Genomic DNA, 57,671 nt, shown 5'->3' with positions numbered 1-57,671 from the left:
GCTGGCATTATAGGCCCCAACTGCCCCTGCAAATTTACCGACAAGTTTATCTGCTTTTGCTTCAATTTCTTCTATTCTTTCTCCCAGGCGGGCCACATATTCAGCAGTGGTAAAACCAAAGGTCACTGGTACTGCATGCTGGCCGTGAGTTCTTCCAATCTGTACACTATCTTTTTCGCGCAGAGCAATTTCCGCCCAGCTTTTATGGAGTTTTTTTAATTTAGGTAAAATTAGTTCTTTAGCCGCTTTCTGATAGCGGAGGGAGTTTGCTGTATCTACAATATCATAAGAAGTAGCTGTAAAGTGAATATAAGGGCGGGTCTTTTTACTTACCTTTTTTTGAATACAGTTAACTAAAGCGCGAATATTATGTTTGGTCTTTGCTTCCTCTTCGTAAACTTCTTCTGTTGTTAATTTTTCAATCGCCTCTTCCACTTCAGCTGGAGCCTGCTCCGGTGCCATACCTCGAGCAGTCAGAACCTTAACCAGGGCCAGTTCTACTTCTGCCTGAAAAGCAATTGCTGCATTTTCCGAAAGATATTTTCCAATTTGATCAAAATCTTTTTTTTGCCTTGAATAACGGTGGTCAAGGGGACTTATATTGGCAAAAATATCTCTAGTCTGCAAATTTTTCGCTCCTCTCAAGATACTCTGCATATCCCATATCTTCTACTTTTTCGGCTGCAGCCAGTACTTTTTCTTTCATTTTCTGGCGGTAATCTTTCTGCTTTTCATTCAATTTTTCATCACTGCGGGCTAAAATCTGAACTGCCAGTAAGGCTGCATTTTTGGCCCCATTGATAGCAACTGTTGCTACCGGAACTCCTGGGGGCATCTGTACTATTGAGTAAAGTGAATCAAGTCCACTTAATTTTGAAGTTTTAACCGGAACACCAATTACAGGTACAGCTGTCACAGCTGCCATCATTCCCGGCAGATGAGCTGCCCCTCCGGCTCCTGCAATAATTACATCTAAACCTTTTTCTTCTGCTGTTTCTGCATAATTATATAATCTATCAGGTGTACGGTGAGCTGATACAACTGTAAGTTCATATTCTACCTCAAATTGATCTAAAACTTCTGCTGCCTCTTTCATTACCGGCAGATCAGAATCACTGCCCATAATAACTCCTACTTTAGGTTTCATCAAATTTTACCTCCCTAATTTTTTGCTAATATACTCTATCTTTATTTTCAAATTTTATCATCTTCTATTTTTTAATTAGCCGCTTTAACTTCAAATTAAATTTCACCTTTAATTTCAATTAGCTGACTGGCTTTTAAAGCTTTCTCAGCAGCTATTTCTAAACTATCTGCTGTAACTGTAAGATGGCCCATTTTTCGCCCAGGCCTGGAAATAATCTTCTGATAAATATGAACTTTTACTCCTTCGACTGAAAGGGCTGACTCAAGTCCGATTATCTCTGCTTTTCCAGTTTTTCCACTGCCCAAAATATTGTGCATTACTGCTGGTCTCAGCAAAGCAGCGTCTCCAAGCGGCAGTGCGGTAATTGCTCTGATATGCTGTTCAAACTGAGAAGTTACACAGCCTTCAATTGTATAATGACCTGAATTATGCGGCCTGGGTGCAATTTCATTTACCAAAAGCTGATCATCTTCTGTGACAAACATTTCTACACAAAAAATTCCTATTCCATCAAAAACTTTGAGTACTTCTATGGCAAATTCTTCCACTTCTTTTTTTAGCTTAGCTGAAATCTGAGCTGGTACCTTTGTTTCATATAAAATATTATCCTGATGGTTATTTTCTCCCACTGGATAAACTTCCATCTCACCAGTTAAGCCTCGAGCTGCTATAATAGAAATTTCTTTTTTAAAAGGAATATATTCTTCCACCATCAGCGGAGTTGTTCCTTCTCCCAGTTCTCGAAAAGAATTTTCTACTTCAGCCTGACTGTTAATTAAAGCATTTCCCTTACCATCATAACCACCTGTACAACTTTTTAACATCAGTGGATAGCCAAATTCTTGAGCAGCTTCTTTAATATCATCAGGACTCCCAATTTTTTTAAATTCCGGCACACCTATCTGGTTCTGTTTTAAAACGTTTTTTTGATGATACTTGTTTTGAATAATTTCTAAACTGCGGGCTGTCGGATAAATCTTATATCCTTTACTTTCTAATTCTTTTAAAACCTCAATATCTATATGTTCAAATTCATAGGTTATTAAATCTGATTTTTCTGCAAGTTTTCTAATTGCTTCCTGATCATTAAAATCAGCAATAAGGTGCTGATCAGCAATACTGTGTGCCGGACATTTTTTTGTGGGATCTAAAATTGCAACATAAAAGCCCATTTTCTTAGCTTCTAAAATCATCATTTTACCCAGCTGTCCACCACCGATAATTCCGATTTTTTGCCTGGTTTTATCTTTAAATTCCAAATTATAACCTCCCGCTAAAATAAATATATCTTTAAAATAACAATTCAATATCTATCTTTTAAGATTTATCGAGAATGTATAAAGAAAGCTTAAACTATATATGATTTACTGGAATAATATCATCCACATAAATTAATTATTACTTCTCCAATGCTTTCCGGCCAATATCATTTCTAATATGATAATCAGCAAAATAAATTTTTTTTGTACCCTTATAGGCTCTTTCTATTACTTCTTCAAAACTATTCCCCAGGGCTGTAACAGCAAGTACTCTACCGCCATCTGTCATCAGTTTTCCATCTTTTAGTCTGGTTCCTGCCTGAAAAACAATTATATCTGCAGACGAATCGGCTTCCTTAATCCCTGTAATTTCTTTACCCTTTTTATACTCTACAGGATAACCTCCAGAGGCCATTACCACACAGAGAGCTTTTTGATTTTTCCACTTAATTTCAACTTTATCAAGCTCCTCCTTCAGCACTGCTTCCATAATATCTACCAGGTCTGTTTCTAAAAGCGGCAGAACTACCTGTGCTTCTGGATCACCAAAGCGGACATTATATTCTAAAACTTTTGCTTTTCCATCTTTAATCATCAGACCAAAATAAATTATACCTTTATAATCAATACCTTCACTCTGTAGAGCACCCAGTGTCGGCTCCATAATTTCATTTTTAAAAATTTTTCTTATCTGAGCAGTTACAACTGGAGCCGGTGCATAAGCTCCCATACCACCTGTATTTGGACCTTTATCACCATCATAAACCGCTTTATGATCCTGGGATGGAATCATTGCTCTGATGCTTTTCCCATCACAAAAGGCAAGAATTGTCGCTTCTTCTCCCTCTAAAAATTCTTCTATTACAATTTTATTTCCAGCCTGACCATATTTTTCATCCCTCATTATTACTTCAACTGCTTTTACTGCTTCTTCCTCTGTTTGAGCTACTATAACTCCTTTTCCTGCAGCAAGTCCAGAAGCTTTAACTACTATTGGAGCACCTTTTTCTTTTATATATGCTACTGCTTTTTCTGCTTCTGTGAAACTCTTATATTCTGCAGTCGGAATCTGATATTTCTGCATTAGTTTTTTAGAAAATACTTTAGAACTCTCCAATCGGGCAGCTCTCTGATTGGGTCCAAAAACATTAAGTCCGTGTTTCTCAAAAAGATCAGCTATTCCTGCCGCCAGAGGTGCTTCAGGTCCAACTACTGTAAGATCAATCTTTTCTTTTAAAGCAAATTCGAGAAGTGCTTCTTTATTATTTTCAGCTATACATATATTTTCCCCAAACTCTTCAGTACCAGGATTACCTGCTGCTGTATATAATTTTTCTACTCTGCTGCTTTGAGTTATTTTCCAGGCCAGTGCATGTTCTCTTCCACCACTGCCGATGAGAAGAATTTTCATTCTATCACTCCCAGTTTAATTTATTGGTACCAGGTACAATTGGTACCTAGATGCGTTTTTAGTACCGGGTACCTACTTACAAAATAAAAAGAGCCCAGGTAGGAAGACTCTACTTTCAATGAGTAGAACCTCCCCGCCTGGGCTTTTATCCCTTCGGTGTAATATATTAATATCTGTACCGCTTGGACCAGCCAGCAAAAACAACTCCTTAAATTTCCTATATTTTTAAAATGCTGAAGATTATTTTAAACCAAAAAATAGAAATAAGAAGTATAATTTACCACGGAAACCTAGGTACACTTCCCTCATAGTCGAACATTTACGGTGTTCGGTAGAGACTTGTGAGCCATATTCCCACCTTTATATGAGGTACAGATTAAGTTTTTATTTTTACAACCCCATCTTAACAGATGGTATTCAATAAGTCAATTTATATTTAGATAGACTTTCCCCATTTTTTAAAATAGCAAAAGCTATTCTTACTGTCACAAGGATAAGAAAAGCCTTAAATGATTTTGTGATCGTTGTTTTTTGTAATAACTCTTTAAAAATGCAGCTATTCCAGTATATGATTTAGACAATATTTCTTTGATTCCATCAGCTAATGCATAATAATCAAACTCTGGAATATCATAGATTCTTTCTGAAACTTTCTTAACTATTATTCTTAGTTTTGTCTTTCGTTTTTTATCTGAAAATAGAGCTAGAAATCCTATGGTTATTGATAAAATTAAGTCCAGATTTCTAATTCTTTTTATTGATCTAACTCTGAAATTTTCTAAATCAAATTTTTGCTTTTTGAATCTAAAATATTCTTCTATTTTCCATCTTTTAATATAATATTTTAAGATTGCCAGAGTAAGTTTTTTGGTCTTGGGTTTTACATTACTAATCAAAAGCATAGGTTTTTTACCTAGACCTCTAATAATTACAAGAGTCAGCTCTTTATCTTTTAAGGCTGGCAATTTAATCGGAGCATAGCTGAATTTTAAGTGTCGTTCTTTATTCTTTTTATTTTTATAATAATAGGCATATTTTCCCTTGTAAAGAGCAGCTACCTTTTCTATATTTATGCTTTTGCCTTTATAGATGACATTGCGATTTCCTTTTGCTCTAATTACAAAATCTTTATTTACTTTAGAAAAATATTCATAGTATTTATTTAGTATTTATTAGCATCATAGCCTCTATCAAGGGCATAGATACCTTTTTTACCAAAGTGTTTTTCTACAAAATTTAGGCCATTAAAGGCTTCAATGTTCTGACTTTTAAAGCCTTTTTCCAGACTTGAATAGATACGAGAATAGATTTCAACAGGTAGTTCTTTATTTTCAGTTAAAGCAGCAATTTCAAAAGTATCATAGCCTTTTTCTGTTTCACCAGTACTGCCATCTCTAACCCTGTCAAGCAATTCTAATTCATGGCTGTGAGGTTTAACTAGATCTGATTTATCGCAACAAAAAACGGTATTGTCATTAATATGAGGCTTAACTTTTTTATATATTCATCAATTAATTTCTCTTGCTCATCAAAGTTTTCAAGATTTCTGGATAATCTTTCAATGGATTTTTTAAGTAGTATATTTTCTTTTTGAGCACGAGAAATCTCACTTAAAAGAACTGATTGAGATTGCAAAAGTCCATAAATCATTTGAGCAATGAATTTAGATTTAGGTTTAGATATTTGTTTAGTAATTATTTTAGAGAAATTAGTTACTTTTCGTTTCATTTCATAGATAAATTTGGTATAATTAGTCACGGTGAAACAACTCCTTTTTGGTGTTTTTTGTTCTGTAAACTAATTATACCAAAAACAGGAGCTTGTTTCACCTTTTTTGCGTAATCTGTGGATAACCTATTTTAAGAGTTTCTCAAGGATGATTTATCCACAATTTTGCCTGTTGATAACTTTGAGTTTTTGCTATTTTAAAAAATGGGGAAACTCCTTATATTTAGAACTCCAGAGTTTCAATATTATTTGAAATAATCTATACCAGCTTTAAATATCTTCTGATCTTTTTGACCTGGGATATTTTTGCAGACACTGCTGCCAATTCGTTCCGAATGAGCCATTTTACCCAGTATTCTCCCATCAGGGCTGCTGATAGCTTCTACTGCCGCCATTGAGCCATTAGGATTAAATTCTATATCCATAGAAGGATTTCCTTCAAAATCAACATACTGGGCAGCAATCTGACCATTTGCTCTTAGTTTTTCTATTAACTTCAGATCAGCTACAAAACGCCCTTCACCATGAGAAACTGGAACAGTATGGATATCTCCAACTTCTACACTGCTGAACCAGGGAGATTTATCAGACGCAATTCTGGTATGGACCATAGTAGAGACATGTCTGCCTATTGTATTAAAGGTCAGTGTTGGAGAGCTATCTGTAAGCTCTCGCATCTCTCCATATGGCAGAAGGCCTAGTTTAATCAGTGCCTGAAAACCATTACATATTCCCAGCATAAGTCCATCTCTTTTATTTAATAATTTCATTACTGCTTCTTTTATAACTGAATTCCGAAAAACAGCAGCTATAAACTTTCCTGAACCATCTGGTTCATCTCCAGCGCTAAAACCACCAGGGAGAGCCACTATCTGTGATTGATTAATTAAATCAGCCATTTTTTTAATAGAATTTTCTATATGTTTCTCATTTAGATTTTTAAATACAAAGGTCTCAACTTTTCCCCCAGCTTCTCTAAATTGTCTTGCTGTATCATATTCGCAATTTGTACCAGGAAAGACCGGTATCAGTACATTAGGGTGAGCAATTTTTATACTTGCCCTCAATTCTTTATCTCTTTTGTATGGTTCAAATTTAAGTGGCTTAATTTTTTCGTCACTTTCTAGTTTATCTTTTTGCTCATGTTTGGGTTGAGTTGGATATATTTTTTCTAGAGGATTTTTCCATGCTTTTAAAACATCTTCAATAGGAATTTCAATCCCATCTATTTTTAAATTTTCTCCTATATCTGTTCTACCAAGTATTTTATAATCATCAAAATAACTATCTAAATCAACTTCTTCTGTGATCTCTATTATGAGTGCACCATATTCTGGTGTAAATAGTTTTTCTTTTTTTTCTATCTGCTCTAAATTAAAAACAATTTTATTACCAAAGCTCATTTTGCTCAAAGCCTCTGCAATTCCTCCCAGAGTGACAGCAGAAGCTGAAAGGATTTTGTCATCATCAATCAAAGCTTTAACATTTTTATAATTATTTTTTAATTTTTCTATATCAGGCAGCTCATCTTTTTTCCTATCAACAGGTAAATATACAATCCTGCTTCCTTCCTCTTTAAACTCAGCTGAGATAATTTTATTGGCATCAGCTGTACAGACTGCAAAAGAAACCAAAGTAGGAGGTACATCCATATCTTTAAATGTTCCTGACATACTATCTTTACCACCAACTGCAGGTAATCCGAATCTCTTCTGTGCAAAATATGCCCCAAGTAATGCACTAAAAGGTTTTCCCCAGCGCTCTGGATTATCATAGAGGCGTTCAAAATACTCCTGAAAAGTAAATCTAATGTTTCTATAGTCACCACCTGCAGCAGTAATTTTTGCAATTGATTCTATCACAGCATATAATGCCCCATGAAAAGGACTCCAGGTTGTCAATTTAGGATTATACCCATAGCTCATTATAGTAGCTGTATTTGTTTCACCTTTTATGAGCGGTATTTTAGCTGCCATAGATTGAGAAGGTGTCAGCTGATATTTACCTCCAAAAGGCATCAGGACAGTTCCAGCCCCAACTGTACTATCAAATTTTTCTATTAAGCCTTTTTTGCTGGCCACATTTATATCAGATAAATTTTTAAGCCATTTTTCTTTTAAATTTTCTGTGCCTTTTAATCTTTTATTTATACTATTTTTAAAATAATTTTTATCTGCTGCTGGTTCTTTAACTTTCACTCTGCTTTTCTGTGAAGCACCATGTGTATTTAGAAAAGCTCTGCTTAAATCAACAATATTATCATTATTCCACTTCATTATTAATCGTCTGTTGTCTTTTACCTCTGCTACAACTGCTGCTTCAAGATTTTCTGCTTCAGCAAGTTTTATAAACTCTTTAACATCATCTTTATCTACTACAACTGCCATTCTCTCCTGTGATTCTGAAATGGCAAGCTCTGTTCCATCAAGCCCTTCATATTTTTTGGGCACTTTATTTAAATCTATTTCAAGAGAATCTGCTAATTCACCAATGGCTACAGAAACTCCTCCTGCTCCAAAATCATTACAGACTTTCATCTTTCGACTTGCTTCAGGATTTCTAAATAATCTCTGTATTTTTCTTTCAGTGGGAGGATTACCCTTCTGTACTTCCGCACTGCTTTCTTCTATAGAATCTTCTGTATGAACTTTTGATGAACCTGTGGCTCCACCACAGCCATCTCTTCCAGTTTTCCCCCCAAGTAAAATTATCTTGTCTCCATTTTCTGCACTACCTCTTACTACATTTTCTTTAGGGGCTGCAGAAATTACCGCGCCTATTTCCATATGTTTGGCAATATATTTTTCATCATATATTTCGTCTACTATACCTGTAGCAAGTCCTATCTGATTTCCATAAGAACTATATCCCTCTGCTGCTTCCTGTACAATCTTCTTTTGAGGCAGTTTACCGTTTAATGTTTTTTCTACTGGAGTTCTTGGATCACCTGCTCCTGTAACACGCATTGCCTGATAAACATAAGAACGCCCTGACAGAGGATCTCTAATAGCTCCTCCCAGACAGGTTGCAGCTCCACCAAATGGTTCAATTTCGGTCGGATGATTATGTGTTTCATTTTTGAACATGACTAACCAGTCTTCTTCTTTTCCATCAACATCAACTTTAACCTCTATACTTGCAGCATTAACCTCATCTGAAATCTCCAAATCTTCAAGTTTCCCTTCTGCTCTCAGTTCTTTTCCTGCCAGCAGAGCAATATCCATTAAAGAAATATCTTTTTCTTTTCCAGCATATATTTTTTGTCTTCCAGCCAGATACTCCCTATAGGCTTTTTCTATTTCTTGAGTAAATTCATTTTTTTCTATTTCGACATCTTCAATTTCGGTCAAAAAAGTTGTATGACGGCAGTGGTCTGACCAGTAAGTATCAAGAACTCTAATTTCAGTTATAGTTGGATTTCTACTTTCTTCCTCCCTAAAATATATTTGAATATGTTTTAAATCTTCTATGCTCATGGCAAGTCCTAATTTATCGATCATTTTATTTAATTCTTTTTCATCTTTATTAATAAATTCATCAATTATATCTACTTTTTCTGGCAGATGATAATCTATTTTAAGTTTATCGGGTTTTTCTAATTTTGCTTCTCTAGAATCAACCGGATTTATATAATATTCCTTTATTTTTTCGATTTCCTTATCAGAGATATCTCCTTTTAAGATAAAAACCTGAGCTGTTCTTACCTGAGGCTTTTCTCTGCTGTTTAGAATCTGTATACATTGTTCTGCTGAATCGGCTCTCTGGTCATATTGCCCGGGGAGATATTCTACTGCAAAGATCTTTTCATCTTTTTTGATCTCTAGTTTATCATAATATAGATTATCAACAGGTGCTTCTGCCAGAATTATTTTACAGGCATCTTTAAAAGCTGAGTCAGAAATATTTGTAATATCATATCTATTTAAAATCCGTAAATCTTCTAGTTTATTAAGTAATAAACTTTCTTTAAAATCACTTAAAATATTTTCTACTTCTATATTATAGTCATCTTTTTTTTCCACATAAACTCTCTTGATTTCTGACATTTTTTAATCTCCTTTTTTGCATTATTATTGGATTTTTATTACTATCTTTAAAAATTTGGGTAAAATCCATCCGTGTCAGTCTTTCTTTTCAATTTGATTATATTCTGATATAATTAAGAAGTAAAATTAATAATTCTAATATAATTAATAAGGAGAGGTAATTAATGCTTAATTATGAATTATACAAGGTCTTTTATTTTGTGGCCAAATATTTAAGTTTTTCAAAAGCAGCTTCTAAACTCTATATTTCCCAGTCAGCAGTTAGCCAGAATATAAAATCCCTGGAAAAAGAACTTAATACAGAACTTTTTATACGTTCAACCAAAAATGTTAGTTTAAGTAAATCTGGTAGTTTACTGCTCGAGCATGTTGAGCCGGCATTTAATCTGATAAAAAGTGGAGAAAAAAGCATTAGAGAAATTAATGCTCTTCAAAGAGGAGAACTTCATATTGGAGCAAATGATACAATATCAAAAGATTTTTTGCTGCCACATTTAAATAAATTTCATAAACTCTATCCTAATATACACCTGCTTATCACAAATAGAACTTCAAGTACATGTATAGAGCTTCTTAAACAAAATACTGTTGATTTAATAATCAGTAATCTTCCCAATGATAAAGTAACATCCAGTATGAAGGTTAAAGAAATTTACAGTTTTAATGATATTTTTATAAGTGGAAAAGAATATAATGAACTAAATAAAAAGACAATAAATCTTAAAAAATTAAGCAGTTATCCTCTTCTTATGCTGGAAGAGAAAACAACTACTCGCAAATTTTTAGAAAAATACTTAAATAAATATGGAATAGAAATTGAGGCTAAAATTGAGTTGGGAAGTGTTGACCTCTTGATAGAAATGGCTAAAATCGGACTCGGTATAGCATATGTGCCTGATTATTCTCTGGACCTTAAAAAAGAAGGCCTTTTCAAATTGGATATTAAAGAAAAAATTGCAAAAAGAAAATTAGCCGTAATCAGAAATAAAAATATTCCACTTACAAATGCAGCCGAAAAATTTATTGAGCTTTTCTAACCCTGACCTTTATTTTAAAAATTTAAGGTTCATTAAAGGTTCTCCCACAAAAAGGGTATTTGCGTCTCTAACTCATTTTTCGGTCAATTTAATTTTTTAAACACTTTTGACCAATTTTTTTAATTTTTCTACTATATTTATCAGGCTTTCTGACTGTTGATCAATATCTTTTATTTCATTAAGCTGGTCTTCACTTCTTTCCTGTGCTTCTGATGATAAATCAGCATTTTTCTGTGAGATTCTAGATATATCTTCCATTGTCTCAAGTATATCCTTTACTGCTTCATCTGCATCTGCTGCCGATTGATAGGATTTATCTATAACATTATTTACTTTTTTAAGTGAATTATTAATCTCTAAATAATTTTTGCTATTTGTTTCTACTCTTTCAATTCCCTTATTTAACTCTTTTTTTCCAGAACGCATATTTTCTCCAGCTTTATGTGTTTCAATTTTAATCTTCTCAATTAATTTTGATATTTTCTCTGCGGAATTTCTTGATTCTTCGGAAAGATCGCGAATTTCTTCTGCAACTACAGAAAATCCTCTGCCAGCATTACCAGCCCTGGCAGCTTCTATTGAAGCATTTAAGGCCAATAGATTTGTCTGCTCAGCAATTCCATTTATTATAGATAAAATATTATCTATATCTTCCGATAATGAGACTAAAGATCCTATATCCTGAGAAACTATATCAATTTTTTCTTTAATAATATTCATCTGTTTTTTTACATTCTTTATGCTTTTTTCACCTTTAGCAGTTTTTTCATTCATTAGTACAGAACTATCAGTTAAAGTATCATTGTTTTCCTTAATTTCTTTTATATCATTATTAAGTGAGATAATTTTTTTGTGAACCTCTTCAATATTATTTTCCTGCCTGTCAGCTGCATTTTTGACTTTATCAAAGATTTTTTGATTTGATTGTGTTGATTTCATTAATCCAGAAGTAGCTTTATTAATATTATCAGAAGAAAAACTAACTTGACTGGATAAGTTCTCAATATTATCTATCATCATTTTTATTTTATTAATTAAATCACCAGAGCTTTTTGCTAAATCTGCAATCTCATCTTTTTTATCAAGCTTGAAGTCTAAATCAAAATTTCCCTTTTCTGTCTTCTTCAGCTTATTGTTTAAATCTAAAATTGGAACTATCAAAGTTCTATGTATAAAAATGTAGAGCAGAGTGATCAGTATAATGACTATTATTAACGCACTAATAAATATTATCTTTTTTATTTTATCTATCAGCTGATAGGCCTGAGCAGCAGGAACCTGAGCCATTAAAGCCCCACCAATAGTATCTATTTTTATATGAGAAAGTAGGTACTCTTCTCCATTATACGAAAATAATTCTATATCATCACTTGCAAATAATTGATTCAGATCAAGGTAACTGCTCATATCTAATTTTTTTTCTAATAATTTTTTATTAGTATGTGCTATTACTTTAGCTTTATTATCTATCAAATATACAAAACCATTTTCTCCAATTTTCCATTTTATTACTTCACTTAAATTATCTGGCGACAGATCAGCTCCTATTATTCCAATAAAATTATTTGAATAGTCAAAAACAGGCTTAACTGCTGAGATAGTATTTTTCCCGCCTGTAATATCCAGGTGAGTTGATGTCCAGAAAAATTCTTTTCTGTTTCTTGCTTTCTTCAACCAGTAATTTCTTTGTAAAAAATCATTATTAATATTTTGCTCATTTGATAAAACGGTATATGTACCATCAGTACCTAGAAAAAACATAGCATTAAAATAATTATAATTTTTCATCTCTTCTCTAAATTTTCTTTTAGCAACAAGATCAGGCTGATTGTTAGACCTAATTCCATAATTTTCAGCAACTCTATTTAAAGATTTTTCTGCACCTTGAAAAAACTCTTTTGTTTTATTTTCAATAATTCCTGCAATTTCTAAATTATTATTATGAGTTTCTGCTTTAATTTCACTGCTTATATTTTTTGTGATAATATATCCTAAAGTAAAAAGCGAAAGACAAACAATTATAATAACAACTAAAATTATCTTAAATTTTATACTATGTATTTTTTTATTAAAATTTAATTTTTTTTCAGCAAATTTAATAGTCACCAACTCCTAAATATTTTAACTTAAAATATTTTATTTTGTTGAGATAAGATTAACAAATTTCCTTACTACCAGAGGATCAAATTGAACTCCTGATGATTTTTTAAGCTCTTCTATTATTTTTTTTTTGCTCATAGCTTTTTTGTATTTCCGTCCATATTTCATAACATCATATGCATCAACAACTGATATTATTCTTGCCATTAAGGGAATTTCTTCTTTTTTTAATCCTAAAGGATAGCCTTTACCATTCCACCATTCATGATGAGTTAATATCCCTTCAGCAACATTCATTAAAGTAAATGAGTTATAGGCAATTTGAAAGCCTGCTAAAGGGTGTTCCCTAATCTTCTGCCATTCTTTGCTATCCAGAGAATCATCTTTGTTTAAAATACTTTTCCTAATTATAATTTTACCTACATCATGCAGCTCAGCAAGGAGCAGTAAATCTTTTATTTCTGATGAATTAAATTCAAATATTTTTCCTAATCTATATGCCGGCTCTTTAAGCCTCTGACTGTGAATATATATATCATTATCATTTTCTTTAATTATTTTTTTTAATAAATCTGAATAGCTGTAATTTAGTTTAATATTTTTTATATAATCGAGATTATACATTAATATTTTCTCTCCTGTCTTTTAAAAAATTACTTCCTATTTTTTCTTTTACAAGTTTTTTTATTTCAGCTGCTCTATCACTTACTTCTAAATAATTTTCTATCTTTCTAAACTCATTTGATATGATAGCAATTGAGATAGAAGTTAGCGGTGTATTTACAATTCTTTTTTGCCTATCCAGGCAGGTTATATATCCTTTTTCTATATCACTTTTGTTAAAAAACTGTTTTACATTTTTATCAAATTTTTCAATTACTCTTTCTGCAAATTTTCTATCAGATTCTACATTTGTAATTACTACAAAATCATCACCACCAATATGACCAATAAAACTGTCTGGGGCGATTTCTTTAGCTGTTTTCCTTAATATTGAAGCTGTAAATTTTAAAATCTGATCACCTTTTTGATATCCATAATTATCATTGTAAGCTTTAAAATTATCAAGATCTATATACAATAAAGAAAAAATTTCTTTTTCTTTAATTTTTTCTCTCAATTTTAATTCGATCATATAGTTCCCCGGTAATCCAGTGAGTGGATTAGCATTGCGTGCCTCTTTTATCTTTAATTTTGAAACTTCCAGAAGAAGATTTTTAATCGATATTATAGAATGAAAATAATTATCCTTACATACTATTATTGAATCATATATTTTTTCTTGAGGACGATTCATAGCAAGATTTGAAACTCTAAAAACAGAATCATTATAATCTACAATTAATGGATCAGTATCCATAACTTTTGTAATTCTTTTTTTCATATAAAGATTATAGCCAAATTGACTTCCAAGGCGATAAAAAAGATGATCTCTCATAACCAGTCCAACAACAGTTTGATTATCAAGAACCACTATACTCTGAATATTTCTTTCGTTAAAAATACTAACAACTTCTTTTGTCTGAGTTGAACTGCAAACTGTAACACTATTATTCTCTCTGGCGATATCTCCAATAATATGAAGGAACATTATTATACCCCTTTTCTTATTTCTTATTATTACCATACCATTATTTTTTTGCATATTTGTAAAGCAAAAGTTAATTTATTGTAAATTTCAAGATAATTGGAACGAATATAATTAAACTGAGAAAAATCTAAAATAATTTAAAATAAATCTAATTCACAAAAATATTACTCAAACAAAGCCTTTAAACTTGGGTATCCATGCTTAAATATGATATAATTAAAATATCATAAAGCTATATAGCACTGCTGATTTTAAATATCTGATAAAAATGTTTAATTATAAAATGTGTATTATCTGGCTGTATAAGTTGATGAATCAAACTTTGTAATTTTTTCAGAAGTGCTGAAAATCTAGCAGCAGAATAAAATTAAAGTGGAACAAAAAAAAGAAGAGGTGGTTTAGTTGAATCAATTTGAAATAAAAAGGCTGGTTGATAAAGCCTATGATAAGGCAGAATTAAATAAAGAAGAAATCACTTCACTGCTGGCAGCAGATATTAATCAACTTGATTATCTGCTGCAAAAAGCAGATCAGAAGAGAAAAGAAATTTGTGAAGATGAGGTCCATTTACGGGCAATTATTGAGTTTTCAAATTACTGCAGGCGGAACTGTTATTACTGTGGTCTGCGTAAAGACAATCAGCATCTGCAGCGTTATCAGCTGAAAAAAGAAGAAATTATTAAAACTGCTCAGATGGCAGCTGAACTTGGCTATCAGACCGTTGTGCTGCAGTCGGGAGAAGATGAATACCCGACAGCTCAAATTACAGAAATTATTAAAGAAATTAAAAATACAACCGGAATGGCAATTACTTTAAGCCTGGGAGAAAGAGATTTTGCTGCCTATAAACTCTGGCGGGAAGCTGGTGCTGATCGCTATCTTTTAAAACATGAAACTGCAGATCAGCGCCTTTATGAAAAATATCATCCAGGTATGAGTTTTGAAAATAGAATTGAAAGTTTAAAATACTTAAAAAAAATTGGCTATCAGATCGGAAGTGGAGTCATAATTGATCTGCCTGGACAGACTCCTGAAATTTTAGCTGAAGATCTACTTCTTTCACAAAAATTAGAGCTTGATATGATTGGCTCCGGCCCTTTTATTCCACACGAGAAGACACCACTTGCTGAAAGCAAAACAGGTACGGTGGAAATGACTTTAAAATTTACAGCTCTAAGCAGGCTGCTGCTGCCGCTGGCCCATATACCGGCAACAACCGCTCTGGGTACAATTGATGTCGAAGGCAGACAGAAAGCTCTAATGGCAGGTGCTAATGTGGTAATGCCCAATGTAACTGACTCTCAGTATCGGGAAAAATATCAGATTTATCCAGGAAAGATCTGTATTAACGAAGAGGCAGGGGACTGCCGCCAGTGTATTGGAGGAATCATTGCTTCTCTCGGTCGTTTTGTCAGTCAGAATAAAGGACACAGTCTGAGAAAATAAAAATAATTAATAAAATAAAAAATGAAATACGGTTTTAAAAGAAAAAAGCTCCCATTCAGGCTGCAGTTAAATTAACTTTAATAGTGCCGATGGGAGTTTAAGCTGTTTATTTAATTATTCTTTTTTCTCATTTTCCTCATCCTCATCTGTATGTTGATCATTATTTATCATCTTTTGAATTTTCCTCTTCGCCAAATCCTTTATGGCTGAAATCTAGAGCCTTATGGGTTGCTGCAAAATATTCAGATTCCGGCAGATAAATATTGTCTTCACCGACCTTATCGGCCAGTCCAATTTTTCTGAACATCTTAAGAATTCTCTCACTAACCCCGGTCAGCATAACCTCACCACCACTGGACTGGACTTTATCTATAAATTCTTCCAAAACACCAATGATTGTGATATCAATTCTGCTCACATTGCGAAAACGGATAATAAAATCTGTATTAGGTTCAAAAAACTCTTCCAGCTGATTTTTTAGATCATCAGCAGCACTAAAGTGGACAACACCTTTTAAATCAATAACTCTGGCCTGCTGAGCTAAAATTTCGGACTTATCAGCATCATCATGGTTTACATGGTGGAGATGATAACCCTGATCATCATCCTTTTTGTCATAATAGAGCATTTCAATATCAGCTTTTTTGGAGATCTGTAACACAACAACCAGGGAAACCATAACACCAAAATATATTGCCTGGTCAATATTTGGCAGCACAATAGTAGCAATAAAGGTTGTTCCAAAAGTCAAAGCATCGCCTTTGGTAGTTTTTAAATTTTTAATTACTTCTTTAAAATCTAAGATACCTATAGCTGCAGCTATAATGAGACCTGCTAAAACAGAAACTGGAATATAGGCTAAAAGATGTCGGAAAAACAAAATAAAAATTATAATTGATAGGGCACAGAAAAATTGAGAAGCTCTATGTTTGGCTCCTGCACTCAAATTGGCAAAAGTTTTTGCAAAAGAAGAAGAAACAGCAAAACCGCTAAAAAATGGGATTACCATATTTGTAATCCCCTGGCTTCTAAATTCCCTGTCATAATTGGGCTCTTCTCCAGTTTTTAAAGCCAGGGACTGCAGAACAGCCATTGTCTGAATCAGTCCTAATAAAGCGATTGAAAAAGCTTTGGTATAAAGCTGACCGATTAAATTCCAGTCAAAATTTATCAGATTGAAATCAATTAACTTTCTTGGTATTTCACCAACAAGAGGTATAGAACCATTAATACCTGTCAGAGCAGTCAGCAGGGACATAATTACAACAGTTAATAGATATTCGGGCAGAGATTTTTTGATTAAGGGGATTGTATAAATTAAAATCAGAGTTAAAATTCCGACTCCCAGATTAAGGTAATTGAGCTGAGATATATGCTGGATAAACTGCCAGCCTTTGGTGATCACATTGGAACCTGAGACACTGACACCGGTTAAATTTTCAATCTGAGAGAATAAAATCAAAACTGCAGCTCCATGTGAAAGAGCAACAACTACTGGATGAGATACATATTTGATTAATTCACTTAAATTAAAACTAACCAGCAAAAATTGAAAGAGTCCAATTAAAAATGTGGTCAGAAATATTACCTGCAGATAATTTTCACCCTGAAAATTACTTAAACTACTGAAGAGAGCAACTGCCATCATATTAGTAGGGCCTACAATTATATAAGCTGAAAGATTGAAAATAGAAGCAGTTAGCATTGAAAATATAGAAGCATAGAATCCGTAAATTGGATTGATACCTAGAATTAAAGCATAAGCCATATTTTGCGGTAAAGCAATGGTTGCTGTTGTTAACCCGCTCAGCATATCATTTTGGTATTTTTTAAACAATTTTTTTATATTTTGCACGGTTTTTCACCCCGGCTTTTTTGATTTAATTTTATCTGCTTTTAGTTTAACAGGCTCACCAGAAACTTTCAATTGAAAAAAGGATTTTATAATTTAATTTTAGATATGCAAAGAACAGGATAAGTAATTTCTGGATGCCTGAATTACCCGGGTGAACTTGGGAATAATTTATTTTTCTTTTTTGAAAGAATTATAAGTATTTTATAGAATTGCATAAAATTGTATGATATTCTTATTTTAAGGAGAGAATATTATGAGTCTACCAAGAGTGCTGTATTATAAATATAAGCTTGATAAAAATTTAAATAAAAGTCGAAGTGAAATATTAAAACTGAGAGAAAATAAATTTAGAAAGCTGCTGTATTATGCTTATAACAATTCTCCCTTTTATCATGACTTTTATTCAGCCCACGGAATTAAGGAAAAAGACCTGTCAGAGATTAAGCACTCAGATCTTCCAGTTCTTGATAAAAATATAATGATGGAAAATTATGATAAATTAGTAACGGATAAAAATATCAGCTGTGATAAGATTGCTTCTTTTCTTGAAAATTCCCCTTCTCCCGTTAGCAAGTTAAATGATAAATATCACGTTATTCATAGCTCTGGTTCTTCAGGCAAAATTGGATATTTTCTTTATAATTCAAAAGAGTGGGATTTTATCAAGGCTCTTTCCCTGAGATTGTTTACTAATTTTGGTCTTAAGAGAAAAAGATATGCCTTTATTGGAGCAGCAGATGGTCATTATGCTGGGGTCAGCCTTTTTTTGAGTCCTGTTAATTCCCTGGAAGAATATTTCTATAAACAGTATCTGGTAATTAATATTAATCATCCTTTAGAAGATTATTGTCAAAGTTTAAATGAATTAAGTCCTCATAATCTTACAGGCTATCCTTTCGGGATCAGAGTTCTGGCTGAAATGCAGAGAGCTGGCAAAATAGATATATCACCAGAAGTGGTAATCTGCGGGGGTGAACCGCTGACAACAGCAGCCAGGAAATTTATTAAAAAGACCTGGGATACTTCTCTTATTAATTATTATGCCGCCTCAGAGTCCCTGGTGATCGGAGTAAAAAAAGAGGAGTTTAATCATTTATATATTTTTGATGATGCTAATTATATTGAAACTGTGGAAGAGGGCTATTACCTAACAAATCTCTATAATTATACCCAACCACTTATCCGATATCGAATGTCTGATTTACTGGTATCGGTAAATGGACGGAAAAATGAAGATAGATGGACTTTTAACAGGGTAAAAAAAATTATCGGACGCCAGGAGGATATATTATGGTTTAAAAATCAAGCTGGAAAAAAAGAGTTTATTCATCCGATAATATTTGTAGAATTATATATTAGAGGTTTGAATAAATATCAGGTGATACAGACGGGTGAAACTTCCTTTGTTTTCAAGGCGGTTATTAAAAAGGAAAGTGAAAATGAAGATGTAATAGTGAAAATAAAAGAAGAATTAACAAAAATACTTCAGAGTAAAAATCTGCAAAATGTTAATTTTAGGATAAAAAAAGTTAAAAATATAGACGGTGCAGGTACTACCGGTAAATTTAAATTGATTAAAAAAGAATTTAAATAAACTCATTAAAACTGCAGTTCGTCCTTTATTTTAAAATTCACAAAAGTTTGACATATTCATTTTCATAATATATAATGAATATAAGTTCATAAAACATTATGAATATGAGTTCATTAAAATAACGTGAATTTTTTAAAGTAGGTGGTGAATGTTTTGCCTAAAATTATCAATAATTTAAGGAATAAAATATATAAAACAGCATCTCAACTATTTTCTGAAAGAGGCTATGCTGATGTTACTATGAAAATTGTTGCTGAAGAAACCGGTATTGCTGTTGGAACATTATATAATTATTATGCTAATAAAGAGGAGTTATTTATAAAAGTTATTGAAGAAAAAATTAATCATAACAAAAAATTTTTTGATAAATATTTAGAAAAAGACAAACTCGATCTGAATGTATTTATTACCCATCTCTATGATGAAATTAACAAATCAAAAGGTATAATAGATGAAATTATTAAAAAAAATATAAATAATAAAGAAGAAAAAATTGTAACCCGGCTGCGATCTGAATTATTAGATATAGTAGATCAGATATTACTACAGATTAAAGAAAAAAAAAGGTATAAAAAAGGGGGCTAAAGCAGAAAGAAAACGCGGCGTCTATGCACTGCTTATTATGATATTACTTTTGGATAGGAGATTTCCAGGAGAACGGGAAAAGAATATTTCTTTTCTCTTAAAAATGACAGATCTAATCTAAAGAAAAATTAAAAACTGCGGTTTAACAAGATTAACAAGTAGTAAAGAGAAAATTTAGAATAACACAAAAGGAGGAGTTAATATGAGTATTGATTTTAAACTGGCAAAAAAGTATGCAGCTGATAAGATGATCAAACAGGCTTTAAAATATTTGGAAAAGGATCCTGATGAAAATTTTTTGCAGATTCTAAATATTGGAGAAAAATTAGTTAGAAGGGATAATCACAAAAAAGCTATTAAGATCATCAAAGAGAACTATAAAACAACTCCTTTAATAAAAAAATATCTTAAAAAAATTAATAATATTGCACCCTCTTATAAAAATGGATTTTTAATGAATTTTTTAGTTAATTCAGCTATTTTTGGCATACCATATCAGTATGAACTTTCTGAAGAGCTAGGAGTAGATGTACCCTGGGCAATACTAATTGATCCGACTAGTGCCTGTAATTTGAATTGTGAAGGATGTTGGGCTGGCAAATATAATAAAAGTGATAGTCTTGATTTTGCTACAATTGATAGAATAATTACTGAGGCTAAAGAAATGGGAATTTACTTTATAGTTCTTTCAGGGGGTGAGCCGACAGTTTATCCTCAGCTTTTTGACATTCTTGAAAAACATGATGATGTGGGCTTTATGATGTATACTAATGGTACACTTATTGATGATGAATTTGCTGATAGAATGCTTGAAGTAGGAAATGTTACACCAGCTATTAGTCTGGAAGGATTTAGAGAAGAAACTGACAAACGCCGCGGTGAAGGTACTTATGATAAAATTATGGATGCTATGGATCGTCTGCGTGAGAGGGGAATCATTTTTGGGGCAAGTGTAACTGCAACTAAAAATAATGTGGATGAACTTTTTTCCGATGAATTTATTGATCATTTATCCAAAAAGGGTGCTCTTTACATGTGGTTATTTCATTATATTCCAATAGGTAGAAACCCTAATCTTGATATGATGATTACTCCTGAGCAGAGAGTATATCTGGCTCGAAGAGGAAGTGAACTAAGGAAGAAAAAAGAAATATTTATTATGGATTTTTGGAATGACGGCACATATGTCCAGGGCTGTATTGCTGGGGGAAGAAGGTATTTTCATATTAATGCTAAAGGAGAAGTTGAGCCCTGTGCATTTGTTCATTTTGCAGTAGATAATATAAAAGAAAAATCATTAAAAGAAGCGCTGCAGAACCCTCTTTTTAAATCCTTTCAAAAGAAACAGCCTTTTACCAATAATTTAATGTGTCCCTGTCCGATTATTGATAATCCTAAAGCTTTAAGGGATATAGTAGAAGAGTCAGGTGCTGTGCCTACACATGATGGAGCAGATGAAATCTTAAAAGATGAGACAGCTGATTTTCTTGACGATCTATCAGCTAAATGGCATAAAAGTTCTAAAGATATTAATAAAGAAAGGATGAATAATAAATAGTTGGTACCAGTTGGTACCTCAGTTGGTACCTGGTACCATTAATTCTTTATTTCTACTTATGTCTTTTCTTTAATTCTTTTCTTATCATATCTATAGATATTTGCTTTACAGCCAGCAGAACAAGCATATGATAAATAAGATCGGCTGACTCATATATCAGCTCTTCATCTGGTTCATTTTTTGCTGCAATAATTACTTCAGCCGCTTCTTCTCCCACTTTCTTTAAAATTTTATCTAGCCCTTCTTCAAAAAGATAGGAAGTGTAGGATCCTTCCGGCATTTCCTCTTTACGGTCTAAAATTAGCTGGTAAAGAAAATCGACTATTTTTTCTGTTTCAAATTCTAAATCTGTATTTTGTTCTGCCTGCTTATTTTTCGGTTTTTTTCCGGACTCAGCTTCATTAGAAATTTTACGATAAAAGCAGGAATTTTCCCCTGTATGACAGGCAGGTCCAGCCGCATCAACCATAAATAAAATTGTATCCTGATCACAGTCATAAAAAATTTCCTTTATTTCCTGTGTATTACCAGAAATTTCGCCCTTGTGCCACAGTTCCTGACGGGAGCGGCTGTAAAAAACAGTTTCTCCCATTTTTAAACTCATCTTGAGAGATTCTTCATTAACATAAGCAACCATCAACACTTCCTTTGTCCGATAATCCTGAACAACAGCAGGCATAAGTCCTTTTTCATTATATTTAAAATTAATTTTTTCTATTTTTTTAGATTTTTTCAGCATTTACTAACCCTCCTTCGAGCAGTTTTAAAGAACTGACCGATAGATTATAATTTCCCTTACACCATATATAAATTATGAATTATTATTTTAATCTTCAATTCTAACTGGAATACCGGATTTATCAAGTTCTTTTTTTACATCTTTAATTGCTATTTCTCCAAAATGAAATATAGAAGCTGCCAGAGCTGCATCAACTCCAGTGTTTTCAAAAACTTCTATAAAATGCTGAATACTACCTGCTCCACCAGAAGCAATTACAGGTACATTTACTGCTTCTGTTACTGCTTTGAGCATTTCTATATCAAAACCATCTCTGGTTCCATCTGTATTAATACTTGTGAGCAGAATTTCTCCAGCTCCAAGTTCTTCCAATTCTTTAACCCATTTAAGTAAATCTATTCCTGTTTTTTTACTTCCTCCACGAATAAAAATTTCCCATCCTTTTCCTGACTTCTTTTTGGCTGCATCAACCGCCCCCACAATACACTGAGAGCCAAAAATTTGGGCTCCTTTACTAACTAAATTAGGACTTTTTACTGCAGCTGAATTTAATGATACTTTGTCAGCACCGGCTCTTAAAATAAGCTGCATATCTTCTACATTTTTTATCCCTCCACCAACCGTAAGAGGTATAAATACTTCTGCTGCAACTTTTTCTACAAGTTCTGTCAGTGTTTTTCTTTTTTCTTTGGTAGCTGTAATATCAAGAAAAACAAGTTCATCTGCACCAAGCTGATTATATTTTCTGGCTGATTCAACAGGATCACCAGCATCTATCAAATCCACAAAGTTGACCCCTTTAACAACCCTGCCATCTTTTATATCCAGACACGGAATTATTCTTTTTTTAAGCATTAATATCACCTATTTCTGCAAAAATTTTTTTTAGATCAATTTTCCCCTGGTAAACCGCCTGTCCTGTAATAGCTCCATAAAATCCATATTCAGCAAGTTTAATTAAATCACGTTCAGAGCTTATACCACCAGATGCAATAATATTCAGCTCTGTCCTGGACTTAATTTTTTTAAGTCCTTCAAAATCAGGGCCAGCCAGCATTCCATCTCTGGAAATATCAGTATATAGTATGTATTTAACACCCAAAGATTCCATCTGTACAGCAAAATCCAGCATATCTATCTCACTATCTTCCAGCCAACCAGAACTGGCAACTTTCCCACCACGAGCATCAATACTTACCAGTATATTTTCTCCTCCAAATAAAGCAATTATCTCCTGCAGCAGTTCCAAATTTTTAACTGCCAGTGTACCAATGATCACTCTATCCACACCCAGTTCAAGCAGTCTTTTTACATCTTCCTTTGATCTGACCCCACCACCAGCCTGAATCTTAAGCTCGGTTTTTTCCGAAATATCTCGAATAACATTTAAATTTTTGCTCTCTCCGGCACAGGCACCATCAAGATCAACAATATGAATCCATTCTGCACCCAGGCAAGCAAACATTTTTGCAGTTTTTACAGGACTGCTGCTGTAGACAGTTTTTCTATCAAAATTTCCCTGTTTCAATCTAACTACCTCTCCATTCTGCAAATCAACTGCTGGCAGAATTATCATCTATAACATCTCCCCAAAATTTTTAAGCATCTGTATCCCATTATCTCCACTTTTTTCCGGATGAAACTGAAGTCCAATTATATTTTTTTTCCGCACAACAGCCGGAATCTCCACACCATACTCAACCACTGCTTCAGTATCATCAGTAAGTTCTGACAGCTGATATGAATGAACAAAATAAAAATGAGGATTTTCCGGAAGATCGGCAAATAAAGGATCATCCTTTAATATTTTAAGCTGATTCCACCCCATATGTGGAATTTTATAATCACTGCTAATTCTTACCACTTCACCGCTGAGCAGACCAAGCCCTGGTGTTTTTTTGTCTTCATATCCCCATTCAAAAAGCAGCTGCATACCGAGACAGATTCCCAAAAACGGTTTTCCGCTATCCACAAATTCTCTAATAAATGGAAGGAAATTATTGTTTTTTAGCCTTCCCATTGCCCCTGGAAATGCACCAACACCAGGAAGCACTAGTCCATTATATTTATCTACATCTTCTTTTTCTGCACTATTTATTATAACAGTTTTTTGACCGATATATTCAAGTGCTTTTTGTATACTATTTAAATTACCGGCACCATAATCAATAATTGCAATCATTAAAGCACACCCTTTGTAGACGGAATTTGATCTGACTCTATTTTTACCGCCAGCTTCAGAGCTCTGGCCAGTGACTTAAAGACTGCCTCAATCTGATGATGGCAGTTTTCTCCATGCATTAATTCCACATGAACAGTAATTCCAGCATTATAAGAAAACGCTCTTAAAAACTCCACAACCAATTCTGAAGGGAAATCTCCAACCATTTCTCTGCTGAAAGAAAGATCTGTATAAAGAAAAGAACGACCGCTAATATCTACAGTGGTTCTCACAAGTGATTCATCCAGCGGAATCAATACACTGCTGAAGCGGCTAATTCCTTTTTTATCAGCAAGTGCATCAGCAAAAGCCTGACCCAGAGCAATCCCCGTATCTTCAACCATATGGTGTGCATCAATTTCTAGATCTCCATCTGCCAAAATACTAAGATCAAAACTCCCATGTCTTGCTAACTGATCCAGCATGTGATCAAAAAATGCAACACCGGTATCTATACTGCACTTCCCACTTCCATCAAGATTTATACTTATCTTTATATTTGTTTCAGATGTCTTACGCCTTATAACTGCTTTTCTATTTTCAGACATCTTTTTCACCTCTCAATTGACATTTTTTGGTTCTTTTTAGTTCTTCAAATAATTTTAGAACAACATCATTTTCTTTACTGCTGCCGGCAGTTATTCTGATTGCCGCCGGTTCTGTATTATATGATCTTATTTTTACCCCATTCTGATTTAAAATATTTTTAAAATCTTTAGTTTTTTCTCCTTCAATATAAACAAAATTAGCTTCTGTATTATAGACTTTCCATCCGTCAAACTGTGAAAGCTTTTTAAATAGTCTGTCCCTTTCTGCTATTATATATTTAATACGTTCTTTGATTATATCATTATTTTTGAGAATAATACGTCCCAGTACATCTGTCATTATATTGAGATTATATGGTTTTAGAACTTTTTCCACCTCTTCTGTAATAATTCGATCTGCAAACATATAGCCAAGCCTTACTCCTGCCATCCCATATGCTTTAGAAAAAGTCCTGCATACAGCAATATTAGAAATTTTTTTAACCTCAGGCATAAAATTATTTCTACTGAATTCTGCATAGGCCTCATCAATTATTACCGGACCTTTATAATATTCTGCAGTTTTCAGCACGATCTCCCTGTCTAAAATCTCACCGGTTGGATTGTTTGGAGAACAGAAAAAAATCAGCTTGGGATTGTATTTATCGATTTCTGTTTTAATATTTTTAAAAGTAAATTTTTTTTCTATAAGAGGTAGATCAACATATTTACCACCATTTACTTCAGTAAAATATCTGTACATAGAAAATGTTGGAGCCGGTGAGAGAACATAATCACCTTTATCAACAAAAGTTCTTACAATTAGCTCAAGCAGATCATCTGATCCATTTCCTGCTATTATCTCTTCAGATTTTACATTGATACCAGTATTATGCTGTAAAAAAATTGATATTTTTTCGCGCAGGCTGTCAGAATAAAGTTCAGGGTACCTATTTATATTAAGCTTATCAAATTTTTCTTTGAATTTATCTTTAATCTGTTGAGGCAGGTCAAAAGGTGACTCATTACCTGATAAATCAATTTTTACCTTAAAACTATCTTTTTCTCCCATATATGGAGAAATAGCTTTCACTTCAGGTCTAAGAAAATTTTTAAAAATTTTTTCTTTTTTATTATAATTATTACTGCTCATTATTTCCTCCTTCTAATTTTACTGTTTTCGAATTTAATTTATAAATATACTTAACTGTCTTTTCTAATACGAATTGAATTAGCATGTGCATCAAGTCCTTCACCCTCTGCCAGACATATAATATCAGCAGATGCTTTTTCCAGAGCTTCTCTGCTGTAGTAAGCAAACCCCGAATATTTAACAAAATCTCTTACAGATAATGGTGAAAAAAATCTTGCTGTTGAATTTGTCGGCAGAACATGATTGGGGCCGGCATAATAGTCACCAACAGGTTCTGGAGTATATTCGCCTAAAAAGATTGATCCAGCATTTTCCACCGACGGCATAATTTCGAAAGGATTCTTTACTGCCAGCTCTAAATGTTCAGGAGCAATCAGATTTATTATTTCAACTGCTTCTTTCTGATCTTCAACTTCTATTATCAGCCCATAATTTTCCAGGGATTCTTTAATAATTTCCTTTTTTCTCATATTTTTAATTTGCTTTTCTAATTCTTCTTCTACTTCTGCAGTCAGTGATTGAGAATCCGTAACCAGAATTGCAGCTGCCAGCGGATCATGTTCAGCCTGACTCATCAGATCTGCTGCAATATAGGCAGGATTAGACTCTTTTTCTGCCATAATCAAAATTTCACTGGGACCGGCTATCATATCAATTTTCACCTGACCAAAAACCAATTCTTTAGCCATTGAAACATAGATATTACCCGGTCCAACAATTATATCAACTCCAGGCACAGTATCAGTCCCATATGCTGCCGCTGCAACCGCCTGAGCACCACCAGCTTTAAAAATCCGATCAACTCCTGCAATTTCTGCTGCTGCTAGAATTACTGGATTCACCTGTCCGTTTTCATCAGGTGGAGTAAGCATAATAATTTCTTCAACACCAGCTACTTTTGCCGGTATAACTGTCATTAAAACAGAAGAAGGGTAGGCTGCTCTACCTCCCGGCACATAGACACCTGCCCTTTTTAGGGGGCGGCAGATCTGACCTGTAATAATTCCTGTCTTTTTTTGCTTTTGCCAGGATCTATCTTTTTGTTCAGCATGAAAGTCTTCTATATTTGCTGCAGCATTTTTAAGTGCTTTTTTAAAATCAGCATCCACTTCTTTAAAAGCCTCTTCTATTTCTTCTCTATCTATTTCCATATCTTCTGCTGTAAATTTTACTTTATCAAAGCGAGCTGTATATTCTAAAACTGCTTTATCTCCTTTATCTTTAACATCCTTAATAATTTCTCCCACTATTTCTCTATATTGAGACAGATTATCATCAGCACGGTTTTCCAGCAGCTCTTTTATTTTCTCAACATTTTTGCGTCCTTCTTTTATTTTTTTTATTTTAAGCATTTCCATCATCTCCATTAACAACTTTATCTAAAGCTTCAATAATAGCTGTAATTTCATTTTGTCTGGTCTTCATACTCACCTTATTTACCACCAGTCGGGCAGATAGATCCCTGATACTTTCATAAATTACCAGACCATTTTCTTTTAAAGTTCTACCAGTCTCTACAATATCCAGAATTGTATCAGCAAGACCTGTCAGAGGTGCAAGTTCAATTGAACCATTCAGCTTAATTATCTCAACCGGTTCACCTCGGCTGCGAAAAAAGCGCCGGGTAAAATCTGGATATTTAGTTGCTACTTTACGCTCAAGCAGAGTATCTTTGCGGTCAGGCAGACCAGCCAGAGCAAATTCACAGACACCATATTCTAAATCAAGCACTTCATAAAGATCACGATTTTCTTCCAGAAGAGTATCTTTACCAACAATACCCAGATCAGCAGTACCATATTCAACATAAATTGGTACATCTGCAGGTTTAACAAGTATAATTTCTAATTTTTCACTTTCTATTTCAAAAATTAACTTGCGTGATTTAAGCATATTATCAGGCATGTTATATCCTGCCTGGCGAAAAAGTTTGACTGCTTCTTTAGCCAGCCTTCCTTTGGCCATGGCAATACAGAGATTTCCCATCATTCCCACTCCTCAATTTTATTTAAAATTAGATATTCAAGTGCTTCTTTTCTATTTCTTTTGAGTACAGCTATTTCTCCACCAGTCTGCTTAAGCTCCAGACATTTTTCTTTTATATAAATTTCAAAGTCTATTTGCTGAAAGTCAATATACTCTTTATCTGCACCATTGTAGACTTCTGCAGCAAATCCTGCTTCTCTCAAATCTTCAGCCAGCAAATAAGCAAATTTAAAATCTTCTTTTTTTTCATAGGACAGCAAAAATCTCTGTACAGGATCTTCATTAAAATTTCCTGTTCTATTCAAAAAATCAAGCAAATTCTCAATCTCAAGTGCAAAACCAACGGCGGCTTCTTCAACTCCAAATTTTTCGGTTAAATTATCATAACGGCCTCCACTTGCAAGAAGATTGCTGTATCCTCTGGCATAACCTTTAAATATTAATCCGGTATAATAACCGTGACGTGATATAAGCATCGGATCAAAAGTAATATACTTTAAACTATCAAATTCTGTCAGCTTATTAAATAACTTTTCTAGAGTTTTCAAAACCTGACCTGTCTCAGCTGACAGAGGCATTTTATTTAATTCTTTAATAACCTGCTGAGGATTACCAAATAATGAAGGCAGCCTCAGTAAAATTTCTGCTGTATTATCTGCCAGATCTATTTTTTTAATATAGTTTTTTATTCCAATTTTATTTTTAGCCGCCAGAAGTTTCCTGAGCTCTTTCTTGGCTTCCTCATTAATTTTTAGATCAGAGAAAATTTCATTGATTAAATCGGCATGACCAATATCAACCAGAGGTTCCTCCACACCGACTTTTTCCATTGTTTTGATCAAGAGCAAAATCATTTCTAAATCAGATTCTAAATTATCTGAACCGATAAGCTCAACACCAGCCTGAGTTTTTTCTTTTAAACTTAAACTCTGTGAATTTTTTGACTGAAAAGCTGAACTTAAATAAGAAAATTTTAGGGGGCGAGGACTGTTCTGAAAACGGCTTGCTGCCAGTCTCGCAATAGGCATTGTTAGATCAGGTCTTAAAACAAGTATCTGACCTCTATCATCAACAACCTTAAACATCTCATCTTTATCCACCAGACCTTCTATCCCAGCATAAAGTTCCAGAGATTCCAAAGTTGGAGTTATTACCTCTCTGTAGCCGCTGGATTCAAAAACTTCTCTTATTATTTGATATATAGTTCTTCTTTTTCTTAATTCTGCCGGCAAAATATCTCTTACTCCTTCTACAAATGTACTCATCTATATTATCCCCCTTGTTTTATCTCTTTATCATAGTAAAGTATTAAAGTATTGTATTTATTATAGTTATTATTCTGCCTGCTGTCAAGTTATTTGAGCAATTATTTTATTTTTTATTTATTTTTTCATCTGCAGCCGGAAAAACATATACCCTCAGTTCAAAAAACTAATTTATAAAATTAATTTCATTTATTTATAGATTATGCTATTATATTTATAAATAGTAATAGTCAGATATTTATAATCAAAAATATCTACACTAAATAAGGAGGAAATTTATGCTTGCTGACTACCATCTGCATTCTCAATTTTCTGCAGACTCAAAACTTGATTTAGATACTATCTGCAGGACTGCTGTTAGTAAAGAAATAAGGGAAATAGCTGTTACAGATCATCTCGATATAGATTACATGGATGATACAATTGAATTTATTTTGGATAAAGAAAGCTATCTGAATGAACTGGAAAAATACCAGCACAAATTTGCTGGAAATTTAAAAATTAAAAAAGGAATAGAAATGGGATTACAGCTCCACATTTTTGAGGAGTGTGATAATTATCTTGCTGATGATTTTGATTTTATTATTGGTTCATTCCATACAGTAGAAAAAGCTGACCTTTATAGAGGCGATTTCTTCAGAGGCTATGAGCAGTGGGAAGCTTATATACAATATCTAAAGACAGTTCTAGATGTTGTAAAAAATTATAATAATTTTAATGTTATCGGACATTTTGATTTAGTAAGAAGATATGGAAATTTTAACAGCAGTCCAGATTTGATGGAAAATAAAACTGCAGCTGAATTGATTGAAGAAATTTTAAAAATACTTATTAAAAATGGTAAAGGGCTTGAGGTTAACACTTCAGGCTATCATCTTGAAGATGGACAAAATCCTATGCCTAGCTGGAGTATTTTAGAACTATATTATGAACTGGGAGGCAAAATACTAACTCTTGGTTCTGACAGCCATTATGCTGAACAGATTGGATATAAATTTGAAGAAACAGCTGAAAAATTAAAAGAAATTGGTTTTGAAACACTGACTACTTTTACGGAAGGCAAGCCTGATTTTTATAAAATATGAAAAAGACTCTGCCTCAAACTTACAGAGGAAGAGTCTTTTTAATCCTTTTTACTATATGCTCATTTTCCAATATTAATCTCCATTATATCATCCAGCTGCATCAGCTGATCAGCAGTATTAATAATGTTTTTATTATCTTTATATTTTAAATTTAACTTTACTATAAGCTGCTGTGAATCAAAATTTCTTTCTACATCAATATCTTTGATAATAACACTGTTTTCCTGAATAATTTTATTTATGTTACAGAGAAGATTATCGCTATTTTTGGCTTTGCATTTAATTAGCTTATCCTTTTTACCGTCTTTGCTGAATTCAAATCTATTTAATAAATATAAGGTTATTATTACAAGTAAAGTTGTCATTAAGGCCAAAAAATAATAATTTCCGCCAATTGCAAGACCAATTGCCGCTGTAGCCCACAAACTTGCTGCTGTAGTTAAACCTTTAACAGAAAACCCCTCTTTTATAATCGTTCCAGCACCTAAAAAACCAACTCCACTAACTACCTGAGCAGCTATTCTTCCTGCATCATTTTCCACATGTATTCTATGCATACTTAAAGAAATCATCATAATAATTGTAGCACCTACACCAACCAAAATATGTGTTCTCAATCCGGCAGGTCGATCATGTCTTTCTCTTTCAGATCCAATTACTCCACTCAACATTAAGGCCATTATCAAATTAATTACTATATTTTTTTCTGAAACCATTTTTTCACCTCTCTTCTCACTTCTCACTATTCACTTCTCACTATATTATTTATTTCTTCTCTAAAAATAATTTGTTTCCTGCATTCTTTTTCAACTGCAGATAAAATCCATATTTATGTAAAAAGCAAAAAAGAAACCCCCACCAGGGAGCTTCTCTGTGCTCTACATTTATTTTTAATCTATTTTACACAATTGTCAGTTCAAAATTTGCTGTTTTTAATAAAACTTTTTCCTTCATAAGTTCAGCATAGTTTATACCATGTTTTAATATGTGTTTTGCTCTATTTTCTATTTCTATCTGCTTTTTAATCAGCAGATAAAGAACACCTATATCATCTGTCTGACCAATAGTAATTGCTCCTATCAGCCTGTGACCCGAAAATACTAATTTGCGGTAAATACCCTTTCCAGGTTCATTTCTGACATAAACATTATATTTTTCTTTTTCTTCATCATTCAGCTGGACTTTTCCAACAGCATAAAATAAAAGATCAATTATCTTAAGAGCATTCAAATTAAGTCCACCTTCATAGCTGCTTTCAATATTCAGCATATTTTTGGCTGCTGTTTTACCCTGCCAAATCGCATCGGGCCAGATTGCATAAGCAGAATTTCCGTCTTCCAGAAAATCAGGAGCAGAAACAACATCACCGGCAGCAAAAATGTTTTCAGTGCCTGTCTGCATCTTTTGATCAACAATAATTTCCCCATATTTGTTGAGTTCAACTTCGCCATTTACAAAATCAGTATTGGGTCTTACCCCTTTACCCACCAGAACCAGTTCTCCTGTTAGAGTTTTGCCGCTCTGGAGTTTTATCTGCTTTACATGTTCATTTCCGATTATTTCTGCTGGAGACTCACCTGTCATTATGTTAATTCCTTTACTTTTAAGATATTTCTCCACCAGAAAAGCGGCCTCTGGATCAAGCATCTGTGATAGGACCTGAGGGGAACGAATAATTATTGTTACCTTTTTATTGAGATTATAAAATGCTTCTGTAGCCTTCATACCAACCAGACCACCACCAAGGATAAAGCAGTGTTCTACCCTAACATCATTCAGATAACTCTTTATTTTAATTACATCACCATAATCACGGAGGTTAAAAACACCCTTAAGTTCTTTTCCATTATAATCAGGCATTTTAGGACTGCTTCCAGTTGCTATCAACAGCTTATCATAACTTATTTTTTCTCCAGAAGAAAGAATTAATTCCTTTTTATCAGAATTAATTTCTTCTGCTCTACAGCGGTCCAGCACCTCTACTCCCATCTCATCAAAATAGTCAGGAGAGCGGAGGAAAATATTTTCCTCCGCAATTTGATCACCAATAAGATAGCTGGTTAAAATTCTTGAATGGGGGCGGGCACTATCTGCTGTAACAATTGTAATATTAGAATGTGTATCATATTTGCGGATAGTTTCCAGTGCACTTAGTCCGGCGGCACTGCTGCCTATAATTACATATTTCATAATTTACCCCCATTTTGCTATAATTTCAGTTCATCTTTTTTCTCTTCTGATGGTATACCCTTTTCATTCCAGCCGCGCAGCTGATAATACTCTGTCAGCATCTCATCAAGTTTAACCACATTGCCTGCTCTTGGACCTGATTTAATAGGAACATTCAGCAGACGTGGATTTAGAGTATCATCTTCTTTAGTAATACCTGCTTTATAATTGAAGAGGCGCTCCAGATTCCAGATTCTTTCTCCAGCTTTCATGAGTTCCTCTTCTGTATAATCAAAACCTGTAGCATAATTCAGCAGTCTGTATACTTCATCTCCACCAATGGCAAATGTATTAAATAGACATAAGCCGGCAGAATCTACTGCTGCAGTTAGATCCTGAAATGTTTTTGTCCAGAAAGCTTTATCCTCAGTTGTCTCAGGATCCAGCTTCTGTGGAAGGCCGAGAACTTCAGGAGAAGTCATATACCCTCTGACATGACAGCCACCTCTATTGGAAGTAGCATATTCAAGCCCCATTCCCTGGCTTCCTCTTGGATCATAGGCAGGGTACTCCTGTTTTTTACTGGTCATAGAATATTCTGGAACTCCATATTCTTCAGCCAGGCGATATGAACCTCTGGCTAATTTTTCGCCAAATCCTTTCTTTTCAGCAGTCAGTTTTGTTGCTTCAATAATTACATCCTCATTTCCAAATTCTAAATCAAGGCCGGTTTCTTCTCTGCTGAGAATCCCATCTTCCTGCATGTCCATAGCACAGGCAATAGTTGTTCCCATTGTAATTGTATCAATACCTAAATCATTACATAAATAACTGGCCTTTGTTATAGCTTCCAGATTATCTATACCACAGTCAGGTCCAAATGCCCATAGAGTTTCGTATTCAGGACCTTCTCCTTTACCTTTATACTTTCCAGATGGTACTTCTGTTACTCGACCACATGCGATTGCACACCCAAAACAGGCTTTATTTTTAATCAAGAGATTTTCAGCAAGGGTTTCTCCACTGACTTTATCTGCATTTTCGAACATACTTTCCCGGAAATTTCTTGTCGGTAAATTCCCGTTCTCATTGATTACATTTACAAGACTGGCAGTTCCTAAAGCAGCAAGTCCTTCACCTGTTAAACCCTGTTCATTTATTTTTTTCTTGACCTCAAAAGCTGTTTCCATAAACTTTTCTTTATTATCTACCTGTATGCCTTTTTTACCTCTCACAACAACAGCTTTAAGATTTTTCGAACCCATAACAGCACCAACACCGGTCCGGCCGGCCGCCCTGTCGCGGTCATTCATTATATTAGAAAATAACACCTGATTTTCTCCAGCCGGGCCAATATTCAGAACACGGGCTTCTTTATGTGTTTCCTCTCTTAACTTAGTATCTGTTTCATATGTGTTTTTACCTTATCCAGAAGAAATATTAAAATTATATTATCGCAACTCTTAACTTAGTATCTGTTTCATATGTGTTTTTACCCCAGAGGTGTGATGCATCACGTATTTCCACTTCTCCATTATCAATCCAGACATAGACAGGTTTATCAGCTTTACCTTCAAATACAAGCATATCATAACCTGCATATTTTAGCTCTGCGCCCCAGTAACCGCCAGTATTTGATCCAGTAATCCCACCTGTTAGAGGTCCTTTTGTTACGACATCCAATCTTCCTCCAGCATTAGCCATTGTTCCTGTTAGTGGACCGGTTGCTAAAAAGAGTTTATTTTCCGGACTAAGCGGGTCTATATCAGCAGCTACTTCATCATAAAAGTATTTTACCGCAAGACCTCTTGCTCCTATATAATTCTTTGCTAATTTTGGATTTAATTTTTCTTCTTTTACATTTCCATGAGTAAGGTCAATTCGCAAAAATTTTCCTGTATAGCCTTTCATTTATAGCTGCCCCCCTTTTAAAACTTTTCTGATTTCTTCAGCAGCACTCCTGCTTCTTGCTGTGTCAAATTCATCTGTTTCTTCATAGCTCAGTGCACCAGCAGAACAGATGTCAACACAGGCAGGTTCACCCTTACATAAATCACACTTTGTTACTACACCCCTGCCGGGAACATCTTTTATTGCCCCTACCGGACAGACACTTACACACATATGGCAGCCAATACATCTGTCTTCATTGATTACTACTGCCCCTGCCTCATTTCTGCCAATAGCGCTGGCAGGACAGACATCCATACAGAGTGGGTCCTCACACTGTAAACAGGTAAGAGGAACGGTCACCATCTCCTCCGGAAAATAAACTGCTTTGATAAGTGCCCGCATCGGATTAAATTCTCCTTCTTTTGTCATTGAGCACACCAGTTCACAGTCACGACATCCAGTACATTTTTCAGGTTCGATAACAATTTTTTTCAACTGTAAATCCCCTCCCTTTATATTTTATATCCTCCTTTGCACAATGGCAGGCCATAGAATTACTCCTATAACCCTGACGCCTGAGCCGCCTAAATATAGGTGGAGACAGGTCGGAAGAAGATTGTAAACAGCTTAATATTTAAATTGATATTTAAAAAATTATAATATTTGCCTTTTTATGTTTTTTGTGTTTATAAATATTTTTCTACAAATATATTTCTATAAAAATTTAAAAATACCTTTTAAAATTAACTAATTTTCATACAATTTGTAAAATTTTCAGTTCTTTAATAAATGTTATGAAATCTAAATAGCACCGATTGAATCATATTATCTCTTTAATTTTTAAAAAAATTATCAGATTAACTGGATTTTAAACATGATATCAGATAAAATTTATATAAATCAACTACATATATATAATTCTGCTGTAAAATGTGGCTGAAAAATACTGATTTGTAAAAAAATTAAAATTAAGGGTGAATAAACTATGAATAGCAATTCGGATTTAAAAAAACTTCGGGAATCTCTTTTTTCTGAAATAGAAAATTTAAAAGAAGAAGCCTTTTACATCAATGATTATATTGCTGAAAATCCTGAATTAGGTTACAGAGAATACAAAGCTGCCTCTCTACTAACAGAAATTCTTGCTGACCACAATTTTAGCATAGAAAAAAATCTCTCAGGTATCGAAACTGCTTTCAGGGCCAGCTATAATTTTAATGGAGATGGACCGACTATTGCTTTTCTCTGTGAATATGATGCACTGCCGAATATAGGACATGGCTGTGGACACAATATGATTGCAGCAATGAGTACAGCTGCCGGAATTGCTTTAAGTAAACTGAACATAAAAGGAGGTAAAATTGTAGTTATCGGCTGTCCGGCTGAAGAAACAGGTGGAGCTAAAGTACAGATGACAGAAACAGGTGTTTTTGATAATATAGACTGTGCAATGCTTCTCCATCCTTCCAATATTAATCAGGTCTATTCTACAACACTGGCAATAAAAGCAATTCAGTTTAATTTTCATGGTCAAACTGCTCATGCTGCTGGAGCTCCAGAGAAGGGCATAAATGCACTGGATGGAGTAATACAGTTTTTTAATGGCATTAATGCACTGCGAGAACATTTGCGGGATGATGCTCGGATACATGGTATTATTACAAATGGTGGAGAAGCTGCCAATATTGTACCCGATGAAGCCGAAGCTCAATTCTACTTCAGGGCCAGAGATAAAAAATACCTGCAGGAAATTATCAAAAAAGCGGAAAATACTGCTGAAGGAGCAGCTTTAATGACAGGATGTAAAGTCGAATGGAAGGAATACGAAAATCCCAATGATGATCTCAGACCAAATCGGATGCTGGCAGATATTTTTGAGCAGAGTATGAAAGAAATCGGAACCAATAAAATAGAACCAGCAGCACACCACTACGGATCATCAGATATGGGAAATGTGAGTCATGTTATCCCTGTTATTCACCCATATATTAATCTGGGCAGTGAACTTACAGGACATACAAGAGAACTCGCAGAAAAAACCACTACTAAAGAAGGTCATACTGTTTTGATAAATGGAATAAAAGCTCTGGCATTAACAGGACTTAAAATTTATAGTGACAGGCAAAAATTAGAAAAAATAAAAAAAGAATTTAAAAAAACCTGCTCTAATTAAAGCAGGTTTCGCAAAAATAAATATACTTCTTCTGGATTATTTAGATAATATTCAGCAGATGTGTGTAAATCACCACTATTTTTTACGTAAATACTCAATCCTTTTTCAATTACAGCAAACGCATCTTCATCAGTCCTATCATCACCAAGATAAATATTATACCCACTATTAAGATTATACTGTTTTTTAAATCTGTCAGCTATATAATTTACTGCTTTTCCCTTATTCCAACCAGCAGGCCTAATTTCTACAACCTGACGTCCGGAAATAACTTCCAGATTATCTAAAGATAATTTTTTAATTTTAGTTTCCAAAGTTTTTTGGACAGATACTTTCTCCAGATCATTATTACAGTGAAAAGCAGCTGCAAAACCCTTATCCTCAATTTTTATATCATCATTTATTTTTAATTCAATATCTGATAATAATTCTTCAAATACAGATCTAAATTCATCTTTTTTATAAATGGGATAAATAACCTTTTCTGCAAAATTGAGATCAATTTCCAGTCCATGGCTTCCTGCATAATTTAAACCCTTTAATTTCAGCATAGACTCCAGATCATTTAGTGCTCTCCCGGAAATCAAGCATATATATAGATCTGACCTGCAAAGCAGCCTTTTTAATACCGCTTTAATTCCCGGAAAAGCATCTGCCTGCTCCGGTTTATCAGAAAAAGGAGCCAGAGTACCATCATAATCGAGAAAAAGAAAAATATTTTCTGCTGCTTCAATTTTATTTTTTACTTCTTTTAGACTTCTCTCCTGCAGAAGGTATTTTTTATTCATATACTTCAGCCCACTGCTTTAAAAAAGAATCTCTCCACCAGTTAATATCATATTTTTTCAGCTTTTCTTTTTCAATCTTTAGACGCTCTTTCCTTTCTTTTTTCGGCATTGTTAGAGCACTATAAATGGAATCTGCTATTTCTTCCTGGTTATATGGATTTACAATCAGCGCATTATCAAGGTACTCTGCCGCACCGGCAAATTCTGACAGTATCAGTACCCCATCTTCCTGGACAGCAAGATATTCTTTTGCCACTAAATTCATCCCATCTATCAGAGGAGTAATCAGTGCTGCATCTGCTGCTTTATAATAGGGGAGGAGCTTTTCCTGTGGTAAGGAACCATAAAAATATTTAACCGGTACCCAGTTATCTTTTTGATATTTCCCATTGATTTCAGCAATCTTTTTATTTATTTTTTCCCTCATCTTCTCATATTCAGCCACTTTATTTCTGCTTGGGGAAACACGCTGAAGAACTGTCACTCTACCTCTATATTCAGGATATTTTTCAAAAAATTTATCGATCCCTTTAAGCCTCTGCCAGATGCCTTTGGTATAATCAAGGCGGTCAACTCCAAAAATCAATTTTTCTATATTATATCTCTTTTTTATTTTTTCTGCTTCTTTATAATAATTTTTGTTATCAATTAATTTAGAAAATTTATCATAATCTATTCCCAATGGTATACTGCTTATCTTAGTTTTTCTACCTTTGTACTTTATTTCCTGTTTCCGATAGTTAACTTCTGCTCCGATCTGATCTGCACAGCTGATAAAATTATATAAAAATAATTCTGTGTGAAAAGCAATAAAATCCGACTGCAGCAAATTCTCTAAAATTTCTTTTCTCCAGGGAATGGTTCTAAATGCTTCCCAGGCAGGCCAGGGAATATGCCAGAAAACAGAAATTTTAGTTTGATCAGCTCTTTCTTTAATCATCCCCGGCACAAGAGCAAGGTGATAATCATGTATCCAGACCAGATCATTTTCTTTAATTTCTTCAATAATACTGTCTGCATATTTTCTATTAACTGTCTTATAGCTGTTCCAGTAATATTCTTTAAAATTAGCTTTGCTGATAAACGTGTGACAGATAGGCCACATAACTTCATTGGAAAAGCCATAATAAAACCCATCCTGCTCATCAGAACTCAATCTAATTCTCTTAAGAGTATATCCATTTTCATCAGGTACCTTTACCTTATTATCTCCATCTACCACTTCAAAATCAGCATCTCCTCTTCCCCAGGCAATCCAGAGGCCGCCTTCTTCCTGCATAAGTGGATCTAAACCGGTAGTTAACCCACCAGCTAACTTCACTTTTTCTATTCTATCATCTATAAATTCATGTTTATAAGGTTCTCCATTGGAAACAAGTACTAGTCTGCTTTCAGAAAGATCTGCTCCCATTTTTAACAACCCCCTCATCTCCTTATTATTAATATTAACAGCTAATATGACAGGTGTCAAAAGCATAATCTTAATTTCCTTAATTTTCTAACAAATTGTAGTTAAAATTTTTCTGCTGTGTTATAATAAAGTTAAATAAAGATTTAAGAAAGAAAGATTTAAGAAAGGATGAATATCTTGCAAATTATAACTATTTCCAGACAGACAGCAAGTGGTGGTGACGAAATAGCAGAAGAACTTGCAAATCGGCTGGGGCTAAAACTTATTAATCGTGATTTTATTTTAAAAAACTGGCTCCCCCAGGTTGCTGATGAACATCAGCTGCATATGCTTCAGCAGAGTTCCAAATTTTACACCAAAGCAATAGATAATAAATCCGATAATAATCAGACTTTTGCTGATTACATAGAAAAAAAATTAATAGAGCTGGCTGAAACACAGAATTTATTAATTGTAGGGTTGGGGTCTCAGGTAATATTCCGCCATCACCCTGGTGGTATCCATATCAAGATAGCAGCTTCTCAGGAACAGAGAATAAAAAAACTAAATAAAAAATATGGCCTTCCCCGAGAACAGGCTGAACGGTCAATTGAATTAAGTGACCGCAAGCGGAGGCGCTATGTATGGAGAGTTTTTAATGAAGACTGGTCAGATCTCACCCTTTATCATATTTCTCTAAACAGTGATGGATTATCTACAGAACAGGCTCTTACAATTTTAATGAGTTTAATAGATTTCAAAAAAGAAAACCCGGAACCACTTGCTGATCCTGAAAAAAAAGAAAAACCTGAAAAAGAAAAAACAGAATATAATTTTGCCCATCCCAGTGAAAAAGAATTTGCCAAAATACTGGACATGCACCACATTAAATGGAAATATGAGCCGACAGAATTTCCTCTCGAGTGGGATGCTGAAGGTAATATCAGAATGGGATTTAGACCGGACTTTTATTTGACTGAATATGATACTTATATTGAATTAACAACAATGAACCGCAAATATGTTACAGAAAAAAACAAAAAAGTTCGCCTGCTGCAGGAAATTTATCCACATATAAATATAAAGATTGTTTACAAAAAAGACTTTAACAGCCTTATTGATAAGTTTGAATTAAATGGAAATAGTGAGGAGGAAAATAAATGAGAGAAGATGAAAGATTGGGGAAAATAGTACTGTCAAAAGAAAAAATAAAAAATCGAATTTCAGAATTAGCTGACGAAATTAATGCTGATTATCAGAATAAAGAGTTAATAGTTGTAAGTATCTTAAAAAGTTCTCTCTATTTTATGGCTGACCTGACAAGAAAGCTGGACCTTCCATTAAAACTTGATTTTTTAGAGTTAAGCCACTCCACAAATGAAGACAATACAGGTGTTATAAGAGTTATTAGAGATTTAGAATTTAGTATCACCGGCAGAGAAATTCTGGTGATAGAAAATATAATAAAAACAGGTTTAACCCACAGCTATCTTCTAAAAAATCTAAAAGCACGCAGCCCTGCCGGAATAAGCATCTGTACACTGCTTAATAATACTGATAAAAAACTAGTTGAACTTCCTATAGATTATGTTGGATTTGAAATATCTGAGCATTTTGTTGTAGGATATGGACTGGATTATAAAGAGAAATATAGAAATTTACCTTATATTGTAGAATATAATATAGAATAGAAAACAGTAATATATCTGCTGTTAACCCTTTCATATCTGCAGTTTTTCATCTGCCAGTATTAATCGTCCATCAATCTCAACCCGAGGCTTTCTAATAACAAGATCAAGATGGGCAGGGGCAGTATTAGAAACACCAAAACTATTACCTTCTCCAATGCCAAGATGTAGAGTGCCAAATTTGCTCTCATCTTCTCCCATACTTCCTTTACCAAATTCAGAGTTTGGATTACAGCCAATACCAATTTCAACAATATTATAGATATTTTCACAGTTGAAAGATGCCAGCAGCTTACTAAACTTTTGTGCTGACCTGCCCCCCTTAATTTCAGTAATACACCCCTGCTGAATTTCTATTTCGACAGGCCTATCAACATATCCACCGGGAATAATTACTCCATCAACAACAAATATTCCATTTAAAGTTCCAACATCCGGTCCAACTGCGACTTCAATATTGGGAAAGGGTGACCAGCTGCCCGCTTTATCTGCCAGTCCTGTCTGTTTAACACTCTCTCTACCACACAATTCTGCAGTAAAATCTGTGCCAGCCTCAGAACTTACAGAAATAGTTTTTCCTTCGGTCATTAAATTTCCTATCTTATCTATTATTTTTTTCTGTTCTTTAAAATCAACATCTAATGCTGAAGAATCAAAAAGTTCTTCACTGCAGTCTGGGATACTTATAATCCTTGTGCCAGATTCAACTGCTTTTCTTCTTGCTGCTGAATTAGTTAAAGAATAAACTGCTGCCAGTACAGCCGCATCTGCTCTGCATAAAGCAGATATAGCAGGTTCAGGCGGATTTTCTCCATGAGAACTTCTTTTAAAAAAATTAACTACAGCAGCCTCAGCTCCAAGTTCTTTACCATATTCTGCTAACACTTCTGCAACTTTTTTATTTTCAAAATCTGAAACTATGAGCAAGTTTTCTTTTTCACCAACATTCATACAATCTTTCAGAATTATTTCAGCACCTTTTTTTAAATTTTTAAGACTCAACTTCATTCCTCCCTGATAATTAAGTATTACAGCTATTTTATAATATATTATTGTTTTTCTCAATTTTATTATGCATTATTTTCCTATTATTTATATTTTTCTACATTAATTAATATATAGTTAATCACTCATATATAAAATATAGCTATTCAGTATAAGATATTATTATTTTAGTATTAATTATAGATGGTATATAATTATCAGTAGAATATGATTTTGTGAATATAATATTATTTAAAGAGAGGTGACAGGTATTTTTTTGCTTTTTTTTGCGAATTTAAGAACAAAGTTTTTATAAATAATATTTCTGCATATAATAATTTTAATTATGCTCTTTATTAATATAATTATTAAATCTAAAGATATATGAGGGAGGTAACAAAGTGAAAAATTTTGAAAGATTAATAGGATTTGCAGCTGCTTTAATAGTATTAATTGGCGCTAAATTCTTTTTAAAAACAGATATTTTATTTTTTAGATTGCTTGTTGGTACAGGAATAGGATATACACTGACAAGAGCGTACACCGGATTTGCTGGAAGTGTAAACAGAGCCTACAGAACAGGTTCTACTAAATTAATGAGAACCCTGATGTTTATGTTTTTTATAACAGCACTTCTTACAACTGCATTTCTTTTTGGAAAAGATCCTGCCAGCTATAATCTGTGGATCAACCCAATAAATACCGGTCTTCTTTTGGGAGGATTTTTATTTGGATTTGGAATGTCTCTTTCTGTATGCTGTGCAACTGGAGTTTTAACTGACCTGCCAGTAGGACTTCCAAGGGCATTTATTACACTTATTTTTTTCGGCATAGGTGTTTTCCTCGGCTTCCCGATACAAAATACAGCCAGCTGGGTTAAAGAATCATGGTACAGTACTTATATAGGGTATAGAACATCTGGTGGTGTATTTCTGCCTGACCTTTTCCAGGGAGATGGGTTTGAAGGTTATCTGGGAGGACTGGCATTTCTTGGCGGTCTCTGTCTTCTTTTCATAATTTTATCTTATTTCTATGAGCATTATCAGATCAAAACAGGCAAATATAAAGGTCTTCCAATAGAAAAGGTTCAGGATGAAGTAGATTCAATCGATCTAAATAATTTTAAACTATTTAGTTCAGATACCTATTATCACTTTTTTGAAAAACCCTGGACTCTAAAACAGGGTGGAATAGTTCTGGCGATGATCTTTACACTTATGATGGGTATTACCAGAGCCGGATGGGGTGCTTCTACTCCTTATGGAATCTGGTTTGGTAAATTTTTAATGCTATTTGGTATTTCTGCTGAATCTCTGGCAGAGTTTACACATATGTCAGCATCAGTATTTGATCTGCCATTTTTTGAACATCAAATTTCTGTACAGAATTTTGGTATTATTGTTGGTGCAGTAATTTATCCTCTTACAGCCGCTAAATTATCCGAATCATTTACTGCCGGATTAAATATTTCTAAAAAAGAAGCATTACTATATGCACTTGGTGGTATAACAATGGGACTTGGAACTCGTTTTGCAAATGGATGTAATGTTGGAGCTCTCTATACACCAATTGCAAACTTCTCACTGTCTGGATGGTTTTTCCTAGTATTTATGATAATTGGTGGTTTTGTAAGTAATAAATTTACTGATAAAATTTACAGCTAGTAATTTGGCTTTCAAAAATAAAATTTTACAGGAGGAAATTAATTATGAGTAATAAAATTGTTGTTATTGGTGGTGTAGCTGGTGGTGCATCTGCTGCTGCCAGAGCCAGAAGATTGGACGAATTAGCAGAAATAGTTATGTTTGAGAGAGGTCCACATGTTTCTTTTTCCAACTGCTGTCTTCCCTATCGTCTAAGTGATACAATTGACAGCTGTGATGACCTTGTCTTAATGAGTCCTAACTGCTTTAAAACTCAGTACAATATTGATGCAAGGGTAAATAGTGAAGTCACTAAAATAAAAAGAAAAGAAAAAAAGGTAGCAGTCAAAAATTTAGAGACTGGTGAAGAATATGAAGAATCCTATGATAAACTAGTACTCTCACCCGGTGCTAATCCAATTCTTCCAGGAAGTATCAAGGGAGTTAAAAAAGATAATGTATTTACAATCAGAAATGTAGTGGACATTGATAAATTATATAGTTATATTAATGAAAACAATATTGAAGATATTGCTGTTATAGGTGCTGGATTTATCGGTATTGAAGTTGCTGAAAATCTTCATAATGCCGGCAAAAATGTAAGTCTTGTAGAGGCAATGGATCAGGTAATGGCTCCTTTTGATTTCGATATGGCACAGCTGCTGCATAAAGAACTTTATGATAAAAAAGTAAATCTTGTTTTAAATGATGCTCTTGTGGAAATTACTGATGACTCTATTATCTTAAAGTCAGGAAAAAAAATCGATGCCAAAGCTGTTGTAATGGCAATTGGTGTTTCTCCAGAAACAGATCTGGCTAAAGATGCAGGACTGGAAATAGGAGAAACAGGTGGAATCAAAGTAGACCACAATTATCAGACAAGTGATGAGGATATTTATGCTGTTGGAGATGCTGTAGAAGTTTACAGCAGACTAACACACAAAAACACAAGACTGGCTTTAGCAGGGCCAGCACAGAGACAGGCAAGAGCTGCTGCTGACCATATCTATGGTATCCCGCACAGAAACAATGGCACTATTGGCTCCTCAATAGTTAGAGTCTTTGACTTAAATGCTGCTTCTACTGGTTTAAACGAAAAAACCGCAAAAGAAGCCGGTATTTCTTATGATGTTGTATATGTTATACCTGGAGACAAAGTTGGTTTAATGCCGGAAAGCAATCCAATGCATTTTAAACTTATTTATGAATACCCGACAGGAAAAATTATCGGTGCCCAGGCCATCGGTAGAGGTAATGTAGATAAAAGAATAGATGTAATTGCAGCACTTATTTTAATGGATGGAACATTAGAAGATCTCAAAGAAATGGAACTGTGTTATGCACCTTTATTTGGTACAGCAAAAGATGTGGTTAACCATGCAGCACTTGTAGGATTAAATCTACTCAATGGGGTATTTGAACAGGTGAGAGTTACAGAAGTAAGAGAACTGGTAGAAAATGATGCATTTATAGTAGATGTCCGCGAAGAAGATGAATATGCGAAAGGACATCTTGTTAATTCTGTTAATATTCCTTTAAGTGAATTAAGAGAAAGAACTGATGAAATCCCTAAAGATCAGCCTGTATATTTGCACTGCCGTTCAGCACAGAGAAGCTACAATGCTGTAATGGCTCTACAGGGAATGGGTTATGATAATGTGTATAATATCTCAGGATCATTTCTCGGCATCTGCTGCTACGAATATTATCTGGATCAAACAACAGATAGAGAAAAAATTGTAACTGAATATAATTTTGAGTAAAATAATGCTGGCTGGGGACTTTATTGTTTAATTGCAACTTGATAATTTCTTCCAATCAGCTCGGTTAATACTAGTTATAATCGAAAATTAAAAGAGCCCGGGTACCTGGATTAAATTTCTAAGTACCAGGTACCCCAATTAGGCCATCAGGATTAAACTTGGTGGTCTTTTTAATCATTTATCAGCTATTTTGAAATTGATAATTTACAGCAAATATGATATCTTGAATGGTAGTATATGACTTATGTTCAAAAAGATTGTGATAATTATGAGGATGTGTAAAAAATGGCTTTAAATAAAAAGAAAAACAATAAACAAAAAGAAAAGCCAGCAGCAAATCATCCAAAAGTTAACCGCGAATCTGAAAAAAATAAAAAAACTAAAACAGAAAAGGCCCTCACTTTTATAACCTGGGCTTCTATTTTTCTTACCTGGTATATAATTACTAAGTTAGGTATCTTTACTCCCACTCTTCTTCCTGGACCTGCAAGAGTCTGGATGGCGTTTTTAAGAATTCTAGAAAATGGTTATAATGGAGTTCCTCTCTGGCTTCATTTAGGAGCCAGTTTTAAACGCTTATTTGTGGCGCTCTTCTTTGCCATCTTTACTGCTGTTCCTCTTGGTTTATTAAGTGGTTATTTTGACAAAGTTGAAGCAGTAATTGATTCTGTTGTAGAATTTTATCGTCCCTTACCACCACTAGCTTATTATACACTTCTAGTGCTCTGGTTTGGAATCGATGATACCTCCAAACAGATTCTCTTATTTTTAGCTGGCTTTGCTCCTATTTATATCGCCTGTGTTTCTGCAGTCCGGAAGTTAAATCAGGACTTTGTCTTAAGTGCACGCTCACTGGGAGCAGCTCAAAAGGATGTTTTTTTTAAAATTGTGCTTCCTGCTTCTCTACCTGAAATTTTTACTGGAATTAGAACCGCCTTTGGTGTTGCCTATACAACCCTTGTCTCCTCAGAAATGGTTGCCGCAACATCTGGCATAGGCTGGATGGTTTTAGATGCATCCAATTTTTTGAAAAGTGATGTAATTTTTGTTGGAATTATAATTATGGGAATTACAGGTGTGATAATTGATGCTGGTTTAAGATTTCTAGAAAGAAAAATTATTTTTTGGAAGGGTCATGTTTAACTATATCTGGACTTTCCCCATTTTTTATATACTGCTGCAAAAAGGGGAGATGCAGGAATATTGAAATTTTTAGTCAATGAATCTTAACGAAATGTGCCCTATTTCACACCCGAATTGAGTTTTAGATAAATCTAAAAATTTCGTTGATGACTAAAGCCCCCTTTTTGCAGCTTGAAAATAAATTTTGGGGAAACTCCTATAACTATATTGTTTGAAATATATTAAAATATTGTGAGATAAATTTTAAAACTATTAGATTTGACGTAACGTATCACAAATCTGGAGGGAAAGACAATGAAAAATAAATATTTAAAAAAGATAATGCTTATTTTCTTAATCACATCTCTGGCTTTAACTTTAACTGCCTGTAGTAATGAGCAGGCTCAAAATGAAGGTCAAGAAATTAAAAATACAGCTGCTGAGGAAGAACTGCCAGAAGAGATTAATTTTGGGATTTTAAGGGTTCCAAATGATGAAACTATTGCTCTTGCAGAAGGTTTTTTTGATAAATATTTTACCGAACGTGGAATTAAAGTTAATACCAGAATTTTTGACTCAGGTGTAGAGGCCAATCAGGCTTTAGCTTCCGGCAGTATTGATTTTGCAACTATGGGAAACACCAATGCTATTACTGCTCTAGCACGTGAACTTAATGTTGAATTAGTCTGGATTCATGAAGTTTTGGGAGAAAATGAAGCTCTGGCAGTCAAAAATGGTTCTGGAATTGAAAAAGTTGAAGATCTAGTTGGAAAAAGAATTGCAGTCCCTTTTGCTTCTACTTCCCACTATATTCTTTTAAATGTACTAAAAGAAGCAGGCATAGAAGATCAGGTCCAGCTGTTGGATATGCAGACTGCCGAAATTGTAGCAGCCTGGGAGCGCGGTGATATTCAGGCAGCTTATACCTGGCAGCCAACCCTGGCCCAGCTTTTAAAAAGCGGCTATACTTTAACTGACAGCAGCGAAATGGCTGAAAAAGGGTATATAACTGCCAATGTAGAGGTTGTTCGTAAGAAGTTTTCAGAGAAATATCCCGAATTAGTTGCTGATTTTATTTCTGCTTTAAGTGAAGCCGGTGACATTTATAGAAATAATCCGAAAAAAGCAGCTGAAATTGCAGGTAATGAACTTGGAATTGAAACCGAAGTCGCTCTCCATCAGATGCGCGGCACCACCTGGAAAACTAGAGAAGAACTTTTAAGTCAAGATTTCTTTGGCACTGCTGATCAGCCTGGCAGCTTTGCTAAAGTGATGAAAGATACTTCTGACTTTCTGCAGCGGCAGGGCTCTATAGAAGAATCTCCTTCTCAAGCAGCTTTTAATAAATATGTTAATCCAGAATATATAAAAATATCTTTAAAAAATGATCAGAATAATTAAAGAAGTAATTTTCAATTATATATATAGTATGGTTCTCCCGTAAAAAGGTTATTTGCGTCTCTAACTCATTTTTCGTAAATACCCTTTTTGTGGACACACCATAGTATAGTTAATCAGGAAAGGATATCTTTTATGTCTGCTCAAACAAATAAAGAAAGCTTAATTAAAATTGAAAATATGAGTCTGGAGTATGGGGAAAGTATTAACTCTACTCTGGCTCTAAAAAATATCAACTTAGAAATTAATAAAGGTGAGTTCATCTGTGTTTTAGGACCTTCCGGCTGTGGTAAAAGTTCACTGCTTAAATGTATTGCTGGTTATGTAAAGCCTACTTCCGGCAGAGTTTTAATGCAGGGAAAAGAAGTTGATGGACCTGACTGGCATCGAGGTGTCGTTTTTCAATCTCCCACTCTTTACCCCTGGATGACAGTTAATGAAAATGTAGAATTTGGCCCCAAAATGCGCGATTTACCTAAAACTGAAATTAAAGAAATCCGAGAATTTTTCTTAGATGAAGTTAATTTAAGCGGTTTTGGGGAAAACTACACCTTTGAATTATCCGGAGGTATGAAACAGCGGGTAGCTATTGCTCGAGTTCTGGCAAATTATCCTCAGGTAGTTCTAATGGATGAACCTTTTGGAGCTCTGGATGCTTTAACCAGAGAAAATATGCAGAACTTAATTCGCAATATCTGGAAAGAAAACAACACTACTATCTTTTTTATCACTCATGATGTAGATGAAGCGCTTTTGCTGGCTAATAGAGCTGTTGTGATGTCCAAACAGCCGGGAGAAATTATAAAAATCTTTAATGTTGATTTTACCAATCAAATTTTTGAAAAAGGTTCTAAAGAAGTAATTTATAATGAAGATTATTTTGAAGTCAAAAATGAAATTATGGATATCATCCACAGCCAAATTGATTAAATTTAAGATCTTTAACTAGAGTGTAAATTTGATCAAAATCTTAAGAAAATATAATTGGCTTTAAAATAATCTATAAATATATGTACAAACAACATAAAGGAGCCCTTAAGGGCTCCTTTTTAATATCTATAAATTTTATTTTATCAGATATTCAGTTTTTTAATTTTCAATTTACTGCACTAAATTTACTGCACTACTACTTTACTACTTCATAACCTTTGTTAGACCAACCATAAGGCTTGTTAGCAGGAGTACCCATACCACCATTAAGTGATACAGCATCATAACCTAACATTCTTAAACCTGCTACGGCCTGACCTGCTGTTTGACCTGTGTAGCAGTAAACTACTATCTTTTTATCCTGCGGCAGCTGTCCAAAATACTGCTGCATACCAGCACCCCAGGGAATATTAACTGCACCTTTGATGTGACCTTCAGCAAAATCTTTAGGCTGTCTGATTGATACTATCATTATATCTGCACCAGAATCTACAGCCATTTTTAACATATCTTCAGCAATCTTATAGTTTTTATATATTGTATCACTAACATCAGCTAAACCTGCATAGTAATCTTCAACTGCAGCTTTAAGATCTGCATTAATCTTATAATCTGTAACTCCACCAAGTTGATGTGCTTCAGTTTCAACTATTTCTTCATAACCTGCAACTCTTGAAATACCTAAGTTCCAGCCAAATCTAACTGACTTAGCCTCAAAACCAGCAAAATTTAATAAAGCAGCTGTCTGGTTAGCAGTCTGAGCTGTATAGCAGTAAACATAAATTGTTTTATCTCCGGGTAACTTATCTAAAGCAGCTGGAATTGCTTCTGGGCCCCAGGGTATATTAACTGCACCTTTTACGTGACCTTCATTATAAACATCAGGCTGTCTGATATCTAAAATAAAGAGATCTTCTCCAGCCTTAACTTTTTCTACAAACTCTGCTTCTCCTATCATAGAATTATCGGAAGGCAGATCTGCAAAATAACCATTAACTGCATCTTCTACTGCATCTGACACCGCAAAAGCAGAGGCGGAAAGTACTAGAGCCATTACAACAAAAACAGCTGTTAATATAATTTTTCTTTTCATTTTATTCCTCCTAGATTTTTTTAATAAAGATTTTTAAAACTGAATCACAAAACTGCAGTATATTACCATATTTTTCACAAACTTCATTAAATAAAAAGTTCTTAACCACAGTATTTATAATCAATCAGTTAAGAACTATTTATTTTTTTAAGAACCATCCTGGGCACTGGGTTTGGCTGGTGCACCAGTAGGCACAGCCTTAGGTGTTGAACTATCTGATGACCATTCAATCCAGGCACCATCATAAATCTTCAAATCTCTATATCCTGCATTGTGCAGAGCAAGAAAAGTCTGTGCTGCTCTAATTGAAGTCTGGCAGTACATAATAACTTCTTTGTCCGGTGTTATACCATTATCAGGATAATATCTCTGAATATAATTTGCTGGATAATACTCTCCATTATCTTTATTATTATCAACATAATTAACGTGAACAGCTCCTGGAATAATTCCTTCATTAATTTCTTCTAAAGTTCTGACATCAAGTATTACTACATCTTCAGCAGGATTATTAACCTGGGCAAGTACTTCCTCTTTATCGGCTATAAATTCTTCATTTTTTTCAGATGCTGAATATTCTGCTGCCTCTACCGTATAATCACCGGAAATAAAGTCGGCTCCTGCTCTTTTTAGAGCATTTAAACCACCACTAATTACCTTCATATTGTCTGTATCATGACCGTAAACAAGCATTGTCCACCACAGACGAGCTGCATCCATATTATTATTATTATCATAAATAATTACTTTTGTCTGATTTCCTATACCATTTTCACCTAAAGTAGATTCTATCTTAGCTGCTGATGCCAGCATATTCGGAAAAGGACCAAAAGTAGTTATGCCACTTCTGGTAATATTAACCGCACCATTTAAATGCCGATCTTCAAAATCACCAGAATTCTGAGTATCAACTACTACTACCTCTTCATCCTCAATCATCTTTAAAGCCTCATCTGCTGTAATTATATCCTGGTTAATTTCACCCGGAAACGTTATATTACCTGTACAACCTGTTAAAATTAAAGAAAAAGCTAAAATAATTAACAACAAAATTGATAATTTTTTCACTTCTTCACCTCCAGAAATTAAAGTATATTGTTAAATTTAGAACAATCTATATATATTATAAAACACAAAGTGAGTTTATAGGTATAACTATTTTAAATAGTGCATTCGATTATCTAATAAATAGCTTTACTTGCAGCTCTGAATAATTAAATGGTATACTGGAAGCAAATAAAACAAATCTTAAATGAGGCTAAAAAATGAATTATCTCAAAAAAATAAAACCCATATATTTTATAATTATAATTTTTTTCGCTGTTAATCTTCTATTTTTAGATAAATTCCCTTTTGTCCACTCTGATGAAGCATGGCTGAGCGGGCTATCACGCCATATGCTTAATCAAAAGAGTTTTGCTGTGACTGAACCTTTTTTTGACCTCTATCCACGCAGTCCTCACGCTGTGAAAATTATTTTTCATTTTCTGCAGATTATTTTTATTAAACTTTTTGGTTATAATATCTTTTCTTTTAGATTGATTTCCCTCATTTTTGGAACATTTTCTATTTATTTTTTCTACAGATTGACAGAAATCTTTATTGATAATAAAATTTTAAGATATTTAACAGTGCTTCTGCTGACTTTTGATATTCATTTTATCTATAGTTCACATTTTGCCAGACAGGAAATCATATTAGTCTTTATTTTCCTGGCCGCTTTCTATTATTTTTTACTTAACAATAAATCTATATATCAGAATGATGAAAATTACAAAAAAACTAAAGTATATCACAAAGACTTTATTCTGGCCTGTATTCTGGGTATAAGTATGGGAATTCATCCAAATATTTTTATTATTTCACTGCCTTTTATCCTGCTTTATACATATGCTCTTTTCTTCTCATCAGCTGTAAATATAAAAAATTATGCAGTCTTTGCCCTCACACTTGCTTCTTTTGCTGTTATATATATATTGATTAGTCTGGGCTTTGATGCTGATTTTTTTATAAACTATGCCAGATATGGAAAAAGTCTGGGAGTTTTAAATACCTTTTCCAGTAAATTTGACAGCCTTGATTATTTTTATAAAAAAATTTTTTACAGAGTAAGCGGCACTTATTACATACCTCCTATAAAAATACAGCTCACCCTATTTTTTTTCAGTTTTGCCGCCGGCCTGATTAAATGGATTAAAGATAGAAATAAGTTAATATTTATTTTGTTGATTTCCATTATTTCCATCAATCTTGGCTATGCTATCATCGGCAGATATAATCAGACCTCTATTATATTTATTTTTCCCCTATTTTATCTGCTGGCCGCAAAACTTTTGGCAGACTTTAAAATCAAATATGCCTGTTCTGCTGTACTGGTTCTGCTTTTAATACTGTCTATAAATACCTTTACTGCTGTTATTAATAGCTCATTTTCTGATTACAATGATTATCTCAAAAATATATCCTCTGCTGTTAAGGCAGAGGATAATGTTCTGGCCAACCTAAATTGTGATTACTATTTTGAAGATGGCAGTTTATTTGATTATAGGAATTTATCTTATCTAGAGAAAAGTAATCTTTCTTTTGCTGAATATATAGACAAAAATAATATTGAATATATTATTTATCCTGAAGAAATGGATTTTATTTATAATACACGTCCAGAATGGAATATTCTTTATGGAAATCCCTACCCTTATTATAATGAGATGAAAGAATACCTGCATAATAATACTCAACTTATATATCAATTTAACGATAAAACATATGCTGTACGTATTGTAAGATATATTGGTGAAAAGAACTGGTCTGTAAAAATTTATAAAGTTATAACAAAATAATCTTTAAAACACTTCCCCTATTTCTCTTATAATAAGATTTTTTCCCTGATTATCAACAATTTTAAGCCTGTCGTAAACTTTTTTGAGACGTTCTTTTAATTCAGTTCTGCTCTCTGCTCTTACAATAAAATAGCCTGCTCTCTCAGTAGCATTTTCTATTTTCTTTATTTTATCACCTTTTTTAAAATTAAATCCAATTTGAGAAACACCATCCAGGCTGAGAATTTCTTCAGTACTGCTTATATCTGCTATCCTGCCGGGAAGTGCAAAAAACAGCTGAACAGAAAGCCAGTTTTGGTTTTCTTTTAATTGATATCTGTTTAGTGAACTGTAATCTATCTCCTGATTTAATGCTAAATTTACCATCATCTCAAGAATATCAACTCCTGTCAGTGATGGCATAAAATCACCTTCATAAGCACCACCGATTCTGCAGGCGATTTCATTAACTTTTATACCATTATCACCAATTAACATTTGGAAATATATCGGTCCATTTTTAATTTGAAAGGCTTTTACTATTTTTTCTGACATGCTTTTTATTTCCTGATGATATTTAGACAGAAATTTTGAAGGGAAAATATGTGCTGTACAGATACCGATATGTGGTCCATTTTCGTAAGTTACTCGATCTGTGATAGTTAAAATTTTTAATTTTCCTTTATTGACCCATCCACTTACTGTAATTTCCCCACTATTGTAATATTCTTCTATCAAAATTTTATTTTCTCTGGAAAAGCTTAATACTTCTGCAAAACGCTTTCTTACTTCCTCGATACTGTTCAGCTTAAAGACTCCTCGCTGGCCCTGACTGTCCAGAGGTTTAACTACAGCAGGAAAAGAAAATTTCTCTAATTCTCTATCTAAAAAATTCTGCTGAAGAAATTTATGTTTTACTGATGGAATATCTGCTTTTTCAAATAATTTTTTCATCTCCATTTTATTTGTTACTTTTAATGCAGTATCCGAAGATAAAAATGAAGGCAGATTAAGCTCTTCTGCGGTTCTGGCTGCAGTATATACCGGCTGATCGGTACCTGAAGTTAAAACTCCATCAACACTATATTTTTTGGCAACCTCTATATTAGATTTAATATCAAATGTACTAACAGTTTCTCCATAATCAGCATATTTTTTTCCTGGTGCATCTGCATAATAGTCAGATACAATAACCTGATGACCCATTTCTTTTGCTTTTTTTATTATACTTATCTGTCCACTTCCTCCACCCAATACAAGCAGCTTCATTTTATTCACCCTTAGATAATATAATTAATAATCTTTTCTATTTTTCAAATAAATCTTCCTCAGCTTATTTATTTATAGTATTTAATTCTTTTCAATTACTCAAGATTATAGGTTGTTTTTTCAACTATAAACTGTTCTTTTTCGCTCCGCAAATATTTCAAAAATGAAAATTTTCCATAATAAATGTACAGTTTTAAAAATAATCTGGTGAGCTTAAAATTGTTATAATTTGAATCTCCATATTTTCGTTTACTGTGTGAAACATATATGTTAGCAATTTTATCTGTATGTTTAAGCAGAACAGCAGAAATGTATACAAATGATGTCTTTTCTGCTCTAATCTTGTTAACAAGCTCTTTTTTTATTATTCTAAAACTGCTGACTCTTGTACTATGACTTTTATTTGTTATCAGGTCAAAAAGATAATTAGTCAGCTTGGAGCCTAATTTCCTATAAAAGCTGTATTCTCTATCTTCAGGAACAGCATATACAGCATCATACCCTTCTTTAATTTTTTGGTACAAATTAATAATATATTCCGGATCATGCTGAAGATCATCGTCCATTGTCACAGTATAATCTCCATTAACATAATTAAAGCCACAGATTAGTGCATTCTGCTGGCCAAAATTTTGAGCTAATTTAATTCCCTTTACTCTTCTATCCCTTCTGCTCAGTTCTACTATTTTGCTGTAACTTTTATCCTGACTGCTGTCATCTACCATTATTATTTCAAATTCATCTGTTATTTTTTCAAGAGTTAGTTTAATCTGCAGGTAAAGTTCTTCCAGAGAGTTTTCCCCATTATATACGGGAATAACTACCGAAAATAATGCTGACATGTTCACACCTCACTGACATAAATCACAAAAAATATTTTCTAATTTATCTGCTATATAAGATAGCTCTTTTGCTGTTAAATCAGGGTAGAGCGGCAGACGCAGTATAGTGTCGGCTGCTTTATTGGTTATACTGAAATCATTTTCTTTATAACCCATTTTTTTACCCATAGGTGAAGAATGAAGGGGAAGATAGTGAAAAGAAGCATTGACACCTGCTTTTTTCAGCCTTATAATTACATAATCTCTATATGACTTTTTATTGAATTTCAAAAAAAATATATGATAACTGCTGTCACAGTATTCTGGTATATAAGAAATTAAATCTAAAAATTTATAATCTCTATATTTGCTTAATCTCTGATAATAATAGCTGTATATTTTTTTTCGCATGTTCTTAATTTTATCCATTTTTTCAAGCTGAGCCAGCAGAAAGGCCATCAGAAGATCTGAAGGTAGATAACTTGAGCCTTTATCAAGCCAGGTATATTTATTTAAATCTCCTCTTAAAAATCTGGATCTATTTGTTCCCTTTTCTCTAATTATTTCTGCTTTCTCTATTAAGCCTTTATTTTTAGAATTGATTAAAAGCGCTCCTCCTTCTCCACTGACATAGTTCTTACTTCCGTGAAAACTGAAGCAGCCAAAGTCACCTATCCCTCCCAAATAATTACCTTTATATCTGGCATTTACTGCATGAGCAGCATCTTCTATTACATACAGGTTATATTTTTCTGCAATTTCTTTTATTTCATCCATGCGGCAGGAAACACCTGCATAATGAACAGGTATTACTGCTTTTGTTTTTTCGGTAATATGCTGTTCTATTTTTTCTGGATCCAGATTTAAAGTATCTTCACAAATCTCAGAAAATACAACTTTCCCCCCTTTAAGCAGTACAGAATTAGCAGTTGAAGTAAAGGTAAAAGACGGCATTATTACTTCATCACCGTCTTTTAAATTAATTAAATCTGCTGCCATTTCCAGAGCATGTGTACCTGAAGTTGTCATAAAAATTTCATTTAACTTGAATTTGTTTCTGAGCAGTGTAGAAACTTTTTTGGTATAATAACCGTCACCACTCAGCTGGCCCCTGTTAAGTGCATCCTGTATATATTTTATTTCATTTCCAGTTAAATAAATTTTGTTAAAAGGTATTTTCATAATTTTATTTCTTACCCCAATCTTTAATAACAAATATGTTTGCCCAGAGCTTTAAATGTGTTTATAAATTCTTTTACAGAATCACTCAGAAATTCCGGCTTTTTATGAATAATAAATATATCATAATCAAGATTATAATCACTGACACGTGATATCTGAAAATCATTGGCAGCATATTCCTCTTTAACTGCATTATATGGAACAAAAGCTACACCAAAGCCCCTGCGGACAAGTGTTTTAATTGCTTCTGTAGATTCCAGGCGAGAAATAATATTTATATTTTCAAAATTGTAATCTATATTTTTAAGTGCTTGTTTAAAATTTTCTTTTATTATACAGTCTTCTTTTAAGACTATAAACTTCTGATCCAGAACATCCACCAGATTTATTTTTTCTGGAAGATGATAGCTGTTGGGAGATATAAGTACTACCTTTTCATTTACAACTTTTTCTGCTATAAGCTCATTTTCTTCTGTCGGTTTTGTTATAAATCCTATCTCATAAATATCATTTATTACATCCTGCTCTATTTTAATCGAATTATCAGAAATCAAATTATAATTGTGTCCGGGAAACTTAAATTTCATATTTAAAAGCGCACAGGGCAGGCAGTAGGTTGCAATGGTATATTCTCCAGCAATTTTAATTTCTTCATTATGCTGCTCGGTCAGCTCAGATAACATTTTATTATATGTTCTAATAATGTTATCTGCATATTTTAAAACTATTTCTCCAGCTTCTGTCAATTTAACTCCTCTGTTGCTTCGCAAAAAGAGCTGTTTGCCAAGTGAATCTTCCAGCTTCTGTATCTGCTGACTTAAGGCTGGCTGTGAAATATGTGAAGAGTTTGCCACCTTTGATATACTTTTAACTTCAGCAATTTTTTGAAAGTATTCCAGACTTTCAATATGCATAAATATCCCTTCCCGTTTCATTTTTAATTTTACACATGTTTTTGATTACCTTTTTATTTTGATTTTTAAATATACTTTTAGTTTCCTTATATTTACAAATAATTTTTGACCTATGTTCTTAATATATTATATTATGATCTGCAGATTATAACAAGAATTATTGCAAAATAAAAAGGTTTTACCCAATTATTCCCACCAGTCTACATGCTGATAATACCAGTCAACTGTCTTTTTAAGTGCAGAATAAAATTTATGCTCTGCCTCCCAGTTGAGTTCATCTCGTATTTTATCTGTATTTAAAGCATAGCGGTAATCATGTGCTTTTCTATCTTCAACAAATTCTATTAAATCCATATTCCTGTTTAAAATTTCAATAATATTTTCTGCCACTTCCAAATTTGTTTTTTCGCTTCCTGCTCCAATATTATATATTTCTCCAGATTTCCCCTTTCGCATCACTGCATCTACTGCTCTACAGCTGTCTTTTACATATATCCAGTCTCTAATGTTTTTTCCATCACCATATAAAGGCAGCTGTCTGCTGTTAAGTGCATTTATTATACAGAGTGGTATTAATTTTTCTGGATGCTGATGAGGCCCAAAGTTGTTGGATGATCTACATATATTTACACAAACCCCATAAGTTTTATAAAAAGAATTAACTATCATATCTGCCGCAGCTTTGGATGCAGCATAAGGATTTGTTGGATTTAAAATATCAATTTCTCTAAAAGAGCCTCTGTCATCTAAAGAACCATACACCTCATCAGTTGACATCTGGACAAATTTTTTTATATTGAAATCAAGCGCCAGCTTTAAAAGATTATGAGTGCCTTCAATATTGGTCTTAATAAACTGTGAAGAGTCGCTAATACTCCTGTCCACATGAGATTCAGCAGCAAAATTTACTATACAATCAATATCCTCTTTTAAAAATATTTTTTTCATCATATCTTTATCCAGAATATCACCTTTAAAAAATTGGTAATTATCCTCTGCTTCTATATCTTCTAAATTCTTTATATTACCCGCATATGTCAATTTATCAAAGTTAATTATATAATCATCATAATTATCTAATATATAGTGAATAAAATTGCTGCCTATAAATCCCGCTCCTCCTGTAACAAAAATTTTCATAAGAATCGCTCCTATAAAATAGATCTCATATTAATTATTTGACCCTCCTCGGGGCAAGCCCACGAGGATTCCTGCTTCTTAGAAGTGGTAACCCACCATCTCCACAGGCTTAAAATCCTGTTAGCCCAACAGTATATCCTCTAACTTGCCTTTTGTATT

49 protein-coding genes, 1 pseudogene and 2 riboswitches (1 of these 52 running past the window's edge) are annotated in these 57,671 nt (G+C 33.6%); of the genes and pseudogenes, 15 read left to right on the top strand and 35 right to left on the bottom strand.

The genetic code is table 11. The features are described from left to right. The 8 genes from DER71_RS05620 to DER71_RS05595 all read right to left on the bottom strand — a co-directional run. Positions 1–627 carry the beginning of a lyase family protein gene (locus tag DER71_RS05620; RefSeq protein WP_114457139.1) on the bottom strand. It extends 786 nt beyond the left edge of the window, so 627 of the gene's 1,413 nt are visible here — the first part of the coding sequence; it begins with the start codon at positions 625–627; the stop codon falls past the left edge of the window. Continuing rightward, positions 617–1,147 carry a 5-(carboxyamino)imidazole ribonucleotide mutase gene (gene purE / locus DER71_RS05615; protein WP_114474402.1) on the bottom strand — a complete coding sequence of 177 codons (531 nt, stop codon included), beginning with the start codon at positions 1,145–1,147 and terminating at the stop codon, positions 617–619. Before purE ends, DER71_RS05620 begins: the two co-directional genes overlap by 11 nt. A 95-nt stretch (positions 1,148–1,242) precedes the next feature. Next, on the bottom strand, positions 1,243–2,406 hold the full coding sequence (locus tag DER71_RS05610; RefSeq protein ID WP_114474401.1) for a 5-(carboxyamino)imidazole ribonucleotide synthase: 1,164 nt from the start codon (positions 2,404–2,406) through the stop codon (positions 1,243–1,245). Positions 2,407–2,545: 139 nt separating this feature from the next. Further along, positions 2,546–3,817 (bottom strand): phosphoribosylamine--glycine ligase, encoded by a 1,272-nt coding sequence (gene purD / locus DER71_RS05605; RefSeq protein ID WP_114474400.1) that lies wholly within the window; start codon positions 3,815–3,817, stop codon positions 2,546–2,548. A 288-nt stretch (positions 3,818–4,105) separates the two neighbouring features. Further along, positions 4,106–4,205: riboswitch (purine riboswitch) on the bottom strand. Positions 4,206–4,302: 97 nt separating this feature from the next. Next, positions 4,303–4,935, bottom strand: coding sequence for a transposase (locus DER71_RS12210; protein ID WP_233486943.1), 633 nt, complete (start codon positions 4,933–4,935; stop codon positions 4,303–4,305). Positions 4,936–4,979: 44 nt separating this feature from the next. Beyond that, positions 4,980–5,228 carry a hypothetical protein gene (locus DER71_RS12205; protein WP_233486939.1) on the bottom strand — a complete coding sequence of 83 codons (249 nt, stop codon included), beginning with the start codon at positions 5,226–5,228 and terminating at the stop codon, positions 4,980–4,982. A 26-nt stretch (positions 5,229–5,254) separates the two neighbouring features. Then, a complete protein-coding gene (locus tag DER71_RS12200) occupies positions 5,255–5,575 on the bottom strand; it encodes a hypothetical protein (RefSeq protein WP_233487379.1) in 321 nt (106 codons plus the stop codon). A gap of 215 nt (positions 5,576–5,790) precedes the next feature. Further along, entirely contained in the window at positions 5,791–9,591 is a 3,801-nt protein-coding gene (locus tag DER71_RS05595; protein ID WP_114457143.1) for a phosphoribosylformylglycinamidine synthase, read from the bottom strand. 164 nt (positions 9,592–9,755) lie between these two features. On the opposite strand from DER71_RS05595, the gene DER71_RS05590 reads away from it, so the two are divergent. Then, entirely contained in the window at positions 9,756–10,628 is an 873-nt protein-coding gene (locus DER71_RS05590; RefSeq protein ID WP_114474399.1) for a LysR family transcriptional regulator, read from the top strand. A gap of 96 nt (positions 10,629–10,724) precedes the next feature. Here DER71_RS05590 and DER71_RS05585 read toward each other — a convergent pair whose 3' ends face one another. Genes DER71_RS05585 through DER71_RS05575 form a run of 3 tightly spaced genes read right to left on the bottom strand, consistent with a single transcriptional unit; the run spans position 10,725 to position 14,319 of the window. Continuing rightward, positions 10,725–12,734 (bottom strand): methyl-accepting chemotaxis protein, encoded by a 2,010-nt coding sequence (locus DER71_RS05585; RefSeq protein WP_158531689.1) that lies wholly within the window; start codon positions 12,732–12,734, stop codon positions 10,725–10,727. Positions 12,735–12,764: 30 nt separating this feature from the next. Beyond that, positions 12,765–13,352 (bottom strand): HD-GYP domain-containing protein, encoded by a 588-nt coding sequence (locus DER71_RS05580; RefSeq protein ID WP_114457146.1) that lies wholly within the window; start codon positions 13,350–13,352, stop codon positions 12,765–12,767. Next, the gene (locus tag DER71_RS05575; protein WP_158531690.1) at positions 13,345–14,319 is read right to left on the bottom strand and encodes a GGDEF domain-containing protein; all 975 of its coding nucleotides are present in this window, start codon (positions 14,317–14,319) and stop codon (positions 13,345–13,347) included. Before DER71_RS05575 ends, DER71_RS05580 begins: the two co-directional genes overlap by 8 nt. Positions 14,320–14,721: 402 nt before the next feature. On the opposite strand from DER71_RS05575, the gene hydE reads away from it, so the two are divergent. Next, entirely contained in the window at positions 14,722–15,765 is a 1,044-nt protein-coding gene (hydE, locus tag DER71_RS05570; protein ID WP_114457148.1) for a [FeFe] hydrogenase H-cluster radical SAM maturase HydE, read from the top strand. 160 nt (positions 15,766–15,925) lie between these two features. Here the strand turns inward: hydE and DER71_RS05565 are convergent, their stop codons facing one another. Then, the gene (locus DER71_RS05565) at positions 15,926–17,620 is read right to left on the bottom strand and encodes a SulP family inorganic anion transporter (RefSeq protein ID WP_114457149.1); all 1,695 of its coding nucleotides are present in this window, start codon (positions 17,618–17,620) and stop codon (positions 15,926–15,928) included. 253 nt (positions 17,621–17,873) lie between these two features. Here DER71_RS05565 and DER71_RS05560 point away from each other — a divergent pair, with 253 nt between their 5' ends. The 3 genes from DER71_RS05560 to DER71_RS05550 all read left to right on the top strand — a co-directional run bounded on the left by DER71_RS05560 (position 17,874) and on the right by DER71_RS05550 (position 21,357). Further along, positions 17,874–19,214, top strand: coding sequence for a phenylacetate--CoA ligase family protein (locus DER71_RS05560; RefSeq protein ID WP_114474398.1), 1,341 nt, complete (start codon positions 17,874–17,876; stop codon positions 19,212–19,214). Positions 19,215–19,367: 153 nt separating this feature from the next. Then, entirely contained in the window at positions 19,368–19,799 is a 432-nt protein-coding gene (locus DER71_RS05555) for a TetR/AcrR family transcriptional regulator (protein WP_158531691.1), read from the top strand. Positions 19,800–20,001: 202 nt separating this feature from the next. Continuing rightward, positions 20,002–21,357, top strand: a complete 1,356-nt coding sequence (locus DER71_RS05550) for a radical SAM protein (RefSeq protein ID WP_114457152.1) — start codon at positions 20,002–20,004, stop codon at positions 21,355–21,357. Between the two features lie 52 nt (positions 21,358–21,409). On the opposite strand, the gene hisIE is transcribed toward DER71_RS05550, so the two are convergent. From hisIE to hisZ, 9 genes are all read right to left on the bottom strand, one after another. Beyond that, the gene (gene hisIE / locus DER71_RS05545) at positions 21,410–22,096 is read right to left on the bottom strand and encodes a bifunctional phosphoribosyl-AMP cyclohydrolase/phosphoribosyl-ATP diphosphatase HisIE (RefSeq protein ID WP_114457153.1); all 687 of its coding nucleotides are present in this window, start codon (positions 22,094–22,096) and stop codon (positions 21,410–21,412) included. 87 nt (positions 22,097–22,183) lie between these two features. After that, complete coding sequence (gene hisF, locus DER71_RS05540; RefSeq protein ID WP_114457154.1) at positions 22,184–22,951, bottom strand: imidazole glycerol phosphate synthase subunit HisF; 768 nt, start codon at positions 22,949–22,951, stop codon at positions 22,184–22,186. Next, complete coding sequence (hisA, locus tag DER71_RS05535) at positions 22,944–23,672, bottom strand: 1-(5-phosphoribosyl)-5-[(5-phosphoribosylamino)methylideneamino]imidazole-4-carboxamide isomerase (protein WP_114474397.1); 729 nt, start codon at positions 23,670–23,672, stop codon at positions 22,944–22,946. The genes hisF and hisA overlap by 8 nt, the downstream gene beginning before the upstream one ends. Beyond that, on the bottom strand, positions 23,673–24,278 hold the full coding sequence (gene hisH / locus DER71_RS05530; RefSeq protein ID WP_114457156.1) for an imidazole glycerol phosphate synthase subunit HisH: 606 nt from the start codon (positions 24,276–24,278) through the stop codon (positions 23,673–23,675). Then, positions 24,278–24,865, bottom strand: coding sequence for an imidazoleglycerol-phosphate dehydratase HisB (gene hisB, locus DER71_RS05525; RefSeq protein WP_114474396.1), 588 nt, complete (start codon positions 24,863–24,865; stop codon positions 24,278–24,280). The genes hisH and hisB overlap by 1 nt, the downstream gene beginning before the upstream one ends. Further along, positions 24,858–25,997 (bottom strand): histidinol-phosphate transaminase, encoded by a 1,140-nt coding sequence (gene hisC / locus DER71_RS05520; RefSeq protein ID WP_114474395.1) that lies wholly within the window; start codon positions 25,995–25,997, stop codon positions 24,858–24,860. The genes hisB and hisC overlap by 8 nt, the downstream gene beginning before the upstream one ends. Positions 25,998–26,047: 50 nt before the next feature. Then, the gene (gene hisD / locus DER71_RS05515; RefSeq protein ID WP_114474394.1) at positions 26,048–27,349 is read right to left on the bottom strand and encodes a histidinol dehydrogenase; all 1,302 of its coding nucleotides are present in this window, start codon (positions 27,347–27,349) and stop codon (positions 26,048–26,050) included. Next, positions 27,342–27,983: an ATP phosphoribosyltransferase gene (hisG, locus tag DER71_RS05510; RefSeq protein WP_114457160.1), complete on the bottom strand. Its 642-nt coding sequence runs from the start codon at positions 27,981–27,983 to the stop codon at positions 27,342–27,344. Before hisG ends, hisD begins: the two co-directional genes overlap by 8 nt. Further along, the gene (gene hisZ / locus DER71_RS05505) at positions 27,983–29,248 is read right to left on the bottom strand and encodes an ATP phosphoribosyltransferase regulatory subunit (protein WP_114457161.1); all 1,266 of its coding nucleotides are present in this window, start codon (positions 29,246–29,248) and stop codon (positions 27,983–27,985) included. The genes hisG and hisZ overlap by 1 nt, the downstream gene beginning before the upstream one ends. Before the next feature lie 278 nt (positions 29,249–29,526). Here hisZ and DER71_RS05500 point away from each other — a divergent pair, with 278 nt between their 5' ends. After that, positions 29,527–30,333: a histidinol-phosphatase HisJ family protein gene (locus DER71_RS05500; protein ID WP_114457162.1), complete on the top strand. Its 807-nt coding sequence runs from the start codon at positions 29,527–29,529 to the stop codon at positions 30,331–30,333. Positions 30,334–30,392: 59 nt separating this feature from the next. Here the strand turns inward: DER71_RS05500 and DER71_RS05495 are convergent, their stop codons facing one another. From DER71_RS05495 to DER71_RS05480, 4 genes and pseudogenes are all read right to left on the bottom strand, one after another. Beyond that, complete coding sequence (locus DER71_RS05495) at positions 30,393–31,049, bottom strand: MgtC/SapB family protein (protein ID WP_114457163.1); 657 nt, start codon at positions 31,047–31,049, stop codon at positions 30,393–30,395. A gap of 184 nt (positions 31,050–31,233) precedes the next feature. Then, the gene (locus DER71_RS05490; protein WP_114457164.1) at positions 31,234–32,523 is read right to left on the bottom strand and encodes an NAD(P)/FAD-dependent oxidoreductase; all 1,290 of its coding nucleotides are present in this window, start codon (positions 32,521–32,523) and stop codon (positions 31,234–31,236) included. Between the two features lie 17 nt (positions 32,524–32,540). Then, a pseudogene (locus tag DER71_RS12485) lies at positions 32,541–34,413 on the bottom strand (aldehyde ferredoxin oxidoreductase family protein). Then, complete coding sequence (locus DER71_RS05480; protein WP_114474393.1) at positions 34,414–34,890, bottom strand: 4Fe-4S dicluster domain-containing protein; 477 nt, start codon at positions 34,888–34,890, stop codon at positions 34,414–34,416. A gap of 15 nt (positions 34,891–34,905) precedes the next feature. Next, positions 34,906–35,018, bottom strand: a riboswitch (molybdenum cofactor riboswitch). A gap of 362 nt (positions 35,019–35,380) precedes the next feature. On the opposite strand from DER71_RS05480, the gene DER71_RS05475 reads away from it, so the two are divergent. Continuing rightward, a complete protein-coding gene (locus DER71_RS05475; protein WP_114474392.1) occupies positions 35,381–36,568 on the top strand; it encodes a M20 family metallopeptidase in 1,188 nt (395 codons plus the stop codon). Here DER71_RS05475 and otsB read toward each other — a convergent pair. Next, positions 36,565–37,356: a trehalose-phosphatase gene (gene otsB, locus DER71_RS05470; protein ID WP_114474391.1), complete on the bottom strand. Its 792-nt coding sequence runs from the start codon at positions 37,354–37,356 to the stop codon at positions 36,565–36,567. The genes DER71_RS05475 and otsB overlap by 4 nt on opposite strands. Then, the gene (locus DER71_RS05465) at positions 37,349–38,767 is read right to left on the bottom strand and encodes a trehalose-6-phosphate synthase (protein WP_114474390.1); all 1,419 of its coding nucleotides are present in this window, start codon (positions 38,765–38,767) and stop codon (positions 37,349–37,351) included. Before DER71_RS05465 ends, otsB begins: the two co-directional genes overlap by 8 nt. A gap of 168 nt (positions 38,768–38,935) precedes the next feature. Between DER71_RS05465 and DER71_RS05460 the strand changes: the two genes are divergently transcribed. Further along, a complete protein-coding gene (locus tag DER71_RS05460; RefSeq protein ID WP_114474389.1) occupies positions 38,936–39,910 on the top strand; it encodes a cytidylate kinase family protein in 975 nt (324 codons plus the stop codon). Next, on the top strand, positions 39,907–40,437 hold the full coding sequence (gene hpt / locus DER71_RS05455) for a hypoxanthine phosphoribosyltransferase (RefSeq protein WP_114458258.1): 531 nt from the start codon (positions 39,907–39,909) through the stop codon (positions 40,435–40,437). The genes DER71_RS05460 and hpt overlap by 4 nt, the downstream gene beginning before the upstream one ends. Before the next feature lie 30 nt (positions 40,438–40,467). On the opposite strand, the gene DER71_RS05450 is transcribed toward hpt, so the two are convergent. Further along, the gene (locus DER71_RS05450; protein ID WP_114474388.1) at positions 40,468–41,436 is read right to left on the bottom strand and encodes an aminopeptidase; all 969 of its coding nucleotides are present in this window, start codon (positions 41,434–41,436) and stop codon (positions 40,468–40,470) included. A 383-nt stretch (positions 41,437–41,819) separates the two neighbouring features. Between DER71_RS05450 and DER71_RS05445 the strand changes: the two genes are divergently transcribed. The 5 genes from DER71_RS05445 to DER71_RS05425 all read left to right on the top strand — a co-directional run bounded on the left by DER71_RS05445 (position 41,820) and on the right by DER71_RS05425 (position 48,274). Further along, positions 41,820–43,082 (top strand): YeeE/YedE family protein, encoded by a 1,263-nt coding sequence (locus tag DER71_RS05445; RefSeq protein ID WP_114458260.1) that lies wholly within the window; start codon positions 41,820–41,822, stop codon positions 43,080–43,082. Between the two features lie 44 nt (positions 43,083–43,126). Further along, positions 43,127–44,824: an FAD-dependent oxidoreductase gene (locus DER71_RS05440; protein WP_114458261.1), complete on the top strand. Its 1,698-nt coding sequence runs from the start codon at positions 43,127–43,129 to the stop codon at positions 44,822–44,824. 285 nt (positions 44,825–45,109) lie between these two features. Then, complete coding sequence (locus DER71_RS05435) at positions 45,110–45,967, top strand: ABC transporter permease (RefSeq protein ID WP_114458262.1); 858 nt, start codon at positions 45,110–45,112, stop codon at positions 45,965–45,967. A gap of 294 nt (positions 45,968–46,261) precedes the next feature. Further along, positions 46,262–47,347, top strand: a complete 1,086-nt coding sequence (locus DER71_RS05430) for a MetQ/NlpA family ABC transporter substrate-binding protein (protein ID WP_114458263.1) — start codon at positions 46,262–46,264, stop codon at positions 47,345–47,347. Between the two features lie 132 nt (positions 47,348–47,479). Next, positions 47,480–48,274: an ABC transporter ATP-binding protein gene (locus DER71_RS05425; protein WP_114458264.1), complete on the top strand. Its 795-nt coding sequence runs from the start codon at positions 47,480–47,482 to the stop codon at positions 48,272–48,274. Positions 48,275–48,470: 196 nt separating this feature from the next. Here the strand turns inward: DER71_RS05425 and DER71_RS05420 are convergent, their stop codons facing one another. Beyond that, positions 48,471–49,367 (bottom strand): rhodanese-like domain-containing protein, encoded by an 897-nt coding sequence (locus DER71_RS05420; protein ID WP_114458265.1) that lies wholly within the window; start codon positions 49,365–49,367, stop codon positions 48,471–48,473. A gap of 147 nt (positions 49,368–49,514) precedes the next feature. After that, positions 49,515–50,435, bottom strand: coding sequence for a sulfurtransferase (locus tag DER71_RS05415; protein WP_114458266.1), 921 nt, complete (start codon positions 50,433–50,435; stop codon positions 49,515–49,517). 197 nt (positions 50,436–50,632) lie between these two features. Here DER71_RS05415 and DER71_RS05410 point away from each other — a divergent pair, with 197 nt between their 5' ends. After that, positions 50,633–52,207 carry a glycosyltransferase family 39 protein gene (locus DER71_RS05410; protein WP_114458267.1) on the top strand — a complete coding sequence of 525 codons (1,575 nt, stop codon included), beginning with the start codon at positions 50,633–50,635 and terminating at the stop codon, positions 52,205–52,207. A 3-nt stretch (positions 52,208–52,210) separates the two neighbouring features. Here DER71_RS05410 and DER71_RS05405 read toward each other — a convergent pair whose 3' ends face one another. From DER71_RS05405 to rfbB, 5 genes are all read right to left on the bottom strand, one after another. Then, positions 52,211–53,455: an ATP-grasp domain-containing protein gene (locus tag DER71_RS05405; RefSeq protein ID WP_114458268.1), complete on the bottom strand. Its 1,245-nt coding sequence runs from the start codon at positions 53,453–53,455 to the stop codon at positions 52,211–52,213. A gap of 95 nt (positions 53,456–53,550) precedes the next feature. Then, a complete protein-coding gene (locus tag DER71_RS05400) occupies positions 53,551–54,297 on the bottom strand; it encodes a glycosyltransferase family 2 protein (RefSeq protein WP_114458269.1) in 747 nt (248 codons plus the stop codon). A gap of 9 nt (positions 54,298–54,306) precedes the next feature. Continuing rightward, positions 54,307–55,458 (bottom strand): dTDP-4-amino-4,6-dideoxygalactose transaminase, encoded by a 1,152-nt coding sequence (gene rffA, locus DER71_RS05395; protein WP_114458270.1) that lies wholly within the window; start codon positions 55,456–55,458, stop codon positions 54,307–54,309. 23 nt (positions 55,459–55,481) lie between these two features. Next, positions 55,482–56,372 carry a LysR family transcriptional regulator gene (locus tag DER71_RS05390; protein ID WP_114474387.1) on the bottom strand — a complete coding sequence of 297 codons (891 nt, stop codon included), beginning with the start codon at positions 56,370–56,372 and terminating at the stop codon, positions 55,482–55,484. A 186-nt stretch (positions 56,373–56,558) separates the two neighbouring features. Then, positions 56,559–57,512, bottom strand: a complete 954-nt coding sequence (gene rfbB, locus DER71_RS05385; RefSeq protein ID WP_114458272.1) for a dTDP-glucose 4,6-dehydratase — start codon at positions 57,510–57,512, stop codon at positions 56,559–56,561. Positions 57,513–57,671: the final 159 nt, after the last annotated feature.

It is taken from the genome of Halanaerobium sp. DL-01, assembly GCF_003338615.1.
Lineage (GTDB): Bacteria > Bacillota > Halanaerobiia > Halanaerobiales > Halanaerobiaceae > QPJE01.
Note: the sequence above shows the minus strand (reverse complement) of the source record. Positions and strands in the feature narration are given on the sequence as shown.

Excerpts from the sequence above, each read along its gene's own strand:
- purE (WP_114474402.1), bottom strand. The coding sequence starts at position 1,147 with ATGAAACCTAAAGTAGGAGTTATTATGGGCAGTGATTCTGATCTGCCG.
- purD (WP_114474400.1), bottom strand. The coding sequence starts at position 3,817 with ATGAAAATTCTTCTCATCGGCAGTGGTGGAAGAGAACATGCACTGGCC.
- DER71_RS05595 (WP_114457143.1), bottom strand. The coding sequence starts at position 9,591 with ATGTCAGAAATCAAGAGAGTTTATGTGGAAAAAAAAGATGACTATAAT.
- DER71_RS05590 (WP_114474399.1), top strand. The coding sequence starts at position 9,756 with ATGCTTAATTATGAATTATACAAGGTCTTTTATTTTGTGGCCAAATAT.
- DER71_RS05580 (WP_114457146.1), bottom strand. The coding sequence starts at position 13,352 with ATGTATAATCTCGATTATATAAAAAATATTAAACTAAATTACAGCTAT.
- DER71_RS05575 (WP_158531690.1), bottom strand. The coding sequence starts at position 14,319 with ATGTTCCTTCATATTATTGGAGATATCGCCAGAGAGAATAATAGTGTT.
- DER71_RS05560 (WP_114474398.1), top strand. The coding sequence starts at position 17,874 with ATGAGTCTACCAAGAGTGCTGTATTATAAATATAAGCTTGATAAAAAT.
- DER71_RS05550 (WP_114457152.1), top strand. The coding sequence starts at position 20,002 with ATGAGTATTGATTTTAAACTGGCAAAAAAGTATGCAGCTGATAAGATG.
- hisIE (WP_114457153.1), bottom strand. The coding sequence starts at position 22,096 with ATGCTGAAAAAATCTAAAAAAATAGAAAAAATTAATTTTAAATATAAT.
- hisF (WP_114457154.1), bottom strand. The coding sequence starts at position 22,951 with ATGCTTAAAAAAAGAATAATTCCGTGTCTGGATATAAAAGATGGCAGG.
- hisA (WP_114474397.1), bottom strand. The coding sequence starts at position 23,672 with ATGATAATTCTGCCAGCAGTTGATTTGCAGAATGGAGAGGTAGTTAGA.
- hisH (WP_114457156.1), bottom strand. The coding sequence starts at position 24,278 with ATGATTGCAATTATTGATTATGGTGCCGGTAATTTAAATAGTATACAA.
- hisB (WP_114474396.1), bottom strand. The coding sequence starts at position 24,865 with ATGTCTGAAAATAGAAAAGCAGTTATAAGGCGTAAGACATCTGAAACA.
- hisC (WP_114474395.1), bottom strand. The coding sequence starts at position 25,997 with ATGAGCAGTAATAATTATAATAAAAAAGAAAAAATTTTTAAAAATTTT.
- hisD (WP_114474394.1), bottom strand. The coding sequence starts at position 27,349 with ATGCTTAAAATAAAAAAAATAAAAGAAGGACGCAAAAATGTTGAGAAA.
- hisG (WP_114457160.1), bottom strand. The coding sequence starts at position 27,983 with ATGGGAAATCTCTGTATTGCCATGGCCAAAGGAAGGCTGGCTAAAGAA.
- hisZ (WP_114457161.1), bottom strand. The coding sequence starts at position 29,248 with ATGAGTACATTTGTAGAAGGAGTAAGAGATATTTTGCCGGCAGAATTA.
- DER71_RS05500 (WP_114457162.1), top strand. The coding sequence starts at position 29,527 with ATGCTTGCTGACTACCATCTGCATTCTCAATTTTCTGCAGACTCAAAA.
- DER71_RS05495 (WP_114457163.1), bottom strand. The coding sequence starts at position 31,049 with ATGGTTTCAGAAAAAAATATAGTAATTAATTTGATAATGGCCTTAATG.
- DER71_RS05490 (WP_114457164.1), bottom strand. The coding sequence starts at position 32,523 with ATGAAATATGTAATTATAGGCAGCAGTGCCGCCGGACTAAGTGCACTG.
- DER71_RS05475 (WP_114474392.1), top strand. The coding sequence starts at position 35,381 with ATGAATAGCAATTCGGATTTAAAAAAACTTCGGGAATCTCTTTTTTCT.
- otsB (WP_114474391.1), bottom strand. The coding sequence starts at position 37,356 with ATGAATAAAAAATACCTTCTGCAGGAGAGAAGTCTAAAAGAAGTAAAA.
- DER71_RS05465 (WP_114474390.1), bottom strand. The coding sequence starts at position 38,767 with ATGGGAGCAGATCTTTCTGAAAGCAGACTAGTACTTGTTTCCAATGGA.
- DER71_RS05460 (WP_114474389.1), top strand. The coding sequence starts at position 38,936 with ATGAATATCTTGCAAATTATAACTATTTCCAGACAGACAGCAAGTGGT.
- hpt (WP_114458258.1), top strand. The coding sequence starts at position 39,907 with ATGAGAGAAGATGAAAGATTGGGGAAAATAGTACTGTCAAAAGAAAAA.
- DER71_RS05440 (WP_114458261.1), top strand. The coding sequence starts at position 43,127 with ATGAGTAATAAAATTGTTGTTATTGGTGGTGTAGCTGGTGGTGCATCT.
- DER71_RS05435 (WP_114458262.1), top strand. The coding sequence starts at position 45,110 with ATGGCTTTAAATAAAAAGAAAAACAATAAACAAAAAGAAAAGCCAGCA.
- DER71_RS05430 (WP_114458263.1), top strand. The coding sequence starts at position 46,262 with ATGAAAAATAAATATTTAAAAAAGATAATGCTTATTTTCTTAATCACA.
- DER71_RS05425 (WP_114458264.1), top strand. The coding sequence starts at position 47,480 with ATGTCTGCTCAAACAAATAAAGAAAGCTTAATTAAAATTGAAAATATG.
- DER71_RS05420 (WP_114458265.1), bottom strand. The coding sequence starts at position 49,367 with ATGAAAAGAAAAATTATATTAACAGCTGTTTTTGTTGTAATGGCTCTA.
- DER71_RS05410 (WP_114458267.1), top strand. The coding sequence starts at position 50,633 with ATGAATTATCTCAAAAAAATAAAACCCATATATTTTATAATTATAATT.
- DER71_RS05405 (WP_114458268.1), bottom strand. The coding sequence starts at position 53,455 with ATGAAGCTGCTTGTATTGGGTGGAGGAAGTGGACAGATAAGTATAATA.
- DER71_RS05400 (WP_114458269.1), bottom strand. The coding sequence starts at position 54,297 with ATGTCAGCATTATTTTCGGTAGTTATTCCCGTATATAATGGGGAAAAC.
- rffA (WP_114458270.1), bottom strand. The coding sequence starts at position 55,458 with ATGAAAATACCTTTTAACAAAATTTATTTAACTGGAAATGAAATAAAA.
- DER71_RS05390 (WP_114474387.1), bottom strand. The coding sequence starts at position 56,372 with ATGCATATTGAAAGTCTGGAATACTTTCAAAAAATTGCTGAAGTTAAA.
- rfbB (WP_114458272.1), bottom strand. The coding sequence starts at position 57,512 with ATGAAAATTTTTGTTACAGGAGGAGCGGGATTTATAGGCAGCAATTTT.